Raw genomic sequence first — 57,671 nt, 5'->3', positions numbered from 1 at the left:
CAATCGTACCGGAAGGATGTCGGATCGTGGGCGGCGAGGAGGTCGAGGCAGCGACGGAAGCCGATCCAGCCTGGCTTGCCCTGCATGCCGAGCGGGAAGCCCTGGAGCGCGCCCTGACGCTGGCGCAGGCGCGCCAGAAGTTCAGCACCGATCCTGGAACGGCCGCACAGGCGCGGGTCGAGGAATCGGAACTGCTGGTCAACCTCGATCGGGTGCTGACCTTGATTCGGGCTGCCGAGTATCGCCGGAGGCCCGGTTCGCGCCGCTGGTAGTCGGTTTCGCACGAAGCCGGGCTTTCCGACGACGCGAATGCAGGTTCATCGAACGCTTGCGCGGTTCAAGATGAACTCAAAGTCGCCGGCCTGAGTCAGTCAGGCCGAATCGGACGCTTAGCTCGCCCGGCGGAGTTCGCGCTCCTTCTGGCGCAGGCGCAGAAGCAGCTCGACATGGGTGTCGGTGATCGGCTGGGTATCGACACTGCCCTCGTAGACCGTCCGGAGCGTGAGCCCGAGCTGTCGCGTGTCGATCGACTGCTTGAGCGTCTGGCCTGCGCGCAGGTGCCCATCGGACGCGACCATGGACGGCTTCATCGCTCCCTCCCCCGCCCTGCCGCCGAAACCTTCCGCGGCGCCAGGACGATCGCACTCTCGCGCGCAATGGTTAATAAACGCCTAATTACAACCAACGGTTAAGGTTGATACGCGTTTACGCGTCGGCGCCCTGAAGAAGCCGGGCCGCCGCCGCCCGGGCCTCGTCCGTCACGGTGGCACCCGCCAGCATCCGGGCAATCTCCTCCCGCCGCTCGCCGACGGGCAGGCTCGAGACCCGGGTTGCGACACGGCTGGCCCCCTTCACGGGCGCCTTGGCGATCAGGAAGTGCGTCTCGGCGCGCGCCGCGACCTGGGGCGCGTGGGTCACGGCGACGACCTGCACGGTGGCTGCGAGCCGGGCGAGGCGCAGGCCGATCGCGTCGGCCACGGCGCCGCCGACGCCTGTATCGATCTCGCCGAAGATCAGGGTCGGCGCGGAGCCCTTGTCGGCCAGCACCACCTTGAGGGCGAGCATGAAGCGCGACAACTCGCCGCCCGAGGCGACCTTCATCATCGGGCCGGGCTTAGTGCCGGGATTGGTCTGTGCCCAGAACTCCACGCGATCGGTGCCGGCCGGATCGCGCGAATCCGGATCGGTGGCGATCTCGGTGATGAACCGGGCCCGCTCCAGCTTCAGCGGCGGCAGCTCGGCCTTCACGGCGGCGTCGAGCTGCTTGGCCGCCCGGCGGCGCCCGGCGCTGAGTTTCTCGGCCGCCTCGGCGTAGTCGGCCTCCGCCTTGGCGAGCGCCTGCTCGAGCCCGGCCAGCGCCGCCTCGCCGGCATCGATCGCCGCGACGTCTCCGGCGTAGCGCTCCGCCAGCGCGGCGAGGTCATCGGCCGCGACATCGTACTTGCGGGAGGCCGCTCTCAAGGCGAACAGGCGTTCCTCCACTCGCTCCAGGTCGCGGGGATCGAACTCGGTCTCGGACACGGCCGCGTCCAGAACCGCGCGGGCTTCGCCGAGGGCGACCATCGCGGCGTCGAGGGCGTTCACGCAGGGATCGGCGAGGGCCGGCAGCTGCGCCGCGCGGCGCTCCAGCTTGCGCAGGGCGGCCGAGAGATGGGGCACGCCGGAATGGGGGCCGCCCACGGCGTCGAGCGCCTCGTTGAGCTCGCGGGCGACCTTCTCCGACTGCTGCATGATGCTGCGGCGCTCCGCCAGCTGCGCCTCCTCGCCCGGCAGCGGAGCGAGCGTGGCCAGCTCCTCGACGGCGTGGCGCAGGAAATCGGACTCCTTGCGGGCCGCCTCCACGCGGGCGCGATGCTCGGACAGCGCGGTCCGCGCCGTGCGGACCGCGCGCGACGCGTTCCCCACTTTGGCGAGGTGGGCCTGGAGACCGCCGAAGGCATCGAGGATCGCCCGGTGCGAGGCAGGATCGGCCAGCGCCCGGTCGTCGTGCTGGCCGTGGATCTCCACGAGCGCGGCCCCGATCGCCCGCAGCACCTGGACGCCCACCGGCTGATCGTTGACGAAGGCGCGGGTCCGCCCGTCGGCCATCTGGGTCCGGCGCAGGATCAGGTCGCCCTCGGTGTCGATCTCGGCCTCGGCGGCGATCCGGCGCGCCGGATGTTCGACGGGCAGGTCGAACACCGCCGTGACGACGCCCTGCGCCTCGCCGTGGCGGACGAGGCGGCCGTCGCCGCGGCCGCCAAGCGCCAGGGCGAAGGCGTCGAGCAGGATCGATTTGCCCGCGCCTGTCTCTCCGGTCAGGACGCTGAGCCCCGATCGGAAATTCAGTGCGAGCCTATCGATCAGGACGATGTCGCGGATCGCGAGCTGCGCCAGCATGCGGCGACGGGGATTCCTCAGGACGGGACCGCAGACATAAGGCCGCCGCGGCGCGGATTCACCCGAAAAATGCGTCGCACCGGACGTCTTGGATGCGACAACGGAAAGGCCCGGAGCGGCGGCTCCGGGCCCTGAGGCTTCGCGGGTCGGGCCCGACCGGACCCGGCCGCCTTACTCGGCCGAGGCGGTCTTGCCCGTGACCGTGCGGTAGATCTTGGAGAGGAACGAGGACTTCTCCTCGCGGGGCTCGACGCCGCCCTGAGCGAGCAGCGCGTGCGCGTCCTTGTACCAGGAACTCTCCGGGAAGTTGTGCCCGAGCACCGCGGCGGCGTTCTGCGCCTCCTGAGTGATGCCGAGCGCCCAGTAGGCCTCGGTCAGGCGCTCCAGGGCCTCCTCGGCGTGGCGCGTAGTCTGGTACTTGGCGACGACGTCGCGGAAGCGGTTGATCGCGGCCGGGAAGTTGCGCCGCTCCAGGTAGAAACGCCCGACTTCCATCTCCTTGCCGGCGAGCTGGTCGCGGGTGATCTGGATCTTGGCCTTCGCATCCGCGGCGTATTCCGAGGTCGGATACTTCTGGACCAGCTCCTGCAGGGAGGCGAGCGCCTTCTCGGAGCGTTCCTGGTCGCGGGTCACGTCCGGGATCTGCTTATAGTTCGACATCGCCATCAGGTACTGCGCGTAGGCGGCATCCTTGCTGGCCGGGTGCCGCTGCAGGTAGCGCTTCGAGGCGCTGATCGCGTCGTCGTACTTCTGGCCCTCGTAGTTGGCGTATGCCGTCATCAGCAGCGCCTTCCGGGACCAGTCGGAATACTGGTATTGCTTGTCGAGGCTATCGAACTTCTTGACGGCGCCCTCGTAGTCGCTGTCCTCGAGCTTGGCCAAGCCGTCGCTGTAGAGCTTGTCGGCCGGGACATCCGGCACGACCTCGGGCTTGTACTTCTCGGCGAAGATTTGGGTCGGGTCGAAGTCGCAGCCGCCGAGGCCCAGGCCGAGGATGGCCACGAGCGGCGCCGCGAAGGCCGCCGCCCGGCGATGACGAATGGTGACAGGCATCTGGCGCTCTTTCCCGAACCGGCGCCGTCTCGCGCCGTCATGCCATCGCGTGGGTGGATCCGGCCCGTCCGGGCCGCGCCCGCCGTTCACGGACCGTTAAACCGTGACGTTTGATTCGGGCACGAAAGCGGCAAGGCTGCGGGCGGCCAGGATCGGTTGTCGGCTGTGTCCCGCAGGACACAAGTTGCCGTTCAGAGGTCCGCCGCGAAGGCGGCGATCCCGAGGCCGGCGCCGAGCTCGGAGAGGACGGTCTCGCGCCGCGAGCCCTGCGCCTCGACGATCGCGTAGTTAGACCGGTCGGCGAAGAGGGCGGAGAGCACGCCGACATTCATCCGGTGGCCGCCGCAATAGGAGCGGTAGGCGCCCTGGATCGGCAGGCCGGCCAGCGCGAGGTCGCCGATGGCGTCGAGGATCTTGTGGCGGACGAACTCGTCCGGGAAACGCAGGCCCTCGGGATTGACCACCGCGCTCTCGCCGACCGCGACGGTGTTCTCCAGCGAGGCGCCGAGGGCGAAGCCCGCCTTCCAGTAGCGCTCCACATCCCGCATCATCCCGAAGGTGCGGGCGCCGGCGATCTCGCGGCGGTAGGAGGCCGGCGACAGGTCCATAGCCTTGCGGGAGCGGCCGATCACCGGGCTCTCGAAATCGATCTCGACGTCGAGGCGGAAGCCGCGATCGATGGGCCGCAGCTCAGCGAAGGACGTCCCGGTCTCGATGCGGACATGGCGGAGGATCTTGAGCCAGCGCCGCGGCGTGTCGCAGGTCGCGATCCCGACCTGATCGATCGCCTGGACGAAGGGGAGCGCGGATCCGTCGAGGATCGGCATCTCGGGGCCGTCGATCTCCACCAGGGCGTTGTCCACGCCCAGCCCGTAGAGGGCGGACATCAGGTGCTCGACGGTGGCGACGGCACCGGTCTCGATGTCACCCAGAACGGTGCAGAGTTCGGTGGCCGAGACGAGGGCATGATGCGCCTTGATCAGGCGGTCATTGCCATGGGTGGTGCCGGTGCGGAGGAAGGCGATGCCGTGATTGGCGGGAGCGGGCCGGATCGTGATCTCGGCCGGGTTCCCGGAATGGACCCCGATGCCCGAGAGCGTTGCCGGCCCTTTGAGGGTCGTCTGTTTATGCGTTCGCATTCCTTAGCCCCCGGCCGCGATCAGGTCCCGCCATCTCGACTGAAGATGACAAGAAAACTGACTGATCCGTCCGCTGCTTGATGCCCCTGCCCACGCTACCAGGTTGTGTCCCGATGCGTGTGTCGTCGGTCTTGAGGTTCTATAGCTGCACCGCACAGGGCAGCCAAATCACGGATTCTTACGCTGTGTTACAGACACGCTTGCGGCGCCGCCTTCGCAAACTGCTGATCCCCCAAAGACTTAAAGGTTGGTTAATGCGTGGCTAACCAGCGACCGTTCTGTGGCGCGGATGCACCACGCCCCCGGGATCACAGGATCCGGGCGAACCCGGCTACACCCCCCGGGGGGTCAAAAAGCAACCGTTGGTTGTCTTGCCGCAGCGCGAAGAGCCGGCGGTTTCCCGCCGGCTCCCTCGATTCGCGTCCGGGTTCGCCGGCGCTCAGTTCGCCTGACGACGCAGGAAGGCGGGGATCTCGAGCTGGTCGTCGTCCATCATCCGCGGCTGCGGCGCCATCCGGCCCTGGGCATCGAGATTGCCCTGGGCCGGGCGGTATTGCGGGACCGCGGGAGCGGCCGGAGCGCGCGGGGCCTGCGGGACGGGGGCTGCGCCATCTGAGGCTGCGGCGCGGCCGGAGCGGCGGGCCGGGCTGCCGGGGCGGCACCCTCCATCTCGTCGCGGCGGCCGCCGAAGCCGACCGTCGCGAGGCGACGGAGGAGCGAGGTCCGCTTGGATTCCGGCGCGGACTCCTCGGCGGCGCGGTTCGCCATGATCTGGGTCTGCGCGATCGGCGGCAGCTCGTGGATCTGCGGCATGCGCGGGGCCCGGGCGAGCGGCGTGCCGGCCGGAGCGGCCGGGCGCGGCGGGACGAACGGACCGGCCGGGAGCTGCGCCGCGGGCTCGGATTGCTGGGGCGCCGGAGCCGGGACGAAGGGCGCTGCGGCCCGGGGCTGGACCGGGGCGAGCACGACGTCGTCGCGAGTCACCGGAGCGGGCGCCTCGATCCGCGGCTCGGCGCGCATCTCGGGGGCCGGCTGCGGCGCGTGGACCGGAGCGGGAGCCGGCGCCGGCGCCGCGGCGGCCGCCTCGGTGCGGATGCTCGGCACCGGCGAGGCGGCGCGGGCGCGGGCCTCGGCGCGCAGGCGCTCGGCGACCTCGGCGATGCGCTGCTCGGTCTCGGCGATCGCCGGGTTGTTCGGCGAGTTCGCCGAGATCAGCAGCGGCTCGATGCCGGTGGCGACCACCGACACGCGGATGATGCCGTCGAGGCTCTCGCCGAAGGTGGCGCCCAGGATGATGTTGGCGTCCTGATCGACCTCCTCGCGGATGCGGGTGGCGGCCTCGCCGAGCTCGTACAGGGTCAGGTCGGAGCCGCCGGTGATCGAGATCAGCAGGCCGCGGGCGCCCTTCATCGAGACGTCGCCGAGGAGCGGGTTGGCGATGGCGGCCTCGGCGGCGCGGTTGGCGCGCTTCTCGCCGGACGCCTCGCCGGTGCCCATCATGGCCTTGCCCATGCCGCGCATGATCGCCCGCACGTCGGCGAAGTCGAGGTTGATGAGGCCTTCCTTCACCATCAGGTCGGTGATGCAGGCGACGCCGGAGTAGAGCACCTGGTCGGCCATCGCGAAGGCGTCGGCGAAGGTGGTCTTCTCGTTGGCGACCCGGAACAGGTTCTGGTTCGGGATCACGATCAGCGTATCGACCGCGGCCTGCAGCTCCTGGATGCCGAACTCGGCGGTGCGCATGCGGCGCATGCCCTCGAACTGGAACGGCTTGGTCACGACGCCGACCGTCAGGATGCCCATGTCGCGGGCCGCGCGGGCGATGACCGGGGCCGCGCCGGTGCCGGTGCCGCCGCCCATGCCGGCGGTGATGAAGCACATGTGGGCGCCCGAGAGCTGGTCGCGGATCTCGCCGATCACCTCGTCGGCGGCGGCCGAGCCGACCTCCGGGTGCGAGCCGGCGCCGAGGCCCTGGGTGACGCCCAGGCCCATCTGGATCACCCGCTCGGCCTTCGAGGAGGTGAGCGCCTGCGCGTCGGTGTTGGCGACGACGAACTCGCAGCCGAGCAGGCCCGACTCGATCATGTTGTTGACGGCGTTGCCGCCGGCGCCGCCCACGCCGAAGACGGTGATACGGGGCTTGAGTTCCCGGATGTCCGGCGCCTGGAGTGTGATGGCCATGGTGTCGAGCCTCTCGCTAACTGTGCTGTCCGTGCGACGCTGAAAGCGCCGGATCCTCGCCGACACACCCGCCCGCAGGGGCGGATGTGGAATTTCAGAAGCTGTCCGAGAGCCAGCGGCTGACTCGGCGGATGTAGCTGTCGGTGCCGGTCGCCGCGAAGGCGCCGTGCCCCCGCGGCTCGAAATGCTCGGCATGGGCCACCTGCGGGTAGACGAGCAGGCCGACCGCCGCCGAGAAGGCCGGGCCCTTGGCGGCCTCCGGCAGGCCGCGGATGCCGAGGGGCCGTCCGATCCGCACCTGACCCTGGAGGACGCGGCGGGCGACCTCCGGCAGACCGACGAGCTGGCTGGCGCCGCCGGTGAGGACCACGCGCCGCCCGGCCTGGGCGGCGAAGCCCGCCTCCCGCAGACGGTCGCGCACCAGCTCGATCACCTCCTCGACGCGCGGCTTGATGATCCGCACGAGTTGCGAGCGCGGAATGTGAGCCGGCGCCTCGCCCTCGTCCTCGCCGACGCCGTGCACGGCGATCATGTCGCGGTCGTCGGAGGGGGTGGAGAGGGCCGAGCCGTAGAGGGTCTTCAGCCGCTCGGCCGCCGCCATGCGGGTGGAGAGGCCGCGGGCGATGTCCATGGTGACGTGGTGGCCGCCGACCGCCAGGGCGTCCACATGGACGAGGTGGCCGCCCGAGAACACGCCGACGCTGGTGGTGCCGCCGCCCATGTCGACGACGCAGACGCCCATCTCGGCCTCGTCGCCGACCAGGGCCGAGAGGCCGGCCGCGTAGGGCGTGGCGATCACCGCCTCGACCCCGAGATGGCAGTGCTCCACCGCCAGCATGACGTTGCGGGCCGCGGCGAGCTCGCTGGTCACCACGTGCAGGTCGACGCTGAGCGCCTCGCCGATCATGCCCGACGGGTCGATCACGGCGCCCTGCCCGTCCAGCGCGTAGCCGGTCGGCAAGGCGTGGAGCACGGCCCGGCCGGGGCTGACGCCGTGGGCGCTGGCGGTCTCGAGCACACGCTCGACGTCGCTGCCCGTGACGGTGCCGGAGCGGACGTTCACCCGCGCCTGGAAATGCTGCGAGGCGAGCCGGCCGCCCGACATGTTGACGATGACCGACTGGACCTCGACCTTGGCCATCCGCTCGGCGGCGTGGACCGCCTGACGGATCGCGCCCTCGGCGGCGGCGAGGTCGACGATGGCGCCGCCCTTCAGACCGAGGGAGCGCTGGTGGCCGATGCCGATGATGCGCGCGAGGTGCGTGCGGCCGCGGAGCGTGGTGAGCGCCTCGGCGGGCTGCAGCTCGGCGATGAGGCAGACCACCTTGCTCGTGCCGATGTCGAGCACCGAAAGGGTGGTCGAGCGCCGGGCGGAGAGCGGCTTCAAGCGCGGCGTGAGGCCGTGTTGGCTGTGCATTGACGCTACCGGACGCGGGATGCGGGACGGGCGGAGATCTTGGTCGAGGGCATCAGCTGGCCGTGCCCTTCTTCTTCGCCTTCTGGGCTTCCGCGCGGGTGGCGGCAGCCTCTTCGGTCAGGCGCACCACGAGGCGGTCCGGCATGCGCAGATCCACGGCGATGATGTCCTTCTCGAGCAGGCCGGCCTCGCGCTCGAACCGGACGAGGCGGGCGAGCGCGGCGGCCGGATCGGCCTCGGGCAGGCGCACGTCGACGCCGTCGAGCTTGAGGGTCCAGCGCCGGCCGGACACGTAGGTGCCGGCCTTGATCCGCTCGGCCAGCGGCCCGGCGGCCGCGATCAGGGCGAGGTACTCGGGAAGCTTGGTGTTCGCGTCCTCGCCGACGACCAGCGGCAGGCTGGCATAGCGGTCGTCGCGCATGGCATCGATGACCGTGCCGTCGGCGGCGATGACGCTGATCTCGCCGTTCTTCTGCCAGAGGGCCGCGGGCTCGCGCTCCACCTGGGTGATGGCGATCTCGTTGGGGTAGATCTTGCGGACCGAGGCCTGGGCGATCAGCGGCACGCGCAGCAGCTTCTCGCGCACCGCGCTGACGTCGAGGAACGGCACGGAGGAGCGCCAGTCGATGCCGGCGGCCGCCAAAACCTCGCGCTCATACATCCGGGAGATGCCCGAGATGGTCACGCGCTCGACGCCGAAGCCGGTCAGGCGTGCGGCGATGTCCAGCGGGCGGCCCTGCTCGGCCACGAAGGCGTCGTAGCGTCCGCTCGCCACGAAGCCGGCGAGCGCCACGGCGGCGAGGGATACCGAGACCCCGACGACGCCGACGCCGCGGGGCAGGCGCTCGCCCAGGCGCTGGCCGGGGCGGGCGCGGCGGACCGAGAGCGAGCGCGCAGGGCGGCCGATGAGCCGGCCCAGGGCGGCGCCGAGGCGGCGCGCGGGACCGATCCGGCCGGCGGCGTCGCCGCTCAGCGATTCAGGGAAGCGTCCTCCACCATCCATCGGACGAGCTCACCGAAACTCAGGCCCGCATGGGCCGCCATCTCCGGCACAAGGCTCGTCTGGGTCATGCCGGGTTGCGTGTTGACCTCCAGCACGACGAGCAGACCGGTTCCACCCGGTGTGTCGTCGAATCGAAGGTCGGCACGGCTGACGCCCCGACAGCCCAGTGCTTGATGCGCCGTTAACGACAGTTCTTGGACACGCTGGTAAACATTTGGTTTAAGTTCGGCCGGGAGGACGTGGATCGACCCCCCCGGGGCGTATTTGGCGTCGTAGTCGTACCAGTCGCCCGTCGCGGCCTTCACCTCGATCACGCCGAGGGCCCTGTCGCCCATCACGCCGCAGGTCAGTTCGCGGCCGGCTATGTAAGGTTCTGCAAGGACTTGCTCGCCGAACGTCCACTCCTCGGAGGCGAGGATCTGGGGCGGGTGCGAGCGGCCGTCGCGCACGATGATCACACCCACCGATGAGCCTTCCGCGATGGGTTTCACGACGTAGGGTGGCGGCAGGGGGTGTGTCTTGGCGGCCGCATGACGGTTAACGATCCGGCCCTCCGGCACGTCGACGCCGGCGGCGCGCATAACGGTCTTGGCCCGCTCCTTGTTCATGGCGAGCGCCGAGGCGAGGACGCCGGAATGGGTGTAGGGGATCTTGAGGATCTCCAGGAGACCCTGAATCGTGCCGTCCTCGCCGTCCGGGCCGTGCAGCGCGTTGAAGGCGACGTCCGGCCTGAGCGCCGACAGCACCGAGGCGATGTCGGGACCGACATCGACCCGCGTGACCCGGTAGCCCTCGCCTTCCAGGGCGTCGGCGCAGGCCTTGCCGGAATTGAGCGAGACTTCGCGCTCGGCGGAGGTGCCGCCCAGCAGGACGGCGACGTGCTTGGACATCAGGGCACCTCGAATAGGTTTGCTTCAGTCAGGATCTGAACGCACCCGAACGGTCGCCGCGGCAGCCGAGCATCGGATCTCGGCCGCACCGGCGCGTCCGGAACACCGCTCTCACGTTGCGCCGGTGGGCCGGCCGATGCGCCGGATCTCCCAGCGCAGCTCGACCCCGCTCGTCTCGCGCACCCGCCGACGAACTTCCTCGCCGAGTCCCTCGATATCGGCCGCGGTCGCGCTGCCGGTGTTGATCAGGAAGTTGCAGTGCATCTCGCTGACCTGGGCGCCGCCCCGCCTCAGCCCGCGGCAGCCGGCGGCGTCGATCAACTGCCACGCCTTGCCGCCTTCCGGGTTGGCGAAGGTCGAGCCGCCGGTGCGCTCCCGGATCGGCTGGGCGGCCTCGCGGGCGGCGGTGACCCGCTCCATCTCGGCCTCGATGGCCGCCCGTTCGCCGGGCCTGCCCCGGAACAGGGCGCTCGTGAGGATCACATCCTCCGGCACGCCCGAATGCCGGTACGAGAAGCCCATGTCGGCGTGGGTGAAGGTGCGCGCCTGCCCCTTGCGATCGATGCCGCGAGCCTCAACCAGCACGTCGGTCGTCTCGCCACCATGCGCGCCCGCGTTCATGCGCAAGGCCCCGCCGATCGAGCCGGGGATGCCGCGATAGAAGGCGAGCCCGTCGAGCCCGGCCTCAGCCGCGGCCTTGGCGAGGCGCATGTCCGGGACTGCGGTGCCGACCGCCAGCGTGTCGCCATCGATCGCAACGCTGCCGAAGGCCTTGCCGCCGAGGCGCACGACGACACCGGGGATGCCGCCGTCCCGCACGATCAGGTTCGAGCCGAGCCCGATCACCGTGACGGGCACGTCCGGATCGAGGGACGCGAGCAGGCGGGCGAGATCCTCCTCGTCGGCCGGCGTGAACAGGATTTCGGCCGATCCGCCGACCCGGAACCACGTCAGGTCGGCGAGCGGCTGGTCGGCGAGCAGGCGCCCGCGGAGGTCGGGCGCGGCGGCCCGGATGCGATCGTGCAGAGAGGCGGTCATCTGTGTGTCTCCCCTCGTCCCGCCTGCGGGAAGAGGGATGCGGCGATCCTGGTGTCGCCGCATCGGGGTGGCAGCGGACGCTGCGAGGCCGGGGTCCGGAGAGTCACCGCCGGGTTCATCCTCAGAGCGCAGCCCAGTGTAGACGGTCGAAGGTGCCGCCGGCCCGAGAGGCCTCTCGGGGCAGGCTCATGCACCGCGCCTACCGTCCCCGCGCGGCGAGTTCGCCCGGCAGCGCGTAGGCCCATTGGGTGATGGTGCCGGCCCCGAGACAGACCACGTAGTCGCCGGGCTTGGCGAGGTCCGCGATGATCCCGGCCAGCTCCTCCGGCCGCTCCAGCGCCCGTGCGTCGCGGTGGCCGCGGGAGCGGAGACCCGCCACGAGGCTGTCGCGGTCGAAGCCCTCGATCGGCTGCTCGCCGGCCGCGTAGACCGGCGCGACGATGACCGTGTCGGCATCGTTGAAGCAGGTGCAGAAATCGCCGAACAGCGACTGGAGGCGGGTGTAGCGGTGCGGCTGCACGACCGCGACGACGCCGTGCTCGGTCGAGGCCCGGGCGGCCTTGAGCACCGCCTTGATCTCCACCGGATGGTGTCCGTAATCGTCGAAGATCGTGGCGCCGTTCCACTCGCCGGTGCGGGTGAAGCGCCGCTTCACGCCGCCGAATCCGGCGAGCGCCTGGCGGATCGCGTCCGGCTTGACGCCGAGCTCGTGCGCGACGGCGAGCGCCGCCGTGGCGTTGAGCGCGTTGTGCTTGCCGGGCATCGGCAGCACGAGATCCTCCATCTCCATCCGGTAGCCGGGGCGACGGTCGCGGATCATCACCCGGAAGCGGCTCTGGCCGCCGCGCAGGTCCACGTCGATCAGGCGCACGTCGGCCTGCGGATTCTCACCGTAGGTGATGATCCGCCGGTCCTCGATATGGCCGACGAGGTCCTGCACCACCGGATGATCGATGCACATCACCGCGAAGCCGTAGAACGGGATGTTGTCGATGAAGCGCCGGAACGCGTCCTTGATGGCGTCGAACGAGCCGAAATGGTCGAGGTGCTCGGGATCGATGTTGGTGACGATCGCGACATCGGCCGGCAGCTTCAGGAAGGTGCCGTCCGACTCGTCGGCCTCCACCACCATCCACTCGCCCGCGCCCATCCGGGCGTTGGTGCCGTAGGCATTGATGATGCCGCCGTTGATCACGGTCGGGTCGAGGGCGCCGGCGTCGAGCAGGGTCGCGACCAGCGAGGTGGTCGTGGTCTTGCCGTGCGTGCCCGCGATGGCGACGCAGGACTTGAAGCGCATCAGCTCGGCCAGCATCTCGGCCCGGCGCACGACCGGGAGACGGCGCTCCCGTGCGGCCTGCAACTCGGGATTGTCACGCCGGATCGCCGTCGAGACCACGACCAGGGCGGCCTCCGCGACGTTGTCGGCATTGTGGCCGACGAAGGTGCGCATGCCCTTCTCGGCGAGACGGCGGACATTGGCGTTGTCGGACGCGTCCGACCCCTGCACCGTATAGCCGAGGTTGTGCATCACCTCGGCGATGCCGGACATGCCAATGCCGCCGATGCCGATGAAGTGGATGGGTCCGAGCTTGTCGGGCAGCTTCATGGGTCGAACCGTCTGGTGGCGGGATCGCCGGTGCGAAATCCCTTGAGGATCAGGTGCGGGCGGCCGTCTGGATGACGACCTCGGCCAGCCGCTCGGCGGCGTCGTGGATGCCGGCGCTTCTGGCCGCATCGGCCGCCGCGGTCAATTTTGCCGGCGTCTCGAAGCAGGCGGTGAGGTCCGCCACGAGGCGATCCGGCGTGAAATCGGCCTGCTTCACGGCCAAAGCCGCGCCGATCGCCTCGAGGGTCGCGGCGTTGGCGGCCTGGTCCTGATCCAGCGCGCCGGGCAGCGGCACGAGGATCGCCGGGCGGCCGATCGCCGCCAGTTCCGAGACCGTGGAAGCGCCCGATCGCGAGACCACCAAGTGGCTTGCCGCCATGCGGGCGGGCAGGTCCTTGAAGAACGGCGCCGCCTCGATCCCCGCGAGCCCCATGGCAAGGTAGCGGTTCTGCACTGCCGTCAGATCCTCCGGCCGGACCTGCTGGACGAGGTGCAGCCGGGCGCGCAGCGCGTCGGTCAGGCGCGCGATCGCCTCGGGGACGACCTCGCCCATGACCCGGGCGCCCTGGCTGCCGCCGAACACCAGGAGGCGCAGGACCGCGTCCGGGCCGAAGGCCGGATACGGGGTCTTGGCCGCCTCGATGACGGCCGGGCGGAGCGGGTTGCCGGTGTGGATCCGGGGGGCCTGCGCCTTGTCGGGCACGCCGCGCACGACCTTGAAGCCGGTGGCGATGGCGCGGGCGCCTCGCGCCAGGAAGGCGTTGGCCCGGCCCATCACGGCGTTCTGCTCGTGCAGGATCGTCGGCACGCGCAGGATCTGACCGGCGAGCACCGGCGGGACGGTCGGGTAGCCGCCGAAGCCCACGATCGCGGCCGGGTTGATCCGGCGGATCTCCTTGGCGGCCACGCCGAAGCCGCGGCCGAGCGTCAGCACGGCGCCGGCCCGCTTCAGCGGCGACCGGCCGGACGGCGTCGCCGACGCGATGGTCACCACCTCGGAGGCCGGGAACTCGGACGCGATCGCGTCGACCCGGGCATCGGTGGCGAGCGCCACCCTTACGCCACGGGCGCGCAGCGCGTGGGCGAGACTCTCGGCCGGGAACAGGTGGCCGCCGGTGCCGCCCGCGCAGAGCAGGATCGTGGGGGTGAAGACCGTCACCGCATCACTCCGGCGACGGTAGCGGGCGCGGTGCCGGGGGGCTTCTGGCTGAGCATCACGGTGCGGGGGCGCTTGCGGGTCAGGGCGACGAGGAAGCCGGTGCCGAGCGCCAGCGAGATCAGCGAGGAGCCGCCGTAGGAGACGAAGGGCAGCGTCATGCCCTTGGCGGGCATCAGCTGGGTGTTCACCGCCATGTTGATGCAGGCCTGGAGGCCGAACAGCGTGGTCAGGCCGGTGATCGCCAGCCGCGAGAAGGTGTCGTCCGTGCGCCGGGCGAGCTTGAGGCCGCGCAGCACGATGAAGGCGAACAGGGCCACGAGGCACAGGCAGACGATCACGCCGAATTCCTCGCCGGTGACCGAGAAGATGAAGTCGGTATGCGCGTCCGGCAGGTGGCGCTTGGCCACGCCCTCCCCCGGGCCCGTGCCGAACCAGCCGCCCGAGCGGAACGATTCGCGCGACCAGAAATCCTGGAAGCCGCCGCCGGAATCCCGGTCGAGGAACTTGTTGAAGCGCTCACGGACGTGATGGAAGAACAAGTAGGCAGCGAAGACACCCCCAAGGCCCAGCACGCCGAGGACGGCCACCCAGATCAGGTGGAGGCCGGCCACGAAGAACAGCGCGCACCACACCATGGTAATCAGCATGGTCTGGCCGAAATCGGGCTGGAGCAGCAGCGGCACGATGGTGATCGGCAGGAGCAGCAGCGCCAGGATGCCGCCCGGCATGTCGCGGCGCTGCGCACCCTCCGAGAAGGCCCAGGCGGCCACGACCACGAAGGCCGGCTTCACGAATTCCGAGGGCTGCAGGCCGAAGGAGCCGAACTGGATCCAGCGATGCGCGCCCTTGATCTCGGGGCCGAACTTGCCGGCGAGCAGGCACAGGACGACGCCGCAGACCCAGGTGATCAGCGCGAGCCGGCGGATGCCGCGCAGGGACAGGAACGAGACCGCGCAGATCAGCAGGATCGTCGGGGCGAGATACATCGCCTGCCGGTTCAGGAAGTAGAAGGTCGGCAGGCCGATCCGCTCGGCCACCGGCGGGCCGCCGCCCATCAGGAAGACGAGCCCGGCCACCATCAGGGCGAACAGGGCCGCGAGGAGCCCGCGATCGACCGTCCACCACCAGTCCGTCAGGGGGGTGCGTTCCGCGCGTGACATCATGCCGGGCAACGACTCCAGGCCGCGCGGATGCCGATCCGCGCGGGTCGGAGTCGATCCTGTGCAGGAATGGTAAACGGAGACTTATGCGTGGCGATGCTGCGCCGCCGACTCTGTCCGTGCCGTGGCGCCGGTCGAGCGCCGAAGCCAGATGTCGGTGCTGCCGATACCGCCCGAGAGGCGGTGAAAACCTCACGCGTGTCGTTCGAGTTCCATCGTCCAAAGAACAGATATCACTCTATGTTAATACCCTCGATGCAACTCTTGGATGTCAGTTGCGGATCGGCGAGCCACCTGAACCGGGTGCCGCTCGGCGATGCCGGATCCGCCAAGCGGAAGCTCCCTCGCCATGTTCTCTGCCCTGAACGTCCGTGAAGCGCAGGCCAAGCTCGCGGCCCTCGACCGCGTTCAGGGCGTCATCGAGTTCGACCTCTCCGGGAAGATCCTCTCGGCCAACAGCAATTTCCTGGCTGTGGTCGGCTACACGCTGCCGGAGATCGTCGGGCAGCACCACAGCATGTTCATGGATCCGGCGCAGCGGGACTCGCCCGAGTACCGCGCGCTCTGGGAGCGCCTGCGTTCGGGCACGTTCGAGAGCGGACAGTTCCAGCGGGTCGGCCGGGGCGGCCGCAGGATCTGTATCCAGGCGTCCTACAATCCGGTGCTCGACAGCCGCGGCCGGCCCTACAAGGTGGTGAAATTCGCCACCGACATCACCCAGCAGCGGACCGAGGAGGCCGACCGCGCGGGACAGATCGAGGCCATCCACAAGGTGCAGGCCGTCATCGCGTTCGACCTCGACGGTACGGTGCTTGAGGCCAACGACAACTTCCTGGCCGCGATGGGCTACACACGAGGGGAAGTGATTGGGCAGCACCACAGCCTGTTCGCCGAGCCCGGCCAGCGCGACAGCGAGGCGTACCGCGCGTTCTGGGCGGCGCTGCGGAACGGGACCTATCAGGCGGCGCAGTTCCGGCGCGTCGGCAAGGGCGGTCGCGAAGTCTGGATTCAGGCGTCCTACAACCCGATCTTCGATGCCGCCGGCCGGCCCTACAAGGTTGTGAAGTTCGCCACCGACATCACCGACCAAGTCCGCCTTCTCGCCGACCTGCGCACGCTGATCGACCGGAACTTCGGCGAGATCGAGCAGGCGGTGACGCACTCGACGCGGGCGGCCGCCCTGGCCTCCTCGGCCGCGGACTCGACCTCCGGCAACGTCCAGACCGTGGCGGCGGCGGCCGAAGAGCTGGCCGCGTCCGTGGCGGAGATGTCGCAGAGCATCGTCCGCTCGCAGGGCGCCACCGACACCGCCTATGCCTGCGTCCAGGAGGCGGACGGCCACACCAAGCGCCTCGCTGAGACCGCGACCGCGATGACCAGCATCGTCGGCCTGATCCAGAACATCGCCGGCCAGATCAACCTGCTGGCGCTCAATGCCACGATCGAGGCGGCCCGCGCCGGCGAGGCGGGCCGCGGCTTCGCGGTCGTCGCCTCCGAGGTGAAGGCGCTGGCCGATCAGGCAGCGCGCGCCACCGGGCAGATCAACGGCGAGATCGCCAGCGTGCAGCGCGTCTCGCAGGAGGTGGTGGGAGCGCTGAGCTCGATCGGAACCTCGGTCTCGGTGATGCGCGAGACCGTCGTGGCGACCGCGGCGGCCATCGAGGAGCAGAGCGCGGTGACGCGCGATCTCGCCGAGAACATGCAGAGCGCTGCCGGGGCGGTCACGGCGATCACCGGCAATATTGGGGCGATCGTTCAGTCCGTGGCCGACGTTTCGCAGGCGGTGGGCACCACCCGCGACGCCGCCAAGGTGCTGGCGCGCTGAGGCGGCGCTGCCTCAGGGCAGCGCCTGCACCAGCTCCCGGAAACGGTTGCCGCGGATCTCGAAGTTCCGGAACTGGTCGTAGGAGGCGCAGGCCGGCGAGAGCAGCACAACGGGCTCCGGGGCGCCCGAGGCGGCAGCGTTCTCGGCGGCCTTCGGGACCGCCACCTCCAGGGTCTCGCAGCGGGTGTAGGGGACGGCGCCCTCCAGCGTCGCCGCGAAGGCATCGGAGGCGGCGCCGATCAGGTACGCGTGGGCGACCCGCTCGAAATACGGCACCAGCGGGAAAATGCCGCCGTCCTTCGGCTTGCCGCCGAGGATCCAGTGGATGTCCCGGAAGGCCGTGAGCGCCTTCTCGGTCGAATCCGCGTTCGTCGCCTTCGAATCGTTGACGAACAGCACGGGCCCGCGCCGCCCGACCTCTTCCATCCGGTGCGGCAGGCCCGGGAACGAGGTCAGCCCGGCCTGGATCTCCGCGGGTGAGAGGCCGAGCGCCCGCGCCACCGCCACGGCCACCGCGGCGTTCTGCCAGTTATGGGCGCCCCGGAGCGAGCCAATCCCGTTCACGTCGGCGAGCGCCGCACCGTCCGGATCGCGGACGATCCCGTCGCGCACGCTCAGCGCGTCGGTGCAGAGTGTCTCGCCGTGGGGCACGTGCACGCGCACGAGATCGGCGCCGCGCCGGTCGGCGATGGCTCGGCTGGGCGCATCGTCGATGCCGACCACCGCGAGGTCCGAACCGCGGATCAGGCGCTCCTTGATGGCCGCGTACTGCTCCATGGTGCCGTGGCGGTCGAGGTGGTCGGGGGTGATGTTCATCAGGACGCCGACGCTCGGATCGAGGCTCGGCGTCAGGTCGATCTGGAACGACGACATCTCGATCACGTGGACGCGGCCGGCGGCGGGCGGCTCCAGCGACAGGATCGCGGTTCCGATATTGCCACCCATCTGCACGTCGCGGCCTCCTTGCGCGAGCACGTGGGCGATCAGCGCCGTGGTGGTCGACTTGCCGTTGGTGCCGGTGATCGCCACGAACGGCGCCCCGGCGGCGTGGGCCCGGCGCTCGCGGCAGAACAGCTCGATATCGCCGATGATCTCGACATCCGCGTCGCGGGCGAGCCGGACGCTCCAGTGCGGCTCCGGATGGGTCAGGGGCACGCCGGGGCTGAGCACGAGCGCGGCGAAGCCCGACCACTCGGCCTCGCGCAGATCCTGCGTCTCGATCCCGGCCTCACGGGCCCGGGCGAGGCTGTCGGCATTGTCGTCCCAGGCCCGCACGCCGGCACCGCCCGCCTTCAGCGCCAGCGCGGTGGCGAGACCGGAGCCGCCGAGCCCGAACAGGGCGACGGTGCGGTCGGCGAAGGTGGTGATGGGCGTCATGGGAAGCTCGAGAAGCGAAAGGGGCCGGGCCGATCCCATCCAATTCCCTCATCCTGAGGTGCTCGCGTCAGCGAGCCTCGAAGGAGCCCTCCAGCGAGCGCGCGATCCCTGGAGGGCTCCTTCGAGGCCGCCGCTGCACGACGGCACCTCAGGATGAGGACCTGGGTGGGATCAGCCAGTTAAGGCGGCTCTCTATCACATTTTCTCAGCGCAGCTTCAGCGTCGCCAGTCCCGCCATGGCCAGGATGACGGCGATGATCCAGAACCGGATGACCACCTGCGGCTCCTTCCAGCCCTTCTGCTCGAAATGGTGGTGGATCGGCGCCATCCGGAAGACGCGCTTGCCGGTGAGCTTGAACGAGGCGACCTGGATGATCACCGACATCATCTCGAGGACGAACAGGCCGCCGACGATCGCCAGGACGATCTCGTGCTTCGTCGCCACCGCGACGGTGCCCAGGAGCCCGCCGAGGGCCAGGGAGCCGGTATCGCCCATGAAGATCTGGGCCGGCGGCGCATTGAACCAGAGGAAGCCGAGGCCGGCGCCGATCACGGCGCCGCAGACCACGGCGAGCTCGCCCGAGTCGCGGACGTAGTTCACCTGCAGGTAGCTCGCGGTGAACGAGTTGCCGACCAGATAGGCGATGAACCCGAAGGTGGCGCAGGCGATCATCACCGGCACGATCGCCAGGCCGTCGAGGCCGTCTGTCATGTTCACGGCGTTGCCGGCGCCCACGATCACGAAGGCGCCGAACAGCGGGTAGAACCAGCTGAGGTTCAGGAGCGCGTCCTTGAAGACCGGGAAGGCGAGCTGGTTCTGGAGCGCGGCCGGCGAGTAGACCGCGATCGTCAGGCAGGCCGCCATCGCGATCACCGCCTCGAGGGCCAGGCGGAACTTGCCCGAGAAGCCCTTGTGCGACTGCTTCGTCACCTTGAGGTAGTCGTCGTAGAAGCCGATGGCGCCGAAGCCGAGGGTGACGGTCAGCGTCACCCAGACGTAGTGATTGCGCGGGTTGGCCCAGAGCAGGATCGCCACGATCGCGCCCGCCAGGATCATCAGCCCGCCCATGGTCGGCGTGCCGCGCTTGGTCAGCAGATGGGTCTGCGGACCGTCCTCGCGGATCGGCTGCCCCTTGCCCTGGCGGATGCGCAGCAGCGAGATGATCCAGGGCCCGAACCAGAACACGAACAGGCCCGCCGTGAACAGCGCGCCGCCGGTGCGGAAGGTGATGTAGCGGAACACGTTGAGCGGCGTGAAGCTGCTGCTCAGGTCCGAGAGAAGGTACAGCATTCGGGCGCTCGGCCCCTTTGTTCAGGCGCGGGTTTCGGGGGGCGGCTCCGCGCGCTTCGAACGCGCGGGCCTGCCGGTCAGGGGGCTGTCGCCAGGGCGCGCCGCGCCTCGTCGACGGCGTAGCGGGCTTTCAGGGCCTCGACAATCCGGCCCATGCGGCTGCCGTTCGATCCTTTGACCATCACGGCATCGCCAGGCCGGAGCGTCCGGGCGAGCGGTTCCAGCAGGTCCGCGGACGTATCCGCCACGGCGCCGCGGCGGCTCACCGGCAGGGCCTCGAACAGGTGGCGCATCAGCGGGCCGGCCGCGAAGACGAGGTCGATCCGGGCCGCCTCGATCGCGTCGGCAAGGCCGCGATGCAGGTCGGGGGCGGCGGCGCCCAGTTCCAGCATGTCGCCCAGCACGGCGATCCGGCGGCCGCGGGGCCCGGTCTCGATCCCCGCGAGCGTCGCGAGCGCCGCCCGGACCGCCACGGGATTGGCGTTGTAGCTCTCGTCCACCAGGTAGGCGGTGCCGCCGCCGATCTCGAGGGCGGTGCGCTCGCCGCGCCCGGCCGGCGGCGTCAGCCCGCCGAGCGACAGGGCGGCGCGTGCGAGGTCGGCCCCGAGGCTGTGGACCACCGCCATCACACCCAGCGAATTCAGCGCCGCGTGCCGGCCGGCCGTGCCGAGCTTGTAGGTGACGGGCTGGCCCATCACGAGGGCATCGGCGACCGACAGGTCGGGGCGGAGCACGATCTTCAGGGCGCGCACGTCGGCATCCGGGTGCTCGCCGAAGGTGATCACCCGTCCCGCCCGGGAGGCCTGCGCGTGGGCCGCGAGCCGGTCGAAATGCTGGACGTCGCGGTTGATGATCGCGACGCCGCCGGGCTGGAGGCCGGAGAAGATCTCGCCCTTGGCGTCCGCGATGGCCGCGAGCGAGGCGAAATGCTCGATATGGGCGGGCGCGATCGTGGTGATCAGCGCGATGTCGGGCCGGACCTGGGCGGTCAGCGGCACGATCTCGGCCGCGTGGTTCATGCCGATCTCGAACACGCCGTAGCGCGTGGCTTGCGGCATCCGCGCCAGCGTCAGGGGCACGCCCCAGTGATTGTTGTAGGAGGCCGCCGAGGCGTGGGTCTCGCCCTGCCCGGAGAGCACGTGGCGCAGGGCCTCCTTGGTCCCGGTCTTTCCGACCGAGCCGGTCACCGCCACGACCTGGGCCTTCGTGCGGGTGCGCGCCGCCGCTCCGAGCCGGGTCATCGCCGTCAGCACCGGATCCGCACCCGTCTCGGGGACCGCCAGGACCGGGCCATGAGGCGCGAGGTCGCCGGCGCGGGCTTCGGCCACCACGGCGGCGCCGGCCCCGCGGCCGAGGGCGTCGGCCACGAAGTCGTGGCCGTCGCGGGCGTCGCCCCGGATGGCGAAGAACAGGTCGCCGGGCTGGAGCGTGCGGGTGTCGATCGAGGCGCCACCGATCGGGCGCTCGGCGCCGATCAGCCGCCCGCCCGTCGCGGCCTCGAGTTCCTCCCGCGTCCAGAGTGCGGTCATGGTCAGCCCCCGGTCACCTTCAGGTCGCCTCGGCGATCGCCGTGCGCAGGACCTCGTGGTCCGAGAACGGCAGCGTCCGATCCCCCACGATCTGGCCGGTTTCATGACCCTTGCCGGCCACGACCAGCACGTCGCCCGGCCCGAGACGCCGCACGGCCGTGCGGATCGCCTCGGCGCGGTCGCCGATCTCTCGCGCCCGGCGCGGCGTCGAGGATCGCCCGACGGATCGCGGCGGCCGCCTCGGTGCGCGGATTGTCGTCGGTGATGATCACGGTGTCGGCGAGGCGCTGCGCGATCGCGCCCATCAGCGGCCGCTTGCCCCGGTCGCGGTCGCCGCCGCAGCCGAACACCACGACCAGGCTTCCGGAGGCGAAGGGGCGGAGCGCGGTCAGCACGCTCTCCAGCGCCTCGGGCTTGTGGGCGTAGTCGACGAGGCAGAGCCCGCCCCGGGCCTCGCCGATCCGCTCCATGCGGCCCGGCACGCCGGTGAGATGGTCGAGGGCCGCGAACACGCCGTCGGGATCGGCGGCACCCGCCGGGGTTGCCAGGGCGAGGCCGGCCGCCACCAGGGCGTTCTCGACCTGGAATTCCCCGACGAGCGGCAGGCGCAGCTCCCGGGCCCGCCCCTGGAAGACCAGGCGCACGGCCTGCGCGAACCCCTCCGTCCGGACCGACTCGACGTGCAGATCCCGGCCGCCGCGCCCGACCGTTCGGATCGGCCGCCCCGCATCCTCGGCCGCGGCGATCACCCGGTCCGCATAGGCGCCGTCGGCGTTCACGATCGCCGGGCAGCCGGACGGCAGCAGGTCGGTGAACAGGCGCAGCTTGGCCGCGAGGTAGTCCTCGATGCTCGCGTGGTAGTCGAGGTGGTCCCGCCCGAGATTGGTGAAGCCCGCCGCGTCGAGCCGCACGCCGTCGAGACGGCGCTGCTCGATCCCGTGCGAGGACGCCTCCATGGCGAGGTCGGTGATGCCGTCCGCGGCGAGCCGCGCCAGCGTCTGGTGCAGCGTCACCGGATCCGGGGTGGTGAGCGAGCCGTACTGCGCGCCGCGGTTCGTGACGATCCCGACGGTGCCGAGGCTCGCGGCCTCGCGGCCGAGGCGTGCCAGGATCTGGCGGACGAAGTCGGCCACCGAACTCTTGCCCGCGGTACCGGTCACGGCCACCACGGTGTCGGGCTGCCGGCCGGCAAGCCGCGCCGCCGCGAGGGCCAGGGCGCGGCGGGCGTCGGCCACCGCGATCCAGGCGACCGCCTCCGGCAGATCGGCGGGGCGCGTCCCCTCCCCCGCCACCGCCACCGCGCCGCGGTTGGCGGCCTGCGCGGCGAAGCGGCGACCGTCGGCCTTGGTGCCCGGCACGGCCACGAACACCGTGCCCGTCGCGACCTGCCGGCTGTCGGCGGTCAGGTCCGACACCGTCAGGTCGGCGGCCGCTCCTGAGGCTTCCGGGAAGAGGTCGGCGAGCCGCGCGCTCATGACGCCACCATCACGGGCCGCCGAGCTGGTTGATGTGGTAGGCGTTGAGCTTGACCATCTGCGGGAACGGCCTCACCGGCGGCTCGAACTGCGGCGGCAGGCCCAGGATCGGCGCCACCCGCTCGATCACCTTGCCGGTGACCACGCCGGAGTTCCAGGCCGCCGTGGCGTAGCCGCCGGATTCCGGCAGGCCCTGCGGCTCGTCCATGATCGTGACGAACAGGTACTTCGGGTCGTTCATCGGCGCCGCCGCCATGAAGGTCGTGAACAGGCGGTTGTGGATGTAGCGCCCGCCGATCACCTTCTCGGCGGTGCCGGTCTTGCCGCCGACGAAGTAGTACGGGATCGCCGCCTTCTTGGCCGAGCCTTCGGAGGCATTGAGGCGCATAATGTAGCGCATCGCCTCGGAGGTCTGGGGCGAGAGCACGTGCGTAGCGCGGGCCTTGTCGTCCGGATTCGCCTTCAGGAAGGTCGGGGTGATCAGGTCGCCGCCATTGGCGATGGCCGCCACCGCGGCCGCCGCCTGGATCGGCGCCACCGCGATGCCGTGGCCGAACGCGATGGTGATGGTGTTGATCTCGGTCCAGCGGGACGGGACGATCGGCGCCGCGCTCTCGGGCAGCTCGGTGCGCAGCCGGTCGAGCAGGCCCATCTTCTTCAGGAAGGCCTTGTGGCCGGTGACGCCGACGCCGAGCGCCATCTTGGCCGAGCCGATGTTCGGCGAGTGGGTGAACACCTCCGGCATGGTGATGACGCGGTTGGTGCCGTGGTACTCGTGGATCTTCTGCCGGCCCCAGTTCAGCACGCCGCCGCGGGTGTCGAAGGTCGAGTTGACGTTATACTTGCCGGAATCGAGCGCCATGGCGAGCGTCATCGCCTTGAAGGTCGATCCCATCTCGTAGACGCCGACATTCATCCGGTTGATCCGGTCGGGCGACAGCGCGTCCTTCGGATCGTTCGGATCGAAATCCGGCATGGAGACCAGCGCGATGACCTCGCCGGTCTTCACGTCGAGGATCATCGAGGCGCCGGCCTTGGCCTTGAAGTGGTCGATGCCCCAGGCCAGCTCGTCGCGCACGGCGAACTGCGCGCGCAGATCGATGGAGAGCTGCACCGGCTTCAGGTCGGCCTGCTTGTTGACCAGCCCGAAGCTGTTGAGCGCCTGGAGGCCGGTGGAATCGATGTACTTCTCCATCCCGGCGATGCCGATGCCGTCGAGATTGGTCGCGCCCAGGATGTGGGCGGCGGCCGTGCCGTTCGGATAGACCCGCTGGTCGGGCAGGAAGCCGATGCCCGGGATGCCGAGCCTGTGGACCTCGGCCTGCTGCTTCGGGGTCAGCTCGCGCTTGACCCACACGAAGCCGGCGCCGCTCCGGCCCTTGCGCGAGGCCAGCTTGGCCCGCAGCTCGGTGGCGTTGAGTTCCGGCAGGACCGCGGTGAGCAGCTCGACCGCCTCGTCCTTATCGTAGATGTTGCCGGGCTCGGCAAAGACCGAGACCGTGCGGATGTCGGTGGCCAGGATCTCGCCGTTGCGGTCGGCGATGTCGGGCCGGAACGCCGTCGAGGAGGCGGCCGCGACCCTGTGCTCCTGGCTGGGCGGCTCGCCGAAGATCGCCATCATCAGGAGCTTGGCCGAGATCGTCCCGAACACGGCGACGAAGACCAGGCCGACCAGGGCGACGCGCATGTGCGACCGCTCGATCGCCAGCCGGAACATGCTGCGCAGGAACGCCTTGGCCCGCTCGGCGCGATCCACCGGGACGTGCTCGTCCTCTGCGAGGACGCGCGGCGCGTTGGCGGCATGCACCAGCGCCGCCGCCTCCAGCAGGGCGGCCTCGTGCTCCGGAACATGCGCGTCGGCCGCCTGCGTCTCGGCTGCCGCGTCTGCGATCTGGTCGGCGTCTTCGGACACGGGGATTACCTCGAAGCCGTCGTCGGGGTGCGGGTGGTGGTGACGGTGCGGGTGATCGAGCCGGTGGTGCGCGGCTCGATCGCACCCTTGTCCTTGGGCGTCGCGGTGGCCGCGAGCAGCCGTCCGATCTCGTCGCCGCGCTCCGGACGGGCGGGCAGATCCGAGAGGCGCGCCAGGTGGCTCGTGCCGATCGGCTCCAGGGCGAGATGCTTGTCGACCGCCGCCTGCAGCCGGTCAGGCCGGGTCAGGAGCTGCCACTCGGCGCGCAGCACCGCGATCGCCTGCCGTTCCGCATGCAGGGCGGTCTGCAGCTTCGACACCTGACCGCCCTGGTAGAGCGTGTCGTACTTGATCGAGTAGGCGTAGATCGCCGAGGCGACGAGGCCGGCCACGGCCAGCAGGTTCAGGAGGCGGATCATCGGCGATGGCCCCCGCGGGCGGCTTCGGGCAGGCTTGCCAGGGCGGTCAGCGCCGCGAGCGGCTCGGGCACGTCGGACTCCGTGCGCTCCGCCGCGCGGAGCTTCGCCGAGCGGGCGCGCGGGTTGCGCGCCGTCTCGGCCTCGCCCGGCAGGACCGGGCCTTTGGTCACGAGGTTGAAGCTGCGGACCACCTCGGCCGGAGCGCCCGGCAGGTGGCGCGACCCTTGCGCGGAGCGGCCGCTGCGGGCCGCAAAGAACTGCTTGACGATCCGATCCTCGAGCGAGTGGAACGTCACCACGGCGAGGCGGCCGCCGGGCCTCAGAACCCGTTCGGCCGCGTGCAGGGCGCGCACCAGCTCGCCGAGTTCGTCGTTCACCGCGATGCGCAGTCCCTGGAAGGTCCGCGTCGCCGGGTGGATGTGGCTGCCGGGCTCCGCCCGCACCACGCCGGCCACAAGCTCGGCGAGCTGCGCTGTGGTCTCGATCCGGCCGCGGCGGCGCGCCTCGTGGATCGCCCGCGCGACGGCGCGCGAGCGCCGCTCCTCGCCGTAATGGTAGATGATGTCGGCGAGCACCGTCTCGTCGGATTCATTGACGATGTCGGCGGCGCTGGGGCCGTCGCCGCCCATGCGCATGTCGAGAGGGCCGTCGTTGCGGAACGAGAACCCCCGCTCCGGCACGTCGAGCTGCATCGACGAGACGCCGATGTCGAGCACCACCTGATCGGCCTGCCCCACACCGGCCTCGGCCAGGAGGGTGTCGAGGTTGCCGAAGCGGCCCGGGATCAGGCGGAGGCGCCCCCGCGACGCGGCGACCAGGCTCTGCCCGGCGGCGATCGCCGTGGGATCACGGTCGATCGCCACGACCTGCAGGGCCGGATCCCGATCCAGCAGGGCGCGCGTGTAGCCGCCCGCTCCGAACGTGCCGTCGACGGCCAGTCCGCCGTCGGTGCTGAGCGTCGCGACCACCTCGCCGAGCAGCACCGGCACGTGCGGCTGAGCCGACGGGGACGAGGCCTCGGACTCGGTGCCGCTGCGCCGGACGGAGGCCGGAGGCTCAGCCGAAGGGCGGCGGCGGGTCATGGGCACCTCCGCCGGGAGACGCAGACCGGAGCGGAAGGGCGACGCGGACCGGGGAACCGGTCGCGGATGCGGCTCGTGCGTCTCATGATGCCCTGGACCGGGCCGCGCGAGCGCGGCGCGCGTGACGGGAACGGCATCGAATTCGGAGCGCGCAAAACGCCGCGCTCGGACGGGACCTGCACTGAGGCAGGTTGCGCCCGGCGATCCGATACACGCCGTTGACGGGAGGATGCCGGGTATCATGGGCCTCGGAGGATCGTCAACGCACAAGCTTGGCGCTGCCGCGCGATCCGATCTGACCCTGGCAAGGTTAACCGAAGGTTTTCGTCGCGCCGGAAATTTGATCGGACCCGACGTCCGGTTGCGGGGCCCGCGTCGCCCGTAAGGCACTGGCGGGGCTTCTGTTTTGAGGGCTTGTGGATCAGCCGGCCTGTAAGCCGGGTTCTGTAGGGCCGGAGCGCTTGCACGCCCCGACGTGGCAGCCATTCCTCTGGGACGGTCGTTGCCGACCGCCTCGAGCAACCAACCCGGGCGACTGGCCTGGAGAGCGGGCCTGCCCCTCTTGCGAAGGGCGCGCCGCCCCTATTCGGTCTTGCTCCCGGTGGGGTTTGCCGTGCCGTCCGCGTTGCCGCGTCCGCGGTGCGCTCTTACCGCACCCTTTCACCCTGACCCCGGACGGATCCGGGGCGGTCTGCTCTCTGTGGCACTGTCCCTGGGGTCGCCCCCGCCGGACGTTATCCGGCACCGTCTCTCCATGGAGCCCGGACTTTCCTCCCCGGACGCTCGCGCGTCCGGAGCGGCCGCCCGGCCGGCTGATCCGCGGGCAGATGCGCCCGCGCCGCCGTCCGGGTCAAGGCCGGTTACCAGCTCCCGGTGTTCTCCATCGACGCCCAGGGCTCCTGCGGCGCCTTCGCGCCGCCCTTCTGGAGGATCTCGATCGAGATGCCGTCGGGCGACTTCACGAAGGCCATGTAGCCGTCGCGCGGCGGGCGGTTGATGGTGACGCCCTTCTCCTGCAGCCGGCTGCAGAAGGCGTAGATGTCGCCGACCTGATAGGCGAGATGACCGAAATTGCGCCCGCCCGTGTAGGTTTCCGGATCCCAGTTGTAGGTCAGCTCCACGAGCGGCGACTTCGTCTCCTTCGCGCGCTCGGCGTCCCCGGGGGCGGCCAGGAAGACCAGCGTGAAGCGGCCCTTCTCGTTCTCGACGCGGCGGACCTCCTGGAGGCCGAACGTGTCGACATAGAAGGCGAGCGCCCGGTCGAGATCGGCGACCCGGACCATGGTGTGAAGAAATTCCATCGGGCGACGATCCCTCTGTTGGCGAGGGCTCTGACGGCGCCCTCGGCGGGTACGGACATGACCGGCCGTGCCTGGGCGGCATCAGGAGGCGGCCATCAGGGCGGCCGGCCGATTGCTGCGCTAGCTAGGGCCGCGCCGCCGGTCGAGTAGCCCGCTTCGACGGCAAACGCCCGCTCCGCTCCAGCAAGGCCGGACCCGTGAGGCGTCCGTCAGGGCTTGGCGAGGCCGATATCGGCGGCCAGCTCCTTCATTCGTTCCGGCGCGGAGGCCTTCCGCTCGCTGTAGCGATCGACCAGATAATCCGCCCGCTCGCGGGTCAGCAGGGTGAACTTCATCAGCTCCTCGCACACGTCCACGACGCGTTCGTAGAGGGGGCTTGGCTTCATCCGACCGTCGTCGCCGAACTCACGATAGGCCATCGGCACGGAGGATTGGTTGGGGATGGTGATCATCCGCATCCAGCGACCGAGCAGGCGCAGCGAGTTCACCGCATTGAAGCTCTGCGATCCGCCAGAGACCTGCATCACCGCCAGCGTACGGCCCTGCGTCGGGCGCACGCTGCCCTCGCTCAGAGGCAGCCAGTCGATCTGGCTCTTCATCACGCCGGTCAGGTTGCCGTGGCGCTCCGGCGAAACCCAGACCTGGCCTTCCGACCAGAGCGAGAGCGCCCGCAGTTCCTGAACCTTTGGATGATCCGCCGTGCTGTCGTCGGGCAGCGGCAGCCCGTGCGCGTCATAGATCCGGACGTCGCCGCCCATGGCCTCCAGCAGCCGGGCCGCTTCCTGCGCCAGGAAGCGGCTGTACGAGCGCGCGCGCAGCGAGCCGTACAGAATCAGGAAGCGCGGCGCGTGTGGGAACGGTTCCGGAACGTGTAGCTGCGCTGCCGTCGGCAACGGGAGATGGGCTGCGCTGAGATGGGGCAACTCGTCGGTCGGACGAAGCGTACGCGCGGTCGGCTCGGACTTGTCCACGATGCAGCGGTCTCGTATGATCAAACGATGGTTTGAATGTTGAAGTGAAGATGGACGAACCGCAAGCCCTGGCGGCCTTTGTGGCGCTGGGTCAGGAGCATCGACTGCGAGCGCTACGCGCGCTGGTTGTGGCCGGGCCGGACGGCATGGCGTCCGGAAGCCTAGCCGGGGCGATCGGCGTGTCGCCCTCCACGATCTCCTTCCACCTGAAGGAACTGCAGCAGGCCGGGCTAATCCGGTCCCGCCGCGCCGGGCGCTCGATCATCTACAGCGCCGCCTACCCGGTTCTCTCCGGGTTGATCGCCTTTCTCATGACGGATTGCTGCCAAGGCCGTCCCGAGGTCTGCGCGCCGGCCGTGGCGGCCTTCTCGAACCCCGACCCTGCGGCACGTGAGGTGGACCATGCCTGATAGCGTCTTCGACGTCGTGATCTATCACAACCCATCCTGCGGCACGTCGCGGAACGTGCTGGCGATGATCCGCAATGCCGGGATCGAGCCGCACGTCGCCGAGTACCTGAAGACGCCGCCGAGCCGGACCCTGCTCGTGCAGCTGCTGGCGCGAGCCGGGCTCTCGGTGCGCGACATCCTGCGCGAGACGGGCACGCCGTTCGCGGAATTGGGGCTCGGCGATCCGGCCATCCCGGACGACCGGCTTCTGGACGCCATCGCGGCGCATCCGGTTCTGCTGAACCGGCCCCTGGTGGTGAGCCCTCTGGGCGTCCGTTTGTGCCGGCCCTCCGAGGCCGTGCTCGAGCTCCTTCCCCCGCAGCAGGGGGCCTTCATCAAGGAGGACGGAGAGCCGGTGGTGGACGAGCACGGCCGCCGCGTCGGTCTGGCGTGAGGGGCGCCTCTTCGTCGAGGATCGCGGCGATGGGCCGTTCTTCGCGCGGCGCTCCCGGCTCGGGGCCGACGCCCTGATGGCCAACCACACCAAGCGATGGCCTGTGATCTCCGCCCTCGGCGTGGTGCAGATCCTCGCCTGGGGTTCGTCCTACTACCTGCCCGCCGTGCTGGCCGAGCCGATCGCCCGGGATACCGGCTGGCCGCTGGCCTGGATCGTCGGTGGTCTCTCGGTCGGCCTTCTGGTCGCGGCCGCGGTCTCGCCGCGTGTCGGGGCAGCCATCCAGCGGCGCGGAGGCCGCCCGGTCCTGGCGCTGGCGGCCCTGCTCCTGGCCTCCGGGCTCACGATCCTCGGTCTCGCCCCTGCCCTGCCGGTCTTCCTGACCGGGTGGCTCGTAATCGGGTTCGGCATGGGCTGCGGCCTATACGATCCCGCCTACGCGACGCTCGGCCGGCTCTACGGCGCGGAGGCGCGCCCGGCGATCACGGCCCTGACGCTTCTGGGCGGTTTTGCCAGCACCGTCTGCTGGCCGCTCTCGGCGTTCCTGGTGGCGCATGTCGGCTGGCGCGGCGCCTGCCTCACCTACGCGGCGCTGCATCTGACGGTGACGCTGCCCCTCGTGCTCCTGGCGATCCCCGCTGCGCCCGGACAGGCCCTCGGGGCCGGCGGCGTGACCCGGCCGGTGCCGCCGCTGGTCCCCTGGCAGCGCCGAGCGGTCCTGCTGATGGCCGGCGTCCTCGTGCTGGGCGGCGCGATCATGGCGCTGGTGTCGGTCCACCTGATCACCCTGCTCCAGGCGCGCGGTGTCGGCCTCGCGGCGGCCGTCGGCTACGGCGGCCTGATCGGCCCGGCACAGGTCGGGGCCCGACTGATCGAGATCTCCGGCCGTGGGCGTCACCATCCGCTCTGGACGCTGACCGCCGCCTTCGCGCTCGTCGCCATCGGCCTGGTTCTGCTGGCGGCGCACCTGCCGGTGATCGGGCTGGCGCTCGTCCTCTACGGCGCCGGGAACGGCGTCTATTCCATCGCCCGCGGCACGGTTCCGCTCGCGCTGTTCGGCCCGGAACACTACGCCGCTCTGATCGGCCGCCTGGCACGGCCGGGGCTCGTCGCGCAGGCGCTCAGCCCGCCGCTGGGCGCCTACCTGCTAACCCGCATCGGTCCCGATGCCCTCTGGGGCGTGCTCGCCCTGCTGGCCACGGCCAATCTCGGCCTGATCGGCGGCCTGTGGCGCCAGAAGACGCGGTCCGACCGCGTTGCGCCCGGCGGCGCGAAGGACCAGAACGAGCCCGAACCGCACCCGGAGAGAGAGCCGCATGCGCACCGAGACGCCGCCGCTGATCCGCCTCGAGGAATATCGGCCGAGCGACTACCTGATCGACCGCGTCGACCTCGACATCCGCCTCGACCCGCACGCGACCCGGATCGACGCGACCCTGACGCTCCGCCCGAACCCGGCGGGTGAGGCAGGGGCGCCGCTCAACCTCGACGGCGATGACCTGCGGCTGGTCTCGGTCGACCTCGACGGCACGGCCCTCGCGGCCGATGCCTACACGGCGAGTCCGGCCGGCCTGAGCCTTCTCGCGCCGCCCCGAAAGCCCTTCACTCTGCGGCTCGTCACCGAGGTCGACCCGACAGCCAACACCAAGCTGATGGGGCTCTATCGCTCGAGCGGGGTCTACTGCACGCAGTGCGAGGCCGACGGCTTCCGGCGCATCACCTATTTCCTCGACCGGCCCGACGTGATGGCGGTCTACACCACGCGCATCGAGGCGGATCGGGCCGAGGCGCCGGTTCTCCTCGGAAACGGCAATCTCGCCGAAACGGGATCCGTCGGCGCGGATCGGCATTTCGCCGTCTGGCACGATCCGCACCCGAAGCCGGCCTACCTGTTCGCCCTCGTGGGCGGCCGCCTCGGCAAGGTCGAGACGCGGTTCACCACCATGGACGGGCGTCCGGTCACCTGCGCGGTCTATGTCGAGCCGGGCAAGGAGCCGCGGGCGGATTACGCCCTCGACGCGGTGATCCGCTCGATGGCCTGGGACGAGACCGCCTTCGGCCGCGCCTACGACCTCGACGTGTTCAACGTCGTCGCCGTGTCCGACTTCAACATGGGCGCCATGGAGAACAAGGGCCTCAACATCTTCAACGACAAGTACGTTCTGGCCAGCCCCGAGACGGCGACCGACGGGGATTACGCCGCGATCGAGGCGATCATCGCCCACGAGTATTTCCACAATTGGTCGGGCAACCGCGTTACCTGCCGGGACTGGTTCCAGCTCTGCCTGAAGGAGGGTCTCACGGTCTTCCGGGACCAGGAATTCTCCTCCGACATGCGCTCCCGGCCGGTGCACCGGATCGGCGAGGTGCGCTCGCTCCGAGCGCGCCAGTTCCCTGAGGATGCCGGGCCGCTGCGCCACCCGGTGCGGCCCCGGGCCTACGCGGAGATCAACAACTTCTACACGGCGACCGTCTACGACAAGGGCGCCGAGATCGTCCGGATGCTGCGCACGCTGCTGGGTGCCGAGGCGTTCCGGGCCGGCATGGACCGCTACTACGCCGACAATGACGGGCGCGCCGCCACGGTGGAGGATTTCCTGGCGGCCTTCGCGGCGGTCTCGGGTCGCGACCTGTCCGCCTTCGCCCGCTGGTACGAGCGCCCCGGCACGCCCCGCCTCGCCGTCACGGCCACCTACGACCCGGCGGCGGGACGCTACGCGCTCCGGTTCGCCCAGAGCCTGCCTGGAGAGGCGGGGCGGGACGGGCCGCCGCTGGTGATCCCGGTCGCCCTCGGCCTCGTCGGCGCGTCCGGCCCGCTCACCGAGGCGAGCTCCCCGGACGTGCGCGACGGCGTCTATGTCCTGGACCGGGCCGAGGCCGAGATCGTGTTCGAGGGCGTCTCCGAGGAGCCGGTCCCGTCGCTCCTGCGCGACTTCTCCGCGCCGGTGCGGCTCGATCTCCCCCTCTCCGATACGCAGAGCATGCGGCTGCTCGCGCAGGACAGCGACCCGTTCAACCGGTGGCAGGCCGCCCAGGACGTGAGCCTCCGCCTGATCCTCGACCCCGATCCGGGACGCGCCGATGCCTTCGCGGCCGCGCTCGGACGATTCCTCGGCGACGAGGCCCTGGCCGACCCGGCCTTCGCCGCCCTCGTCCTGGCGCTGCCGAGCGAGGGCGAGGCGGCGGATGCCGTGCCGTCCGATGTCGATCCCGACGCGATCCACCGGGCGCGGCATGACCTGCGGGCGCATCTCGGGACGGCGCTGCGGTCACGGCTCGAGCGCCTCGACGCGGCCCTCGCCCCCGCCGCAGGTGCTGCCTACAGCCCCGACGCGGCCTCCGCCGGTCGCCGATCGCTGCGCAACGCCGCCCTCGACCTCGTCGCGGCGGGCGATCCGGAGGCCGGCGCGGCGCGGGCCGCCGAGCGCCTGGCCGGAGCCACCAACATGACGGACCGCCTCGCCGCCCTCGGTACCCTCGCGCTGATACCCGGCGAGACCCGGGAGACCGCCCTGGCGGAATTCGCCGCGCGCTACGCCGACGAGCCCCTCGTGCTCGACAAGTGGTTCGCTATTCAGGCGCAGATCCCCGAGGCCGGGACGCTGGAGCGGATCACCCGGCTGCAGAGCCACCCCGCCTTCACCATCACCAACCCGAACCGGGTCCGCGCCCTGATCGGTAGCTTCGCGTTCGGCAATCCGACCCAGTTCACCCGGAAGGACGGAGGCGGGTTCTCACGCGTGGCCGAGACGGTCGCGGTCCTCGATTCGGCCAACCCACAGGTTGCCGCGCGGCTGCTGACAGCGTTCGGATCCTGGCGCCGGCTGGAAAAATCGCGTGCCGCCAAGGCGGTCGAAATGCTTAATTGGATCAAGGCGATCCCAGGCCTATCGCGGGACTCCGCCGACATCCTCGCACGGACTCTCGGAGACGGCTAAGTAGCTGAACTTACGGTAGAAAACTCTCATCGGGCGACCCGGCAACACCGGGCGTCCGTCAATCCCTCGGGCCAAAAAACCCGTGGACAAATGGCCCCCCGAGGTGATTGTATTCACACAGATTCGGGGGGGCAGGACGCCTCGACCGGTTCGCAGCTCCCACGGGCGAGGTTCGGCCATGCCGGAGGCGGGTTCCGCTTCCTTCTCCGCGCGTGCGGATTCGAGTCTCACCGTCTCGTGGCCGATGCGGGCGCGGGATCCGCGGCTCGGCCAAGCGGAGCGCTGGTTGCGCTATGCCGTGCCGGGCACGCTCGCGATGTTCCTGGCCTGCCTCGTCGGACTGGCGGCGCTCCACATCCAGGGTCAACGCGCCGAGATCCTGGCCGGCGCGCGCGCCGAGATCGAGGGCTTCGCTCGGCTGGCCGCGCGGGCGGTCGCGCCCGCCGGGACCGTCGCGTCGGACCTCCAGACCCTGTTGCCGGAAAGCGGTCGCTATCCGGGCCGGCGCCTGCTGCTGGTCCGGCCCGACACGCGCATCGCCGCCGCCCATCCGCCGCTTCCGGCCGACCTGACGACCCTCGCCCAGGTGCTCGGCGACGGCGAGCCGCTCTCGAGTCTCGGCGAGCGCGCCGGCGCCATGGCTCTCGAGCTTCCGGGCGGCGAGAGCGTGCTGGCCGCAGTGCACAGCCTGCCCGGCGGCGCCGGCCAGGTGGCGGTCCTCCAGCCGGTCGAGCCACTGCTGCGCGGCTGGAGCGCGCGGACCCGCGACCAGATCGTCCTGATCGCGGCTGCGGCCCTGGTCATCGTCGGCGTCGGCCTCGCCTACGGCCTGCAGACCCGTCAGGCGGCACGGGCCGACCGGGCTCGCGAGCAGATCCGCGGCCGCCTTGAGACGGCCCTGCGCCGCGGGGCCTGCGGCCTCTGGGACTGGGACGTCGCCCGGGGGCGGATCTACTGGTCCGACTCGATGTACAGCCTGCTCGGCTACCGGCGGCAGCACGAGTACCTTTCCTTCGGCGACGTCAACGGCCTAGTTCACCCCGACGACGGGGATCTCTACAGCCTCGCCCGGGGGCTTGCCGCCAACCAGACCTTCATCGACCACGCCTTCCGCATGCGCGGCGCCGACGGGGCCTATGTCTGGCTCCGCGCCCGGGCCGAGGTCGTCGCGGACGCGGCCGATGGCGGCCGCCACCTCGTCGGCATCGCCACCGACATCAGCGAGCAGCGGGCGCTCGAAGAGACCAACGCAGCGGCCGACATGCGCCTGCGTGATGCCGTCGAGGCGATCTCGGAGGCCTTCGTCCTCTGGGATACCGGAAACCGGCTGGTCCTGTGCAATTCGAAGTTCCGGCATCTCCACGCCCTCAGCCCCGAGGATGCCCAGGCCGGCCGCAGCTACATGGACGTGATGGGCCGGGGCGTGCTCCCGCAGGTCCGCCGCGAATCGCCCGATGCCGGCCGGGCCCTGATCGGAATGACGTCGCGCACCTTCGAGGCCGAACTCGCGGACGGCCGCTGGCTCCAGATCAGCGAGCGGCGCACCAAGGATGGCGGCTACGTCTCAGTCGGGACCGACATCACGAGCCTGAAGCGCAATCAGGAGCAGCTCCTGGCCTCGGAACGGGAATTGATCGAGACGGTCAAGGACCTCAAGCGCTCCCGCCGGACCCTCGAGTTGCAGACGCAGCAACTCGCCGACCTCGCCGAGCGCTACCTCGACCAGAAGGCCGCCGCCGAGGCCGCGAGCCAAGCCAAGTCCGAGTTTCTGGCCAACATGAGCCACGAGCTGCGCACACCGCTCAACGCCATCATCGGCTTCGCCGACGTGATGGAGAACGCGGTGCTCGGGCCGCTCGGGACTCCGCGCTACACCGAATATTGCCGCGACATCCGGGAGAGCGGCTCGCACCTGCTCTCGATGATCGGCGACATCCTCGACATGGCGCGGCTCGAGGCGCGCCGGGTGCGGCTGGATCCCCGCGCCATCTGCGCCGAAACGGCCATCGCGGCCGCGCTCGCGCCCGTCGAGGCCGCGGCCCGCGAGAAGGCGATCACCATCAGTGTCGACGTCCCGCAGGGACTCGACCTGCTGGCCGACCCGAACGCGATGCAGCAGATCCTCGCGAATCTCATCCAGAACGCCCTGAAGTTCACGCCGGCGGGCGGCGAGGTCGTGGTGCGCGCGCGGCGCGCCGGGACGCGCACGCACCTGTTCGTCGAGGATAACGGCATCGGGATCCCGCGCTCCGATCTCGCACGCCTCGGTCGCCCCTTCACGCAGGTGGAGACCCAGATGACCCGCAGTCACAAGGGATCGGGGCTCGGTCTCGCCATCACGCGGTCGATGGTCGAGCTGCATGGCGGCTCGCTGCGGATCCGCTCCGAAGTCTCGGTCGGCACCATCGTCCTCGTGCGCCTTCCGGCCCCCAGTGCCGAGCGCTCGGATCAGACCCTTCCTGAGGTCTCCGCCCCTCGCCCGGTCGCGGCGGCGCGGACCGGCCGGCGCGCCGCGCGCCCGGTCGCCGCCTGACGCGCCCTAACGGCGCGGATCCAGGCCGCCGAGGCGAGCGACCCGGCCTTGCTCCGCGTGCCAACGTGCATCCGCCACGGCCCGGGTGAGACGCCGGATTCGCCAGCGGCGGTACGGCGCCAGCATCGGATTGCCGCCGAGCCTCGCCTGGTGCCGCTGCAAACGCCGGAGCAGGGCCGGCAATTGTGCCGCGGCCGCGTCGCCGGTGGCGATCTCGATGGCGCGGAGTTCCGCCCAAAGCCCCGCCTTCCAATCTTCCATGACGGGTCCGCCTCCGCGCTGGTATCCCGGTCGAGGCAGCTCGGCCTGTCCGGGCTTTTGAATCGCCCGGGTGCCGCCGCGTCCGCGGCGTGACGGCACGCTGCGAAAACCCGCGGCACGGTCGGGTGTTTGCTCGCCATGGGATCCGTCATGCGGATCGGACATGGAGGATACGGACGATGCCATCGCGAACAACCCTGCGCTTCACCCTGACGGCCCTGATCGGTCTCGCCGCAGGTCCGGCGCTGGCGCAGAGCACCGGATACGTCACAGGTTTTCCGGGCAAGGATCCTGCGGGTGACGAGGAGATCGGCTGGGGGCCAGCCTATCGTCCGGAGACGAGTTTTTCTCAGCCCGGCACACCGCCGACCCCGGGGAGATCGCCGGCCGCGCCTACCGGGCGCGCACCGGGCACGGCGTCTACGACCGGGTCGAGGGCGACGGTCCGTACCGGAGCCGCTGAGGCCGGCAGCTAGGCCGCGTCGCGTTGGCAGGCCACGCCGTCCGAGGCAGGCGAGCGCTGACGGTTTCGACAGACGCGAGCGGCCGCCTTTCCCGCACGGGCTTGCGGATCAACGCTTCTGCGCTCGACACCAAGGCTCTGAGAAGAGGGCTGCCGAGACGATCCCGGGCCGTCATTCCGGGGCCGCGCAGCGGAGCCCGGAATCCAGACCCGCCGACGCGGCAAGCTTTGGCACCGACGGCGGGTCTGGTTTCCGGGCTCGCCTTCGGCGCCCCGGAATGACGGCGGGGCCCATCACCTTGCGCGAAGGTCGATAACTGCCGGTGAACAGAGGCCGGACCCGGACTGCGCCAGCAGAACCTTCGGCCCCGTCTTTGAGACCTGCCTAGTGCCGCCCGAGGGCGCGCTTGGCCGTGCTGCGCGCCTGCGCCTCGAACCGGGCGATCCGCAGGCGCCGCTCCAGGGAGAGGGCGTGGCTGCCGGGCGGCACGGCGATGATCTCGGCGATCCGCGTCCGGTCGCGATAGAGGCTTTCCAGGGCCGATCCCTCGAGCGTCGCCGAATCGAGCCGATCGGCGAAGCCGGTCTTGTGACAGGCGCGCACGATCTCGGCCTCGAGCAGGAGCCCCGGTGCGTGGCTGCGGACGGTCTCGTCGTAGGCTGTCTTGAGCAGGGTCGCGGTGCCGGCACCGACAAGGGCGAGGCTGATCGCGATGGGGCGGCCGTCGAGGGTCAGCGCATCCGCGCGGACGCCGACCGGACCGGATCCCGCGGAGAACAGGGTGTGGGCAAGCGCAACGGTCTCCGGCCGGCATGCCATGGCCGTGCCGGTCTGTCCTTTCCAGCCCGCGCGCTCCAGGTCGAGGAACGCCGCGACGAGGCGGTCGAGATCCGCCCCGCAGGCGGCGCTCTCGTGTGCGACGGTGCCGGCCTCCGCGAGCCGGCGGGCGCGGCGGCGCAGGTCCTTGAACCGCGCGCGGTTCGGATGGCCCGCCAGGAACGCGTCGTGATCGGCCCGCCGCTCCATGACGGGACGATCGAAGGCCGACACAGTGCCGATCGCCCAGCCGCGGGCCCGCATGGCCGCCAGCATGACCGGTCCGGCGCCGTCCTCAATCGGCAGCAACGGCCATCGCCAGGCCCGCCCGCCGGACGCGGACGCGAGGCCGTCCACCAGGGCCTGCGCGTGCGCGGCGCGGTGTGGCCCGTCGGCGATCAGCGGTGCCGAGGCTGTCATGAACGGGGACAGGAAGGGCCGTGCGACCCGGCCGCCGAGCCCGGTGATATCGCGGGTCATCGTATAGGGCAGGACCGCGACGAGCTTCGCTCCGTCCCGGATCGTCACGAATCGCAGGTCCTTCGGCAGCAGGCCGGCGCTCCGGTGCGCTGCGATCACGTGCCGCGAGACGTGCGGGTGCGGCGCGACGCCGGAGGCGAACAGGGTATCCCAGTCGGCCGCATTGGGAGGCCAGTCGCAGGCGTGTGACAGACCGAAGCTGCCCTGGGCAGCCGCCGCGACCGGGCTCATCCGACCGCTCCCGCCGACCAGACGGGTGTCGGGAGCCCGTGAAGCTGCCCGGCGGCGCGGGCGAGAAGCCAAGCCCGCGCGACCGTGGCGAAGGCGACCGCCAGGGCGGCCCCGAGCGGCCCGAAGGCCGGAACGAGTGCGAGGCACAGGCCCGCGGCCGCGATCAGTGTCCCGGCGGTGAGGCCCGCGCAGAGGCGCTCGCCGCCCAGCATGGTCAGTAGATCCTCGCCAGGCCCGAACAGGCTCGCCGCGACGCTTCCGGCCAGGAGCACGCACAGGATCGGCACGCTCGCGCCGAGATCCGCGCCGAACATCGCCAGGAGCAGCGGGCTCGCGGCCAGGATCGCGCCCCCGACCGCGAAGGTCGCGGCCGCCGTGGTCCGTCCCTGGCGCCGGACCAGTTCGGCCAGCAGGAAGCGATTGGCCTGCGCCTGGGCGGCGCTGTAGCGCTGCAGCGTCGCGGCGCTGATCGCGAAATGCACGAACACGACGAATTGCTGGATGCGCGTCGCCGCGAAATAGAGGCCGACCTCGGCCGGGCTCACCAGCGCCCCCAGCACGATCACGTCGGCGAAGGTGAAGCCGGCATTGGCGAGGTCGATCGCGGCGATCGGCAGGCTGACGCCGAGCCAATTCCGCCAGCGGTAGCGGTGCGGGCCTGCGGGAAGGGCCTTCCGGAGCCGTGCGGCGAGGAGGCCGGCCTGCAGCGCCGTCGCGGCGGCCGCGGCGGCCAGCATGCAGGCCATCGCGACTTCCGCGCGCGGCGGCGCGCCGACGAGGACGGCGCCGGCCATGCAGGCCATCATCAGGGTCTGCCGCAGCAGATAGGGCGGCGCGATGGCGAGACCGACCCAGTTCTGGCTGCGCGCCACACCCTCCAGATAGTCCTGAAGCGCGAAGAGCGGCATGACGCAGAGGGCGACCGCGATCGGCGCCCGGTAGACCGGCGCGAACAGGTTCGGCTCAAGGATGAGCAGCGCCGCGCCGAGGCCCGCGACGGCGAGCGCCGCACCGCCGGTCATCAGCGCGCCGGCACGGATGTAGCCGCGCGCCGGTCGAGATCGCCCTGCGCCTGATCGCGCGGCACGAACCGGCAGGCGCCTTGGGACAGCCCGAGGGTCAGGGTATGGCCGAGCATCGCGGTCCAGACCCAGACGGAGGCGAAGATGCCGTAGGCATCCCACCCCATCAGGCGCGCCGCCAGGACCTGGGAGCCGTACGCGAAGCCGGCCGAGCCGACCCGGATGGCGAAGACCGTGAGGGCTGCCCGCTGCGGTCCGCTGCGCAATCCGCGGAGGCGTCTCATCGCGCGGGCGGGGAGAGCCGTGGCTGACACTACGCGCTCCGCGCCGGACCCGGGTCCGGCGGGACGCCGACCTCTGGTTGTCGGGTCTAGCCCGGGGCGCGTTGCGGCTCGGTTAAGGGCTGTGTCGACGGATTGGCCTTCGGCTCCGCGGGCACGTCCGTCCGCATCAGCGAGGTGGCGATCGTCAGGGCCACGTGCTCGGCCATGCACCGCAGGCCGAGATCGTTGAGCCGGAACTGGCGCCCGAGCATATGGCCTTCGCCCTTGTCGCCGCGCCGCGACAAGTACCGGAGGGCCTCGTAGCGCCGCACCAGCGGCACCTGCTGCTGTGTCGCGACGGTGCGTACCGCCTCGACGATCCGGTTGTAATCCGCGTCGGCCGCCATGCTGGCGGTGTAGAGCGGGTCCACCAGCACCACGTCGATTCCGTGAGACCGGATCCAGGCGACCGCCTCGTCGAGCGCGCTCGCGAAGGCGTCGGCATCGACGCGGGCGATGGCGTCGTGCGTACCCACCTGCCAGACGACCAGATCGGGCTCGGCCTCGGCCACCATGGTGCGGACACGCTCGGCGGCCCCGGAGGCGATCTCGCCCGGCAGGCCGCGGTGGTCGATCACGACGTCGACCTTCGGAAGCGCCTGTTCCAGGGCCGCTTCCAGCTTCGCCGGGTAGGAGGCCGACGCGCCCGGCGCCGCGCTGCCGCCGATCGCCAGGATCTTGATCGGCCGGTTCTCCGTCAGCGCCGCCTTGACGCTCCCGAGCTTGGCCGCCGTGTAGAGCTGCGCACCCGGGACGCGGCATTCCATGGACAGGCCCGGCTCGCCGGATCCGGTATCGGCCGGCTGCTGGGCAACGGCCGGCGCGCCCAGGATTGCCAGCAGGATGGCCGCGGCCCCGAACAGGGCGGTGCGGGGCGGCAACACGGGACGACACGCCTGCATCACGGGCGCGGTCGTGACGACTTGCTGCGGCTGCGCCATTCGACGAACCATGCCGTAAACCCCAGCCCCACGAGGCCCGAGCCGGCGACCAGCATATCGATCAGCAAGCCGCCGCCGGTCTGAAAACGCACGAGCTGCCCGATCAGGCTCAGGATTGAGCCCATCGAGAAGACAGCCAGCGAATTCCGGCCCATCTGGGAGAGATAACCGGCGATGCGGCCGATTCGCGGGACCAGTACTGCGTAAAGCGGTGCAAACGCTAACAATACCCCCAGAAAATGAACCAGTCGGGCCGGCGTCAGATAGGTTTTCTCGAAGGTGAAGAGCAGGCGCGGCTCCGGCACCACCATTGGGTCGGGGCGGATCTCGGTCACGGCGAGCACGATCCCGAGGAGCACGATGGCGATGCCGGCGGGAAACAGCCGACGCGACCAGCGGCGCAGGGCGTCGGAGCGCAGGTTCCAGCCCTGGAGCACGAAGCCCAGCACCAGCAGGAGCTGCCAGCAGAGCGGGTCGAAGAACCAGTCGCCCTCGCCGGGCCAGGACGGCACGTTCCACTCGAACACGAGGCTCGCGAGATAGATGCTCCCGGACAGCGCCAGGGCCGCGATCAGGCTGAAGCGGCCGACCAGCACGAAGACCGGCGCGATGCCGATGAGCAGCACGTAGAGCGGCAGGATGTTGAAATAGCCGAGCTGGTAGGTCAGCAGGGCCATGCCGCAGACGGACTGGATCGGGTCCGCGAAGAACCCGCCTGCATTGTGCCATTCGAGGATGAGCGGGTTGTCGAGCAGCAGGGCCGCACCGGCGATGATCGCGAGCGCCAGCAGCATCACGGTGAGCTGGGCGCGGTAGACCTCGACGGTGCGCGCCAGGAGCCGCACCACGCTGCGTCCCGGCGGCTCCGGCACACCGTCGCGCCCACGCGTGGCGATGCCGATCGACCAGCCCGCCAGGAAGACGAACAGCTCGGCCGCGTCCGAGATGCCGTACTGCGAGAAGGTGTACCGCTCGAAGGTATTGCCCGGGATATGATTGATGAAGATCGTGACCAGGGCGAAGCCGCGCCAGAAATCGATCGCGTTGGGGTCCCGCATCGTCGCGGCGGCTCCGAGGTTCCGGCTCTTCAGATCGTCGACGGGCGGCTGTCGGCCCCTGATAAGGGGCCGCGCCGGGTCTGCAAAGGCGGACGAAGGTGGAGGACGTGCGCCGCGTCGAACCCGGCGGTCACGGTCGCGTTACGCTCCGGCACGGAGCCCTTCGCACGATGACCCGCCCGATCACGATCCTCGGTCCCTCGATCCTCGCTCTGGTCCTGATGTCGGCCCTCGACACGGCCCAGTCTCAGACCGGCACGGGCCGTGGTCCCGCCTCGACGGCAGCCGCGCCGAACACCTCGTCGGTCGGTCGCGTCATGCCGCCGAGCCGCGGCGCCGGGGCGGCCACGCCGACCGCCAGGCGCGACCGGACGAGGCGCGAGGTTCAGAACGACCGGCTGATGCGCGGGATCTGCATCGGCTGCAACGCCCGGTGACCCGGCCCGGACTGTCGACCGTCGGTCGGACCGCTACTTGCCCCGGCGCAGGCGCAGGTCGTCCTCGCTCTCGCGGGCGAGCCGCAGCAGGTTCTGGCCGTAGGCGGTCTTGGCGAACATCTCGCCGCGGGCCACGAGCTGGTCGCGGGTGATGAACTTCTGCAGGTAGGCGATCTCCTCCAGGCAGGCGACCTGGAGGCCCTGGCGGTGCTGCAGGGTGCGGACGAACTCGCTCGCCTCCAGCAGGCTGTCGTGGGTCCCGGTATCGAGCCACGCGTAGCCGCGCGACATCCGCTCGACATGAAGCTGGCCGCGCTGGAGATAGGCCTCGTTGACGCTCGTGATCTCCAACTCGCCACGCGGCGAGGGCTTCACGTCGGCGGCGATGTCGAGCACCTGGTTGTCGTAGAAGTACAGGCCCGTGACCGCCCAGGTCGATTCCGGGTTCTGCGGCTTCTCGACGATCTTGGTCGGGCGGCCCGACTTGTCGAGGTTGACCACGCCGTAGGCCTGCGGGTTGTCGACGTGGTAGGCGAACACCGTCGCGCCCTGCCGGCGGGCGGCGGCGCGCTCCAGAAGCTCGCCCATGCCGGCGCCGAAGAACAGGTTGTCGCCGAGAATCAGCGCCACGTCGTCGTCGCCGACAAAGTCGCGCCCGATGACGAACGCCTGCGCGAGCCCCTCCGGCCGCGGCTGCAGCGCGTAGGAGAACTGAAGCCCGAACTGCTCGCCGGTGCCGAACAGCCGCTTGTAATTGTCGAGGTGCTCGGGCGAGGAGATGATCAGGATCTCGCGGATGCCGGCCAGCATCAGCACCGAGACCGGATAGTAGATCATCGGCTTGTCGTAGACCGGCAGCAGCTGCTTGTTGATCGACAGCGTGGCCGGGTGCAGCCGCGTGCCGGAGCCGCCGGCCAGAACGATGCCCTTCATGGCTTGGAAACTCCCTCTGAGACCGGCCCGACGAGCCGGTCCAGGATGTCGTCGAGCGCCGCCTGCCAGGGCCGCGGCGCGATGCCGTAGGCGTCCGTGAGGCTGTCGGTGGACAGGCGCGAATTGGCCGGCCGCCGGGCCGGCGTCGGGTAGGCGGAGGTCGGGATACCCTTGACCGGCACCGCGCGGCCGCCGCGGCGGGCCGAGCCCGCCACGATCGCCTCGGCGAAGCCGCGCCACGTGGTGTCGCCCGCGTTCACGCAGTGGAACGTGCCGGTGGGCGCCGCCGCATCGGTGGCCAGGCGCAGCGCGATCACCGCCAGCGCGGCCGCGAGGTCGGCGGCGGAGGTCGGGCAGCCGTGCTGGTCGCCGACCACGGTCAGGGCGTCGCGCTCGGCCGCGAGCCGCAGGATCGTCTTGACGAAGTTGCCCCGGTGCGGGCTCACCACCCAGGCGGTCCGGACGATCGCGTGGCGCGGGTTGCCGGTCCGCACCGCCAGCTCGCCCGCGGCCTTGCTGGCCCCGTAGACGCTCTGCGGGTCGATGGCGTCGTCCGGCGCGTAGGCCCCGTCGGTCTTGGTGCCGGCGAACACGTAGTCGGTCGAGACGTGGACAAGCGGGATCTGCCGCGCCGCCGTGGCGGCCGCCAGGATCGCCGGCGCGAGCGCGTTGAGGCGCCACGCCGCGACCACGTCGGACTCGGCCTTGTCGACGGCCGTGTAGGCGGCGGTGTTGATCACGACCCGATAGTCCCGGGCCGCCAGCGCCGCCGCGACGGTGTCTGCGTCGGTGATGTCGAGATCCGCGCGGCCGGGCGCGTGCACGGACACGTCGCCGGGCCAGGACAGCGCCTGCAGCTCGGTGCCGACCTCGCCGGCGCCGCCGAGGACGAGGATGTCCATCAGCCGTTGAGCCCCAGGCGCTCGCCCTTGTACCGGCCCTCGCGGATCGGGCGCCACCAGCTCTCGTTGTCGAGGTACCAGGCGACCGTCGCCTCCAGCGCCTGCTCGAAGGTCTTCTGCGGGCGCCAGCCGAGCTCGGTCTCGGCCTTGGTGCAGTCGATGGCGTAGCGCCGGTCGTGGCCCGGACGGTCGGCCACGAAGCTGATCAGCTGCTCGTGCGGGGCGTTCTCGGGGCGCAGCCGGTCGAAGGCGGCGCACAGCGCTTTCACCACCGCGAGGTTGTTGCGCACCGCCCGGCCGCCGAGGAGGTAGGTCTCGCCGATCCGGCCGCGCTCCAGCACGGCGACGAGGCCCTTGGCGTGATCCTCCACGTGGATCCAGTCGCGCTCGTTCAGGCCGTCGCCGTAGACCGGCAGCTTCCGGCCCTCGAGGGCATTGAGGATCATCAGCGGGATCAGCTTCTCGGGGAAGTGCCGCGGCCCGTAATTGTTCGAGCAGTTGGTCACCAGCACCGGCAGGCCGTAGGTCTCGTGCCAGGCGCGGGCGAGGTGGTCGGAGGCCGCTTTCGAGGCCGAGTAGGGCGAGCGCGGATCGTAGCGGCTGTCCTCGGTGAAGAACGCGTCCGGCGGCAGCGAGCCGTAGACCTCGTCGGTGGAGACGTGGAGGAACCGGAAGGTCTTCTTCTCGGCCTCCGGCAGGGCCTCAAAGTGGCCGCGGGCGCCGTCCAGCATGGTCTGGGTGCCGATGACGTTGGTGCGCACGAAGGCGCCCGGATCGGTGATCGAGCGGTCGACATGGCTCTCGGCGGCCAGGTGCATCACCGCCTGCGGCTTGAAGTCGGCATAGGCCTTCTGGACGGCCTCGCGGTCGCAGATATCGGCCTCGACCAGGCGGTGGCGCGGGTTGTCGGCGAGCGGCGCCAGGGAGACCGGATTGGCCGCGTAGGTCATCGCGTCGAGGGTGCAGACCTCGTGGCCGAGGTCGTTGACGAGGTGCAGCACCAGCGCCGAGCCGATGAAGCCGCAGCCTCCGGTCACCAGGATGCGCATGGCGAAAACCCTCTTGAAGAATCGTCTTGAACAGAATGACGGGGCAGAAGACCGGCCGGCGTGACCAAATTACGGCCGCGTCCCGCGGATATCAGAACACCCGCCCGAGATCGGCGAGCTTCGGGGCGCGGCGGTCCTTGTCGGAGAGGATCGCCGCCTCGGACGAGACCGGCCACGGGATCCCGACCTCCGGATCGTTCCAGGCGAGGGCCCGGTCGTGCTCGGGGCTGTAGTAATCGTCGACCTTGTAGGCGACCATGACGTCGGGGGTCAGGGTGCAGAAGCCGTGCGCGAAGCCGTGCGGGATGAACAGCTGCTCGCCTTTGTCGGCATCCAGCGTCACGGCCACGAACTTGCCGAAGGTCGGCGAGCCGCTGCGGATGTCCACCGCCACGTCGAGGATCGCGCCCTGCAGGACGCGGATCAGCTTGGCCTGCGCCCGGGGGGCGATCTGGAAGTGCAGGCCGCGGATCGTCCCCTGCGGCGCCGAGAAGGACTGATTGTCCTGGACGAAGGCGGTGGTGATGCCGGCCCGCCCGAGGGCGTCGGCCCGGAACGTCTCGGAGAACCAGCCGCGCGCGTCGCCGAAGCGCTTCACCACGATGCGCTTCACGTCCGGAATCTCGGTCTCGATGACGTCCATGCCAGCGCCCTTCCCGCGGATCCTGTCGCGAGGCTCAGCGGACGCTGCCGCTTCGGCGGCTCCGAGCCGTGCAGCCGCCGCGCCGAACGCAACCGCGATGATCGGCCCGCGACTTCCGGTCATTCGCCGGCCGTGTCAAGGCGTTGTCCATGCGCTGCCGTTCGCGAGGAGAGCTGATGACGGGCGGATCGCGACATTCCGTGCCCGCCTTGCTGCTCGAGCAACTCGCCGATCCGGCCTGCGCCTGGAGCTTGGGCAGCTACGGAGCTGTCGCGGTCTTCTGCCGGGATCCTGGAGAGTCGGTTCGGACCCTCGCGGATGATCGGATCGGGCTGGTCACCGGCCGAGGAGCCGTGGCGCTGACCGCGTCCGCCGATCTGAGGCCGTTCGCCTACGAGACCGGCTTCTCGGGCGGCTGGAGCCAGGCGGTCGCTTTGTGCCTGCCGAGGGACGCCTGTGCGATGGGCCGACGCACCGTCCTGACCGAGCTCGGACCCGACGCGGCGGCTGCGCGGCCGCAGGATCGCGCGGGCATCCTGTTCGATCTCGGGTTGGGCCTCGAGGCGGTGGATGCCTGCGTGCGCGTGGCCGAACCGGCGGCCATCGATCGCCTCCGGGCCGGAAGCGGTCGTCCGCTCCTTGCCGCGGGCGACACGCTCCGCGCTGCCCTGGCGGCTCTGAGCCCGCATCGGGTATTCGTCGCCCGGTTCGGGCGGATCGAGGTCTACACGCCGATCCCACCGGCGGGCGGGACGACGCCCCCGGGGCCGCACAGCCATGTGCTGCCCCGATTGTTGCGGCTCCGGCGGACGCACGCGGCGACAGCGCCGATCCCGCCCGGCTGGGTGCCGTGCGCCAGCCTGCACCCGGGCCATCCCTGCAGAGACATGATGGGCCGGCCCGTGCCGCTCGACGCGGAACGTCACGCCGCCTTCGGTCACCTGCTCGAGGACTGGGGCGATCCGGCGCTCGCCGCTCTGCGGCGCGCGGTGCTGGCCGGGCACGAGCCCGATCCGCAATCGGTTACCGGACGTGCGGCGCGGTCCGCGCTTCGGGCCGCACGGGCCCAGCGCCGAGCCATGCCCGGGTGAGCGCGGCTCAGGGGATGCCGATTATCTTGTGGGTCTGCAGCGACAGGCGCCAGCGGGCGTCCCGGCGGCAATAAGCAATTGCGGCCTCCGTGCTGGCGACCCGGTCCGGCCCGTCCATCGGCTGGAGGAAGCGGTGGCGGAAGCCGAGGCCGACGAAGTCGGCGGGGTCGGCGTCCGCCTGCGGGTAGACCAGCTTCAGCTCGTGGCCGGTGGTCTGCGCGAGGGCGTTGCCGCCCTTCGGGCTGACGCAGATCCAGTCGATGCCCGGCGGCGCCGGCAGCGTGCCGTTGGTCTCGATCGCGATCTCGAACCCGCGGGCATGGACCGCCGCGATCAGAGCCTCGTCGAGCTGCAGCAGCGGCTCGCCGCCCGTGAACACCACGTAGTGGTTCTCCGGCCCGCCGGCCCAGGTCTGGGCGATCGCGTCGGCCAGCGCGTCCGCGTCGGCGAAGCGCCCGCCGCCCTCCCCGTCCATGCCGATGAAGTCGGTGTCGCAGAAGCGGCACGCCGCCGCCGCACGGTCGGCCTCGCGCCCGGACCAGAGGTTGCAGCCGGCGAACCGGCAGAACACCGCCGCGCGCCCCGCCTGGGCGCCCTCGCCCTGAAGGGTGTGGAAAATCTCCTTGACCGCGTAAGCCACTGTCGTCCCAGCCATCGTCCTGCGCGACGCGCCGCTTGCACATAGGCGGTGGACGGCTTGTGGACCACCGACAACCACGCCGCGCAGACCCGCCGTGCGGTCTCGCCTTGCTCTTGCCACGGTGGACCCGTTCATGCCGTGATGCAGCGCGGCGACCGAACGCGGCCGTCCGGGTTGTGCCTGTAACCGGCCGGCGGCCGGAAGGCCGACGCCTCGGCGTCGGCCCTGGCGATCCTCTGACGAGTCGGGCTCGAATGTCCTCTTCTCTCCTCCGGCGATTGTCCGTCGGGCTTGCGGCGCTGACGGGTCTCCTCGGCACGAGCCTGATCGGGATCCGCGCCGCGGACGCCGTCACGGTTCCGATCCTGGTGGCCGACGTGGATTCCGGCAAGGTGATCTACGCGCAGGCGCCGACCGATCCCTGGTACCCGGCCTCCATCACCAAGCTGATGACCACCTACGTCGCCCTCGATCTGGTGCGGCAGGGGAAGGTCTCGCTCGATTCGATGATCACCATCTCGGCGGCCGCCGCCGCGGAGCCGCCCTCAAAGATGGGCTTCAAGCCGGGGACGCAACTCACCCTCGACAACGCCCTCAAGATCATCATGGTGAAGTCGGCCAACGACATCGCCTACGCGATCGGCGAGAATCTCGGCGGCTCGATCGACACCTTCGCCGCCATGATGAACGAGACCGCGGTGCGGATCGGCATGCGCGACAGCCACTGGTACAATCCCAATGGCCTGCCCGACCCCCGCCAGTGGACCTCGGCCCGTGACATGGCGGTGCTCGCCCGGGCGCTGATCCGCGACTTCCCGGATTCGCATGACCTGTTCTCGATCTCGGCGATCCAGTTCGGCCGCGCCGTGATGCCGAACCACAACGGCCTGCTCGGCCGCTATCCCGGCACCGACGGGATGAAGACCGGCTTCATCTGTTCGGGCGGCTTCAACGTCGTGGCGACCGCGACCCGCAACGGCCGCCGGATCGTCACCATCGTGATGGGCCAGCCGAGCCCGCGCGAGCGCGACGTGAAGACCGCCGACCTGTTCGACTACGCCTTCGGCCAGAGCGCGGGCTGGACCAGCCCAACCCTCGAGGCGCTGCCGGCCTCGGCGCTGCCGGCGCCGCCGGACATGCGGCCCTTCGTGTGCGGTGGCAAGAAGCCGCCCGCCATCGAGGACGGGCCCGGCGCGCTGAGCGCCCCCGGCTCGGCAGCGCAGCTGATCGGCGGCTCGGCGGCCAATTCCCCGGCCCTCGCGCTCGCCGCCTTCTCGAACCCGGCATTGCGCGCCCGGAGCCTGCCGCCCCGGGCTCCCCTCCAGCCGATCGCCGTCTGGATCGGCCGCAATCCGGCCGAGGGTCAGCAGATCCTCGAGAGCCAGGAGGCCGAGCAGAAGGCTGCGGCCGCCAACACCCGCGCGGCGAAGCTCGAAGCCGCCAAGGCCAAGCGTCTCGCCGCCCTCGAGGCGGCCAAGCAGGCCCGCGAGGCGCGGGCGGAGCGTGCCCAGGCTGCCCGAGAGGCTGCCAAGGAGGCCGCCAAGACGACGGCCAAGCCGGCGCCGAAACTCGCCGCGAAGGCGGGCCGCCCGCTGCCGCACGCGGCCAGCGCCTATACCGCCGTCGAGACGCCGTCGATGCCGGAGGCCAAGCCCGGCAAGGGCCTGTCGAAGCCGGCCGCGAAGGCCACCGCGCACAAGCCAGCGCCGGCCAAGGCGGCGCCTGCCAAGGAGTCAACCGGCAAGTCGGCGGCCAAGAAGCCGGCGGCCAAGAAAGCCGCGGCCGAGGAATAGGACTTGCCGCTCGGCGCCGGCGCGTTGCCGCGGGCGCCGGCAGACCCCACTTCGACGCCCATGTCACTCAGTCCCGCGCCTGCCCCGGATCCGCGCCGCCCGGAGCCGATCCCGCTCACCGTGCTCACCGGATTCCTGGGCGCCGGCAAGACCACGCTGCTGAACCGGCTCCTGCGTGACCCCGCGCTCGCCGACACGGTGGTGATCGTCAACGAGTTCGGCGAGATCGGTCTCGACCACCTCCTGATCGAGACGGTCGACGAGGACATGATCCTTCTGGGCGCCGGCTGCCTGTGCTGCACGGTGCGCGGCGACCTGATCGCGACGCTGGAGGATCTGCTGCGCAAGCGCGACAACGGCCGGATCCGGCCGTTCCGCCGCGTGGTGATCGAGACCACCGGCCTCGCCGACCCGGCGCCGATCCTGCACGCGCTGATCTATCACCCGTATCTCGTGCTCCGGTACCGGCTTCAGGCCGTCGTGACCGTGGTGGATGCCGTCACGGGGGCGGCGACCCTCGACGCCCATCCGGAGGCTGTGCGGCAGGCCGCGGTCGCCGACCGGCTCGTCCTCACGAAGGCGGATCTGACGGGCGATACGGCCGGGATTCGCGCACGGCTCGCCGCGCTCAATCCGGCGGCCCCGATCGTCCTCCCGGCGGAACCCGCGGACGCGCTGCTCGGCGGGCTGTTCGGCCTCGACGGCAAGGCGGCCGACGTCCGGGCGTGGCTGGGTGACGCGACGCTGGCGGAGGCGGATCTTCACGCGCACGACGTGAACCGGCACGACGCGTCGATCCGGGCCCTGTGCCTGACCAGCGAAGCCCCGGTGCCCCGCCCCGCTTTCGAGATGTTCATGGACCTGCTGCGGTCAGGCCATGGGCCGAAGCTGCTGCGGCTGAAGGGCATCGTCGCGCTCGCCGACGATCCCGACCACCCCATCGTGGTACACGGAGTGCAGCACGTGTTCCACGCGCCCCTGACGCTGCCGGCCTGGCCCGATCCCGACCACACGTCCCGGCTCGTGCTGATCCTGCGCGACTTGGATCCGGCCTTCGTGCATCAGTTGTGGGACGCGTTCCTGGGGCGCCCGCGTGTGGACGCCCCGGATGCCGCCGCCCTCACCGACAATCCCCTCGCGCTGTCGGGTTTCTGAGAGCCGGCGCGCGGCATCGTCCTTGAAACCATCGACCCGAATGGCGCTTCCGCAGCGCCGGATCGTCCCGAAATGGGACGACGCGTCGACAGGCAGGACAGGCGATGGCGCCACGCTTCACCGTGATACAGGGCGGCCTGCTCGAGAGGGCGGCGCCCGCGACGCAGACGGTTTCCGGCTTCGGGGAAAGCCGCGCGGCCTGGCGGGTCGATCTGCGCAGGCCCGGTGCCGTGGATGCGGCGTCCGTTTCCGCCTGGCGGGCACTGCTGGTCAGGAACGCCGTCAACGATCCGCTGCGCGACCCCGATCACCTGCTGCCGCTTGCCCAGCACCGTCCGGCCGGGCGCCGGATCGCGGTGGCCCTCGCCTGGGACCGGGACGCCGAGACCGGTCTTGAAGCGCTGCGCGGCGTGGTGCCGCTAGCGATGCCCCATCCCGTCCTGGGCGGCCGCGCCGTGCCCTGGCAGCCGGACGAGGCGGAGGTCGCCGCCCTGGTCGAGACGGCGGCCGCAGAGGCGGTGGATCGCGCCCTGCGGGCGCGGCTCGGCGCGCTGCGTCGCCCGATCCGCCTCGCGGGAGCGGTCGAGCCCGCGCGCAACCCGGTCCCCTTCCGCCCCGTCCTCGCGGCGCGCCGCGCGGCACCGCCGCGGCGGATCCCGGCCGACAGCCTCGTCGGCGTCCGGCCCGAGGGCTGGGAGCTGCCTGGATCCGAGATCGTCGCGGTGAACGGGCCCGACGCGGTGCGCGATGCGGTCGAGACCTTTCTCACCCTCGACGCCCGGACCGCCAAACGCCCGATCATCGCGGATCCGGCCGAGGCCTCGTTCGTCCGGGTGGTGAGCCGCCTGTTTGCCCGCCGCGGCGCGTTGCGGGTCGAGTTCCTGCGCCGGGCCGGCGAGGTCGTGGCCGGAACCCTTCATCTCGGCGCCGGGCCGAGCGCCGTGCCCTGGCGGCGGGCGAGGGTCTGACCGGTCAATCCGCCGCGCGCGGTGCGGCTGTCGGAGCGCCCGCCGGGGCTCTAGCTCGCCTTCATGGCGCGCCACACAACCCAAGGTCTCCCAACCGCCCCACGCCGGACGTCCACCGGCCGGGCGATCTCGCCTCCCGAGACCGGAGACGCGGACCGTGTCGCGGCCGTGCTCGCACGTCTGGCCGAGGCCGACCCGGATCCAAAGGCCGGGCTCGACCAGACCGACCCGTTCCGCCTGCTCGTGACGGTGCTGCTCTCGGCCCAATCCACCGGGCCGACCGTGTCCCGCATCGCCGACGTGCTGTTTTCCGAAGTCCGGGATCCGGCCGGGATGCTGGATCTGGGCGAGGCGCGCATCACCGAGATCATCCGCCCGGTCGGGCTCGGGCCGTCCAAGGCGCGCAACATCGTCAAGCTTTCGGCCGCCCTGATGTCGGAATTCGGCGGCGCGGTCCCGCGCAGCGCCGCGGAGATGCGCCGCCTGCCGGGCATTGGCCGCAAGAGCGCGGAAGTGACGGCGAATTTCGCGTTTCATGAGCCGGTGATCGCGGTCGATACGCATGTCTTCCGCGTATCGAACAGGATACCGCTGGCGCCGGGCGCCACCGTCGATGCCGTCGCCGACGGACTCGCCCGGATCGTGCCGGAGCGGTTCAAGGACGGCGCGCATGTCTGGCTGTTCCGTCACGGCCGGGACACCTGCACGGCCCGCAAGCCGGCCTGCCCGCGCTGCCTCGTCGCGGATCTGTGCACCTGGCCGGGGAAGGCGACCTGAAAGTCGCTACTCGTCTTCGCCGAAGCGGTTGGCGAGCAATGCCTCGATGGCGTCGAGGCACGGCTCGGCATCCTGACCGACGGCCGTCACGGCGATGCGGGTGCCCATGGCGGCGCCCAGGGTCAGCAGGCCCATGATCGAGCGGCCGCCGACCGTCTCGCCCGCCCGGGTCACCGTGACCGCGGCTTGGTAGCGCTCGACGGTCTGCACGAACTTCGCGGAGGCGCGGGCATGCAGGCCGCGCCGATTGATGATCGGCAGCATCCGGAGGAACCCGCCCTCCGGCACCGGGACGTCGTCGTCCGTCTCGAAAAGCTCGTCCATCGTTCTGGATGTTTCCCGCCCGATCCGCGGCTGCCGGGGCCGCTTGCGCTGAACCTAAACCATTGACCGGGCGTGTCGATCCCGAACCGCCACGCCGATCGGGCCGATCTCCGTGGGTCCGCCGCCGACTACCACTCGTATTCGGCGCCGACGCCGAGGCTGGTGCGGCCGTCGCTCCCCGCCTCACCCTTCAGCTTGATCCGCCGCGTCACGTCGAAATCGACGCCGACCGCCGTGTCGGCGGGCTTGGCACCGGCCTTCACGCCGACGCTGACCCGGTCCGAGATGTAGCGCGAGGCGCCGAGCGCCGGCCCGCCGCTGGCCCCGGTCGAGACGTCGAGGCTGTCGAGTCCAAGGCCCTTGCGCGCCTGCTCGAACAGGTCCGGTCCGGCGGCGCCGCCCGAGAGCTGCGCGACCGCCTGCGCGAGCTGCAGGGCCTGGAACGGCGACAGGCCGCCGGCCGCCTTCTTGAACAGCAGGCGCGACAGGATCTCGTCCTGCGGTAGGACCGGGTCGGAGGTCAGGGCGAATTGCGGTGCGTCCGCCGGCCCCGAGACTGCGACGCGCGCGGTCACGTCGCCGGCCTTGGTCTCGGCGGCAAAGTCGAGTTCGGGCGTGGTCAGACTACCCGCGAAGGTCAGCTTGCCGCGGCTGAAATCGAGGCGCTGCCCGACGAGTTCGAGGCGGCCGCGGCGCATCGCGAAGGCGCCGACGGCGTTGGGCGCCGCGGAGGTGCCGGTGACCCGCAGCGAACCTCCGAGCTCCGCGTCGATCCCGCGGCCGCGCACGAAGATGCGGCTCGGTGCATCCACCGTCACGTCGAGGGTGGCGTCGAACGGCACGGCGGGCTTCTTCGGACGCCGCCCCGGGCTGATCGCGGCCTTCCGGTCCGCCCGCTGCGCCAGGCGCGCCCGGACGTCCGGCGAGGTGTTGACGTGGCGCACGCCCGGCAGAGGCCGAACGGTCGCGGGAAGGCGATCCGGCACGGCGACGTCGATCGACACGACATTCACCCGGCCGGCGATGCGCGGCGTCCGCACCAGCGGGCCGGCCAGCGTGAGATCGGCGCTCGACACGGCCGTCATCAGCGGGCCCGAGACCAGCTCGGCCCTGTCGGCCACGACGTGGAAGCTGCCGGGAAAGTCCGGCTGCAGGGCCACACGCCCGGTGACCGAGACCCGGCCGCCGTTGCGGGTCGCGGCGTTGAGCCGCTCGACCACGAGGCTGTCCCCCTGGCCGGTAACCCGCCCCTCGATTGCGGTGAGCCGAATACCGTTGAGCGGGTCGGTGAAGCTGCCGCCGGTCAGCACCGCCGCGCCCTGTGCCCGGGGCGCCGCCAGCGTGCCGGTGACGCCGCCGTCGATCGCGACCCGGCCGGTAACGCTCTGGCCGCCGACGCTGAGCATGGAATTGGCCAGCGCCGCCTCAAGGGTCCCGCGGGCGCGCAGGTCGAGGGGACCGCCGGGCTCGACCGGCAGCGTCCCGGCCACCGTCAGGGCGACGCCGCGCCCGGCCGTCACGCGCCCGTCGACGCTGGCCTTCCCGTCCGACAGGGTTCCTTTGGCGCTGGCATCGATCGGCGGCAGGCCGGCCTGCCGGGTCTGCGGCGCCACCAGCTTGGCGATCGTGAGCGCGTAGCGACCCTCGGGCCGGTCGGCCGGCCCGCGCAGCTCGGCCTCGCCGTCCAAAGTCCCCGACAGCGCGAGATCGGGGGCGGCGATCCGGGCGAGCGAGAGCGGCAGCGCGCGAAGCGCCACCTGCAGATCGAGGTCGCGCCCGGCCCGGCCCGCGACCGTGATCTGCCCGGAGCCCGCCGCGATCGCGATATTGTCGATCACCGCGCCGCCGTCGCGCAGGGTGATCGTGGCCGGTCCGCTCAGGGCGAAGCGGTCAGCGCCGCGGGTGGCCGCGAACCGCTGGATCTCGATGCGCGTCTCCTCGGCCGGAACGAGCCGGGCGGCGGCGTCGAGTCCGAACCCGCGGGCCTTGGCGGTCAGCGTCACGTCGCTGCCGCTCGGGTTGGCGACGGCGGCGAACCGGACCGCATCGATCTGCTGTCCGGCGGCAAGCAGCCGGTCGGCGTCAAGGCGCCCGTCCAGGACCGGATGGGCCCGGAGGTCGCGGCCCCTGAGATCGGCGTCGAGCCGGGTCAGGCCATAGGTCCCGTAGCGCAGGGCGGCCCCGCTCGCCCGGATGACAGCATCCTGGCGCCCGTCGTCCCGGGTGAGGGTCACGCCGGCATCGAGCCGTCCCGCGATCGGCTCCGGCGCCAGCGGTGAGAGATCCTCCAGATTGCCGGCCCGCACCGCCAGCGAACCGGTCGACAGCCAGGTCTCGGCCGCGACCCGCGCATTTCCCTCTACCGCGACGGAGCCGAGATTCAGCGCGAGCCGGTCGACAACCCAGTCGGCACCGGCGTGCGCGACGTGGGCCTCGCCGGTGAGTGGCTTGCCGGCGACGTCGCCGCCGAGACGCAGGCTGCCGTCCGGAGCCAGAAGTGCGTCCTTCAGGATTGCTTCGACCCGCAGGTCCCGGATCGGCTTGCCGTCGGCCGTGGCGGCGGGCGCCGTCAGGATCGCCGCGAGGTCCGGGTGCTCAAGGGAGCCGGTGAGCCGCGCATCGATGCCGGCGCGCCCCGTCAGACGCCCGTCAAGATCGGCGAGGCTCTTCAGGTCGAGCCGGCCGGCCACATCGGCTTTGGCTGAGGTCGCCTCCCCCTGGAGCGTCGCGGTCAGGCCGGTGCCGTCCAGGCGCAGATGGTCGAAGCCGTAGCCGTCGTAGGATTGCGCGATTCGTCCTTGAAGGCTCGGCGCGCGTCCCAGGGCGCGGTCCGCGGCCGCGAATCCGGTGACGAGCTTCGCCGTTGTGAGGTCGAGATCGGCTGCCAGGGCTTTGCGGGCCGGATCGTGGCCGCTGAGCCGCGCCTTGGCGTCCAGGCTGCCCGCCAGGCCGCGCCCCGCGATGCCGGAGAAGACCGCGAGATCCGGCAGGGCGGCGGTGACGGTCCCGGTCAGCGTGTTCTGGCCGATGCGCCCGGCATAGGTCGCCCGCGCCGTTTCGGCGTCGAAGCGGAGCGCGGCGACGTCCACCACGCCGTCCGGGCCGGAGGTCGCCCGCAGCGTGAGCTGTGCGCGGCTGCCGACGGCCCGGCGCAAGGCCGGATCGGCGAGCCGCAGCCCCTCGACCGTGCCGTCCGCGCTGATTGCGAAACGCTGCGTCGCGGCCTCGCCCTGCGGCTCGACACCGAGACGCGCCGCGATGTGCTCCAGGGCCGAGTCGCGGCTGCGCAGACCCTCCGCTTCGAGGCTGCCGCGGATCGTCGGCCCCGTGATCGGGCCTTTCAGGCTGCCGTCGAACACAAGCTTGCCGATCTCGGCCTCCCCGGCCCGGGTGACCGCGCCTTCGGTCGGCAGGGCGCGGGCCTGGAGCGTCAGGTCGGCGATCCGGTCCTTGGACAGGCTGCCACCCGCCGCGAGACGGGCGGTGCGGGAGGTCAATTCCAACCGGTCGATCCGGAAGGCGCCGCTGTCGGCGAAGGCCAGACCGCCTTCGAGCTTGGTCGTGCCCGCGAACACCGAGGCCGCCGGCCCCGGCACGAGGCCCTCGATCCGCGCCGCGAGATCGAGGGCGAGCCGGCGCTCGGCACCGATGCGGGAGATCTTCGCGCCGCCCTTGGCGCCGATCTCCGGCCCGGCGGCGAAGTCGAGCTTGGCGGACCACGCGTCGAGCGTCCCCGTCCCGTCGAGATCGAAGTCGATGGGCGGCGCCCCGGGAATGTTGGCCGCCCGCGAGAGCAGGCCTCCCGCCGGCTCGATCAGGTTCGCCTTCACATCAAGACGATCGCCTGTCGGCACGTAGAGCAGGCTGAGCAGGAACCGCCCGGCCGCATCGATGCGCTGCGCCCGGGCCTGCAGGTCGAGCCCTTCGCTCGCCGCGCCGAGTCGCGCCCGCCCCTCGGCCGAGAGCCGGGCCGGCTGCCCGGCGACCGCCTCGCCGAGCACCAGCTCGGCCAGCTTGAACCCCTTGATCTCGACCTTCACGGGCAGGTCCGGCAGCAGCTTGCCGTCGGGCTTGGCCTCGGGCGGGGTCGGGCCGGGCACCGGGCGGCGCAGCACTTCGAGACGCCCGATCTCGAGGCTGTCCACCTCCAGCCGCCCCGACAGCAGCGCGAGCCGGCGCCAGACGATCCGCGCCTTGTCGAGCTTCAGCCAGACGCCGTCGCGGTCGCTCACCGCGACGTCGCGTATCGTGGCGTCGGACGACAGGGCACCGTCCACAGCGCCGATGGCCACCCGCGACGACGGCGTCGACAGCACCCGCGAGAGCAGCCCGCCAAGTACTGTTTTATCGCCCTCGTCGGCGCGCGTCAGCGTGACAGCCGTGGTCAGAAGGACGGCGAGTCCGATCAGGAGGCAGGCCAGGCACCCAGCCCTGCCGAAGGCCCGTCGCGCGTCTGTCAGCCCGTGAACAACAGCCATTCAGAACGCCTGCCCCAGGCTGAGATACAGGACGGCCGGTCGCACGTGGCCGCCCTTATAGGGGTCGAGCGGGAAGGCGAGATCCGCGCGGATCGGGCCGATCCCGGTGTAGTAGCGCAGGCCGATGCCGACCGATTTCCGGATCTTCTCGCCGAAATCCGGCACCGCGGAGGCGAAGGCCGTGCCTGCGTCGAAGAACGGCACCACCCCGATCGTGTCGGTGACCTTGATGCGGGCCTCCAGCGAGGCTTCCAGCAGGCTGCGGCCGCCGATCGGCAGGTTGTAAGGCCCGATCGGGCCGAGGGTCCGGTAGGGATAGCCGCGCACCGAGCCGCCGCCGCCCGCGAAGAAGCGGAAATTGTCCGGGATGTCGCTCAGCGGCGCGCCGGCGACCGAGCCGAACCCGACTCGGCCCGCCAGGATGTACCGCGCTTCCGCGTCGAGGGCGTAATAAGTCGAGCCCTGCGCCTTCGCGACCACGATTCCGGGCGACGAGACCGCGCCGGGATAGACGGCGAGCGACGCGATCGCCCGCACACCACGGGTCGGATCGAGGAGGTTGTCGGTGGAATCGTAGGTCACCGAGGCCGGAACGCCGATCAGCCGGTAATTGACCGTGCCGAGGGCATCCTTCGACCGGCCGACCTGCGCGTCGAGCCCGACCTGCGCCGAGAACGTGTCGGAGAAGCGGTGCCGGATCGCCGCCGACGCGCCGCCGCCATCCACCAGATAGCTCTGCTGCACTTCGCGGGTGACGAAGGCATTGGCGAGAAGGTCGTTCCGGCTGCCCCAGAGCGCCGGCTGGACGTAGGTCGCCGACAGGCGGCCGCCGAGACCGTTGGTGCCGATCCCGGCGATTTTGCGCTGGGTCGCGAACGGATCGTTGCCGAGGCCGAGATAGTAGATGTCCGCATCGAGCCGGAAGGTCTCCCCGCCGCCGAACAGGTTGCGGTTGGCGTAGTAGGCGCGCACGCCCGGCCCATCGACCGTCGAGTAGCGCGCCGACACCCCCACGAGGTTGCGCTCGCGCTCGCTGAGATCGACGAACAGTGGAAGGTTGCCGTCGGCGTCGAGTGCCGTGCCCTCGCGGACCCGCACCCCTCCAATGCCCTCGATCCGCGCCACCGAGCGCCGGATCGCTGCCACTGCCTGCGGCGAGTACGGGTCACCCGGCTCGGCATAGATGAACGAGCGGATCGTCGCCGGATCGATGCCGGGGGCTCCGCTGACGGAAACCGGCCCGAGACGCGCGATCGGGCCCGGATCGATCGTGAAGGTCACGTCCATCACGTGGGCGGTATCGTCCACCACCGGATCGCGGCGGATCGCCTTGGCGAAGGGATGCCCCTGAGCCCGGAAATGGT

General features: G+C 71.1%; 43 protein-coding genes, 1 other RNA gene and 4 pseudogenes (1 of these 48 cut by a window edge). 13 read left to right on the top strand and 35 right to left on the bottom strand.

Annotated features, from left to right (window positions below):
• Positions 1 to 26 precede the first annotated feature (26 nt).
• Positions 27 to 272, top strand: coding sequence for a hypothetical protein (locus tag M6G65_RS02335; protein WP_238196555.1), 246 nt, complete (start codon positions 27 to 29; stop codon positions 270 to 272).
• A 117-nt stretch (positions 273 to 389) separates the two neighbouring features.
• On the opposite strand, the gene M6G65_RS02330 is transcribed toward M6G65_RS02335, so the two are convergent.
• The 12 genes and pseudogenes from M6G65_RS02330 to M6G65_RS02275 form a co-directional block, all read right to left on the bottom strand.
• Positions 390 to 590, bottom strand: a complete 201-nt coding sequence (locus M6G65_RS02330) for a hypothetical protein (RefSeq protein WP_192708533.1) — start codon at positions 588 to 590, stop codon at positions 390 to 392.
• A gap of 115 nt (positions 591 to 705) precedes the next feature.
• The gene (gene recN / locus M6G65_RS02325) at positions 706 to 2,379 is read right to left on the bottom strand and encodes a DNA repair protein RecN (protein WP_250103517.1); all 1,674 of its coding nucleotides are present in this window, start codon (positions 2,377 to 2,379) and stop codon (positions 706 to 708) included.
• A gap of 171 nt (positions 2,380 to 2,550) precedes the next feature.
• The gene (locus M6G65_RS02320) at positions 2,551 to 3,432 is read right to left on the bottom strand and encodes an outer membrane protein assembly factor BamD (protein WP_210028349.1); all 882 of its coding nucleotides are present in this window, start codon (positions 3,430 to 3,432) and stop codon (positions 2,551 to 2,553) included.
• Positions 3,433 to 3,623: 191 nt separating this feature from the next.
• Positions 3,624 to 4,571: a UDP-3-O-acyl-N-acetylglucosamine deacetylase gene (gene lpxC, locus M6G65_RS02315; protein ID WP_192708530.1), complete on the bottom strand. Its 948-nt coding sequence runs from the start codon at positions 4,569 to 4,571 to the stop codon at positions 3,624 to 3,626.
• A gap of 439 nt (positions 4,572 to 5,010) precedes the next feature.
• A pseudogene (gene ftsZ, locus M6G65_RS02310) lies at positions 5,011 to 6,752 on the bottom strand (cell division protein FtsZ).
• A gap of 94 nt (positions 6,753 to 6,846) precedes the next feature.
• Positions 6,847 to 8,169 (bottom strand): cell division protein FtsA, encoded by a 1,323-nt coding sequence (ftsA, locus tag M6G65_RS02305; RefSeq protein WP_250103516.1) that lies wholly within the window; start codon positions 8,167 to 8,169, stop codon positions 6,847 to 6,849.
• A 52-nt stretch (positions 8,170 to 8,221) separates the two neighbouring features.
• On the bottom strand, positions 8,222 to 9,172 hold the full coding sequence (locus tag M6G65_RS02300; protein ID WP_192708527.1) for a cell division protein FtsQ/DivIB: 951 nt from the start codon (positions 9,170 to 9,172) through the stop codon (positions 8,222 to 8,224).
• Positions 9,139 to 10,062 carry a D-alanine--D-alanine ligase gene (locus M6G65_RS02295; RefSeq protein ID WP_192708786.1) on the bottom strand — a complete coding sequence of 308 codons (924 nt, stop codon included), beginning with the start codon at positions 10,060 to 10,062 and terminating at the stop codon, positions 9,139 to 9,141. The genes M6G65_RS02300 and M6G65_RS02295 overlap by 34 nt, the downstream gene beginning before the upstream one ends.
• Positions 10,063 to 10,173: 111 nt before the next feature.
• Positions 10,174 to 11,100: a UDP-N-acetylmuramate dehydrogenase gene (murB, locus tag M6G65_RS02290; protein WP_238196558.1), complete on the bottom strand. Its 927-nt coding sequence runs from the start codon at positions 11,098 to 11,100 to the stop codon at positions 10,174 to 10,176.
• Between the two features lie 199 nt (positions 11,101 to 11,299).
• Positions 11,300 to 12,706 carry a UDP-N-acetylmuramate--L-alanine ligase gene (gene murC / locus M6G65_RS02285; protein ID WP_250103515.1) on the bottom strand — a complete coding sequence of 469 codons (1,407 nt, stop codon included), beginning with the start codon at positions 12,704 to 12,706 and terminating at the stop codon, positions 11,300 to 11,302.
• A 49-nt stretch (positions 12,707 to 12,755) separates the two neighbouring features.
• Positions 12,756 to 13,865, bottom strand: a complete 1,110-nt coding sequence (murG, locus tag M6G65_RS02280) for an undecaprenyldiphospho-muramoylpentapeptide beta-N-acetylglucosaminyltransferase (protein WP_238196560.1) — start codon at positions 13,863 to 13,865, stop codon at positions 12,756 to 12,758.
• Positions 13,862 to 15,028, bottom strand: coding sequence for an FtsW/RodA/SpoVE family cell cycle protein (locus M6G65_RS02275; protein WP_192708521.1), 1,167 nt, complete (start codon positions 15,026 to 15,028; stop codon positions 13,862 to 13,864). Before M6G65_RS02275 ends, murG begins: the two co-directional genes overlap by 4 nt.
• 346 nt (positions 15,029 to 15,374) lie before the next feature.
• Between M6G65_RS02275 and M6G65_RS02270 the strand changes: the two genes are divergently transcribed.
• A complete protein-coding gene (locus M6G65_RS02270; protein WP_250103514.1) occupies positions 15,375 to 16,850 on the top strand; it encodes a methyl-accepting chemotaxis protein in 1,476 nt (491 codons plus the stop codon).
• 12 nt (positions 16,851 to 16,862) lie between these two features.
• Here the strand turns inward: M6G65_RS02270 and murD are convergent, their stop codons facing one another.
• From murD to arsH, 10 genes and pseudogenes are all read right to left on the bottom strand, one after another.
• Positions 16,863 to 18,227 carry a UDP-N-acetylmuramoyl-L-alanine--D-glutamate ligase gene (gene murD / locus M6G65_RS02265; protein ID WP_238196562.1) on the bottom strand — a complete coding sequence of 455 codons (1,365 nt, stop codon included), beginning with the start codon at positions 18,225 to 18,227 and terminating at the stop codon, positions 16,863 to 16,865.
• 205 nt (positions 18,228 to 18,432) lie between these two features.
• Positions 18,433 to 19,518: a phospho-N-acetylmuramoyl-pentapeptide-transferase gene (gene mraY, locus M6G65_RS02260; protein WP_238196563.1), complete on the bottom strand. Its 1,086-nt coding sequence runs from the start codon at positions 19,516 to 19,518 to the stop codon at positions 18,433 to 18,435.
• 77 nt (positions 19,519 to 19,595) lie between these two features.
• Positions 19,596 to 21,047, bottom strand: coding sequence for a UDP-N-acetylmuramoylalanyl-D-glutamyl-2,6-diaminopimelate--D-alanyl-D-alanine ligase (locus tag M6G65_RS02255; protein ID WP_250103513.1), 1,452 nt, complete (start codon positions 21,045 to 21,047; stop codon positions 19,596 to 19,598).
• Between the two features lie 19 nt (positions 21,048 to 21,066).
• Positions 21,067 to 22,522, bottom strand: a pseudogene (locus M6G65_RS02250) (UDP-N-acetylmuramoyl-L-alanyl-D-glutamate--2,6-diaminopimelate ligase).
• A 10-nt stretch (positions 22,523 to 22,532) separates the two neighbouring features.
• Entirely contained in the window at positions 22,533 to 24,434 is a 1,902-nt protein-coding gene (locus M6G65_RS02245; RefSeq protein WP_430929539.1) for a peptidoglycan D,D-transpeptidase FtsI family protein, read from the bottom strand.
• Positions 24,435 to 24,439: 5 nt separating this feature from the next.
• Positions 24,440 to 24,853: a cell division protein FtsL gene (ftsL, locus tag M6G65_RS02240; protein WP_192708515.1), complete on the bottom strand. Its 414-nt coding sequence runs from the start codon at positions 24,851 to 24,853 to the stop codon at positions 24,440 to 24,442.
• Positions 24,850 to 25,935 carry a 16S rRNA (cytosine(1402)-N(4))-methyltransferase RsmH gene (rsmH, locus tag M6G65_RS02235; protein ID WP_250103512.1) on the bottom strand — a complete coding sequence of 362 codons (1,086 nt, stop codon included), beginning with the start codon at positions 25,933 to 25,935 and terminating at the stop codon, positions 24,850 to 24,852. The genes ftsL and rsmH overlap by 4 nt, the downstream gene beginning before the upstream one ends.
• Positions 25,936 to 26,352: 417 nt before the next feature.
• An RNA gene (rnpB, locus tag M6G65_RS02230) (RNase P RNA component class A) lies at positions 26,353 to 26,751 on the bottom strand.
• A 44-nt stretch (positions 26,752 to 26,795) separates the two neighbouring features.
• Positions 26,796 to 27,236, bottom strand: coding sequence for a VOC family protein (locus tag M6G65_RS02225; RefSeq protein WP_250103511.1), 441 nt, complete (start codon positions 27,234 to 27,236; stop codon positions 26,796 to 26,798).
• A gap of 209 nt (positions 27,237 to 27,445) precedes the next feature.
• A complete protein-coding gene (gene arsH, locus M6G65_RS02220; RefSeq protein ID WP_284042367.1) occupies positions 27,446 to 28,207 on the bottom strand; it encodes an arsenical resistance protein ArsH in 762 nt (253 codons plus the stop codon).
• Positions 28,208 to 28,257: 50 nt separating this feature from the next.
• Between arsH and M6G65_RS02215 the strand changes: the two genes are divergently transcribed.
• From M6G65_RS02215 to M6G65_RS02195, 5 genes and pseudogenes are all read left to right on the top strand, one after another.
• Complete coding sequence (locus M6G65_RS02215; RefSeq protein ID WP_238196568.1) at positions 28,258 to 28,617, top strand: ArsR/SmtB family transcription factor; 360 nt, start codon at positions 28,258 to 28,260, stop codon at positions 28,615 to 28,617.
• Positions 28,610 to 29,050: an arsenate reductase (glutaredoxin) gene (gene arsC / locus M6G65_RS02210; protein WP_250103510.1), complete on the top strand. Its 441-nt coding sequence runs from the start codon at positions 28,610 to 28,612 to the stop codon at positions 29,048 to 29,050. The genes M6G65_RS02215 and arsC overlap by 8 nt, the downstream gene beginning before the upstream one ends.
• 76 nt (positions 29,051 to 29,126) lie before the next feature.
• Positions 29,127 to 30,284 (top strand): annotated as a pseudogene (locus tag M6G65_RS02205) (MFS transporter); the annotation flags it as partial.
• Positions 30,285 to 30,366: 82 nt separating this feature from the next.
• Positions 30,367 to 32,988: an aminopeptidase N gene (gene pepN, locus M6G65_RS02200; protein ID WP_250103509.1), complete on the top strand. Its 2,622-nt coding sequence runs from the start codon at positions 30,367 to 30,369 to the stop codon at positions 32,986 to 32,988.
• 178 nt (positions 32,989 to 33,166) lie between these two features.
• A complete protein-coding gene (locus tag M6G65_RS02195) occupies positions 33,167 to 35,521 on the top strand; it encodes a PAS domain-containing sensor histidine kinase (protein WP_250103508.1) in 2,355 nt (784 codons plus the stop codon).
• A gap of 6 nt (positions 35,522 to 35,527) precedes the next feature.
• On the opposite strand, the gene M6G65_RS02190 is transcribed toward M6G65_RS02195, so the two are convergent.
• The 5 genes and pseudogenes from M6G65_RS02190 to M6G65_RS02170 form a co-directional block, all read right to left on the bottom strand.
• Entirely contained in the window at positions 35,528 to 35,947 is a 420-nt protein-coding gene (locus tag M6G65_RS02190; protein WP_238196572.1) for a hypothetical protein, read from the bottom strand.
• A 683-nt stretch (positions 35,948 to 36,630) separates the two neighbouring features.
• Positions 36,631 to 37,773 (bottom strand): GNAT family N-acetyltransferase, encoded by a 1,143-nt coding sequence (locus M6G65_RS02185; protein WP_238196574.1) that lies wholly within the window; start codon positions 37,771 to 37,773, stop codon positions 36,631 to 36,633.
• A pseudogene (locus M6G65_RS02180) lies at positions 37,770 to 39,109 on the bottom strand (lipopolysaccharide biosynthesis protein). Before M6G65_RS02180 ends, M6G65_RS02185 begins: the two are co-directional and overlap by 4 nt.
• Positions 39,110 to 39,165: 56 nt before the next feature.
• Positions 39,166 to 40,020 carry an SGNH/GDSL hydrolase family protein gene (locus tag M6G65_RS02175; protein ID WP_430929567.1) on the bottom strand — a complete coding sequence of 285 codons (855 nt, stop codon included), beginning with the start codon at positions 40,018 to 40,020 and terminating at the stop codon, positions 39,166 to 39,168.
• On the bottom strand, positions 40,020 to 41,117 hold the full coding sequence (locus M6G65_RS02170; protein WP_238196577.1) for an OpgC family protein: 1,098 nt from the start codon (positions 41,115 to 41,117) through the stop codon (positions 40,020 to 40,022). Before M6G65_RS02170 ends, M6G65_RS02175 begins: the two co-directional genes overlap by 1 nt.
• Before the next feature lie 170 nt (positions 41,118 to 41,287).
• Here M6G65_RS02170 and M6G65_RS02165 point away from each other — a divergent pair, with 170 nt between their 5' ends.
• Complete coding sequence (locus M6G65_RS02165; protein WP_238196578.1) at positions 41,288 to 41,554, top strand: hypothetical protein; 267 nt, start codon at positions 41,288 to 41,290, stop codon at positions 41,552 to 41,554.
• Positions 41,555 to 41,587: 33 nt separating this feature from the next.
• Here M6G65_RS02165 and rfbA read toward each other — a convergent pair whose 3' ends face one another.
• The 4 genes from rfbA to rfbC form a co-directional block, all read right to left on the bottom strand.
• Positions 41,588 to 42,487, bottom strand: coding sequence for a glucose-1-phosphate thymidylyltransferase RfbA (rfbA, locus tag M6G65_RS02160; RefSeq protein WP_238196579.1), 900 nt, complete (start codon positions 42,485 to 42,487; stop codon positions 41,588 to 41,590).
• A complete protein-coding gene (gene rfbD, locus M6G65_RS02155) occupies positions 42,484 to 43,389 on the bottom strand; it encodes a dTDP-4-dehydrorhamnose reductase (protein ID WP_250103507.1) in 906 nt (301 codons plus the stop codon). Before rfbD ends, rfbA begins: the two co-directional genes overlap by 4 nt.
• Entirely contained in the window at positions 43,389 to 44,438 is a 1,050-nt protein-coding gene (rfbB, locus tag M6G65_RS02150; RefSeq protein WP_238196581.1) for a dTDP-glucose 4,6-dehydratase, read from the bottom strand. Before rfbB ends, rfbD begins: the two co-directional genes overlap by 1 nt.
• Before the next feature lie 91 nt (positions 44,439 to 44,529).
• On the bottom strand, positions 44,530 to 45,081 hold the full coding sequence (gene rfbC / locus M6G65_RS02145) for a dTDP-4-dehydrorhamnose 3,5-epimerase (RefSeq protein WP_238196582.1): 552 nt from the start codon (positions 45,079 to 45,081) through the stop codon (positions 44,530 to 44,532).
• A gap of 176 nt (positions 45,082 to 45,257) precedes the next feature.
• Between rfbC and M6G65_RS02140 the strand changes: the two genes are divergently transcribed.
• On the top strand, positions 45,258 to 46,172 hold the full coding sequence (locus M6G65_RS02140; RefSeq protein WP_238196583.1) for a DUF6925 family protein: 915 nt from the start codon (positions 45,258 to 45,260) through the stop codon (positions 46,170 to 46,172).
• Positions 46,173 to 46,179: 7 nt separating this feature from the next.
• Here the strand turns inward: M6G65_RS02140 and queE are convergent, their stop codons facing one another.
• A complete protein-coding gene (gene queE / locus M6G65_RS02135) occupies positions 46,180 to 46,812 on the bottom strand; it encodes a 7-carboxy-7-deazaguanine synthase (RefSeq protein WP_238196600.1) in 633 nt (210 codons plus the stop codon).
• Between the two features lie 254 nt (positions 46,813 to 47,066).
• On the opposite strand from queE, the gene M6G65_RS02130 reads away from it, so the two are divergent.
• From M6G65_RS02130 to M6G65_RS02115, 4 genes are all read left to right on the top strand, one after another.
• A complete protein-coding gene (locus M6G65_RS02130) occupies positions 47,067 to 48,605 on the top strand; it encodes a D-alanyl-D-alanine carboxypeptidase family protein (RefSeq protein WP_238196584.1) in 1,539 nt (512 codons plus the stop codon).
• A gap of 60 nt (positions 48,606 to 48,665) precedes the next feature.
• Positions 48,666 to 49,760: a CobW family GTP-binding protein gene (locus tag M6G65_RS02125; RefSeq protein WP_238196585.1), complete on the top strand. Its 1,095-nt coding sequence runs from the start codon at positions 48,666 to 48,668 to the stop codon at positions 49,758 to 49,760.
• 104 nt (positions 49,761 to 49,864) lie between these two features.
• A complete protein-coding gene (locus M6G65_RS02120; protein WP_250103506.1) occupies positions 49,865 to 50,728 on the top strand; it encodes a GNAT family N-acetyltransferase in 864 nt (287 codons plus the stop codon).
• Positions 50,729 to 50,791: 63 nt separating this feature from the next.
• Entirely contained in the window at positions 50,792 to 51,505 is a 714-nt protein-coding gene (locus tag M6G65_RS02115; protein ID WP_373323769.1) for an endonuclease III domain-containing protein, read from the top strand.
• A 6-nt stretch (positions 51,506 to 51,511) separates the two neighbouring features.
• On the opposite strand, the gene M6G65_RS02110 is transcribed toward M6G65_RS02115, so the two are convergent.
• The 3 genes from M6G65_RS02110 to M6G65_RS02100 form a co-directional block, all read right to left on the bottom strand.
• Complete coding sequence (locus M6G65_RS02110; RefSeq protein ID WP_238196588.1) at positions 51,512 to 51,829, bottom strand: HPr family phosphocarrier protein; 318 nt, start codon at positions 51,827 to 51,829, stop codon at positions 51,512 to 51,514.
• Between the two features lie 128 nt (positions 51,830 to 51,957).
• Positions 51,958 to 56,307 carry a translocation/assembly module TamB domain-containing protein gene (locus tag M6G65_RS02105; protein ID WP_250103505.1) on the bottom strand — a complete coding sequence of 1,450 codons (4,350 nt, stop codon included), beginning with the start codon at positions 56,305 to 56,307 and terminating at the stop codon, positions 51,958 to 51,960.
• A protein-coding gene (locus tag M6G65_RS02100) for an autotransporter assembly complex protein TamA (protein ID WP_250103504.1) crosses the window boundary here: on the bottom strand, positions 56,308 to 57,671 show its 3' portion. 592 nt of this gene lie beyond the right edge of the window; only the last 1,364 of its 1,956 coding nucleotides appear in the window; the start codon falls outside the window, past its right edge; it ends in the stop codon at positions 56,308 to 56,310.

Source organism: Methylobacterium tardum (genome assembly GCF_023546765.1).
Classification (GTDB): domain Bacteria; phylum Pseudomonadota; class Alphaproteobacteria; order Rhizobiales; family Beijerinckiaceae; genus Methylobacterium; species Methylobacterium tardum.
Note: the sequence above shows the minus strand (reverse complement) of the source record. Positions and strands in the feature narration are given on the sequence as shown.

Bases quoted from the DNA above. Each gene is read 5' to 3' on its own strand.
- M6G65_RS02120 (WP_250103506.1), top strand. From the start codon at position 49,865: ATGGCGCCACGCTTCACCGTGATACAGGGCGGCCTGCTCGAGAGGGCG.
- M6G65_RS02195 (WP_250103508.1), top strand. From the start codon at position 33,167: ATGCCGGAGGCGGGTTCCGCTTCCTTCTCCGCGCGTGCGGATTCGAGT.
- M6G65_RS02185 (WP_238196574.1), bottom strand. From the start codon at position 37,773: ATGAGCCCGGTCGCGGCGGCTGCCCAGGGCAGCTTCGGTCTGTCACAC.
- rsmH (WP_250103512.1), bottom strand. From the start codon at position 25,935: ATGACCCGCCGCCGCCCTTCGGCTGAGCCTCCGGCCTCCGTCCGGCGC.
- M6G65_RS02320 (WP_210028349.1), bottom strand. From the start codon at position 3,432: ATGCCTGTCACCATTCGTCATCGCCGGGCGGCGGCCTTCGCGGCGCCG.
- pepN (WP_250103509.1), top strand. From the start codon at position 30,367: ATGCGCACCGAGACGCCGCCGCTGATCCGCCTCGAGGAATATCGGCCG.
- M6G65_RS02190 (WP_238196572.1), bottom strand. From the start codon at position 35,947: ATGTCCGATCCGCATGACGGATCCCATGGCGAGCAAACACCCGACCGT.
- M6G65_RS02300 (WP_192708527.1), bottom strand. From the start codon at position 9,172: ATGGATGGTGGAGGACGCTTCCCTGAATCGCTGAGCGGCGACGCCGCC.
- murD (WP_238196562.1), bottom strand. From the start codon at position 18,227: ATGACGCCCATCACCACCTTCGCCGACCGCACCGTCGCCCTGTTCGGG.
- M6G65_RS02275 (WP_192708521.1), bottom strand. From the start codon at position 15,028: ATGATGTCACGCGCGGAACGCACCCCCCTGACGGACTGGTGGTGGACG.
- M6G65_RS02175 (WP_430929567.1), bottom strand. From the start codon at position 40,020: ATGCAGGCGTGTCGTCCCGTGTTGCCGCCCCGCACCGCCCTGTTCGGG.
- M6G65_RS02170 (WP_238196577.1), bottom strand. From the start codon at position 41,117: ATGCGGGACCCCAACGCGATCGATTTCTGGCGCGGCTTCGCCCTGGTC.
- ftsL (WP_192708515.1), bottom strand. From the start codon at position 24,853: ATGATCCGCCTCCTGAACCTGCTGGCCGTGGCCGGCCTCGTCGCCTCG.
- rfbA (WP_238196579.1), bottom strand. From the start codon at position 42,487: ATGAAGGGCATCGTTCTGGCCGGCGGCTCCGGCACGCGGCTGCACCCG.
- M6G65_RS02330 (WP_192708533.1), bottom strand. From the start codon at position 590: ATGAAGCCGTCCATGGTCGCGTCCGATGGGCACCTGCGCGCAGGCCAG.
- M6G65_RS02115 (WP_373323769.1), top strand. From the start codon at position 50,792: ATGGCGCGCCACACAACCCAAGGTCTCCCAACCGCCCCACGCCGGACG.
- murB (WP_238196558.1), bottom strand. From the start codon at position 11,100: ATGACCGCCTCTCTGCACGATCGCATCCGGGCCGCCGCGCCCGACCTC.
- M6G65_RS02140 (WP_238196583.1), top strand. From the start codon at position 45,258: ATGACGGGCGGATCGCGACATTCCGTGCCCGCCTTGCTGCTCGAGCAA.
- M6G65_RS02255 (WP_250103513.1), bottom strand. From the start codon at position 21,047: ATGACCGCACTCTGGACGCGGGAGGAACTCGAGGCCGCGACGGGCGGG.
- M6G65_RS02295 (WP_192708786.1), bottom strand. From the start codon at position 10,062: ATGTCCAAGCACGTCGCCGTCCTGCTGGGCGGCACCTCCGCCGAGCGC.
- M6G65_RS02105 (WP_250103505.1), bottom strand. From the start codon at position 56,307: ATGGCTGTTGTTCACGGGCTGACAGACGCGCGACGGGCCTTCGGCAGG.
- M6G65_RS02165 (WP_238196578.1), top strand. From the start codon at position 41,288: ATGACCCGCCCGATCACGATCCTCGGTCCCTCGATCCTCGCTCTGGTC.
- rfbC (WP_238196582.1), bottom strand. From the start codon at position 45,081: ATGGACGTCATCGAGACCGAGATTCCGGACGTGAAGCGCATCGTGGTG.
- murC (WP_250103515.1), bottom strand. From the start codon at position 12,706: ATGAAGCTGCCCGACAAGCTCGGACCCATCCACTTCATCGGCATCGGC.
- rfbD (WP_250103507.1), bottom strand. From the start codon at position 43,389: ATGGACATCCTCGTCCTCGGCGGCGCCGGCGAGGTCGGCACCGAGCTG.
- M6G65_RS02270 (WP_250103514.1), top strand. From the start codon at position 15,375: ATGTTCTCTGCCCTGAACGTCCGTGAAGCGCAGGCCAAGCTCGCGGCC.
- M6G65_RS02125 (WP_238196585.1), top strand. From the start codon at position 48,666: ATGTCACTCAGTCCCGCGCCTGCCCCGGATCCGCGCCGCCCGGAGCCG.
- M6G65_RS02225 (WP_250103511.1), bottom strand. From the start codon at position 27,236: ATGGAATTTCTTCACACCATGGTCCGGGTCGCCGATCTCGACCGGGCG.
- M6G65_RS02215 (WP_238196568.1), top strand. From the start codon at position 28,258: ATGGACGAACCGCAAGCCCTGGCGGCCTTTGTGGCGCTGGGTCAGGAG.
- M6G65_RS02110 (WP_238196588.1), bottom strand. From the start codon at position 51,829: ATGGACGAGCTTTTCGAGACGGACGACGACGTCCCGGTGCCGGAGGGC.
- lpxC (WP_192708530.1), bottom strand. From the start codon at position 4,571: ATGCGAACGCATAAACAGACGACCCTCAAAGGGCCGGCAACGCTCTCG.
- recN (WP_250103517.1), bottom strand. From the start codon at position 2,379: ATGCTGGCGCAGCTCGCGATCCGCGACATCGTCCTGATCGATAGGCTC.
- M6G65_RS02130 (WP_238196584.1), top strand. From the start codon at position 47,067: ATGTCCTCTTCTCTCCTCCGGCGATTGTCCGTCGGGCTTGCGGCGCTG.
- arsC (WP_250103510.1), top strand. From the start codon at position 28,610: ATGCCTGATAGCGTCTTCGACGTCGTGATCTATCACAACCCATCCTGC.
- mraY (WP_238196563.1), bottom strand. From the start codon at position 19,518: ATGCTGTACCTTCTCTCGGACCTGAGCAGCAGCTTCACGCCGCTCAAC.
- ftsA (WP_250103516.1), bottom strand. From the start codon at position 8,169: ATGCACAGCCAACACGGCCTCACGCCGCGCTTGAAGCCGCTCTCCGCC.
- rfbB (WP_238196581.1), bottom strand. From the start codon at position 44,438: ATGCGCATCCTGGTGACCGGAGGCTGCGGCTTCATCGGCTCGGCGCTG.